The sequence below is a fragment of the Mesorhizobium sp. WSM1293 genome, assembly GCF_000513875.1.
In the GTDB taxonomy this organism is placed as follows: domain Bacteria; phylum Pseudomonadota; class Alphaproteobacteria; order Rhizobiales; family Rhizobiaceae; genus Mesorhizobium; species Mesorhizobium ciceri.
On the sequence record NZ_AZUV01000016.1, the window covers coordinates 1 to 56233 of the forward strand.

Here is a 56233-nt window from a genome sequence, read left to right on the forward strand (position 1 = left end):
TGACTGGAGGTCAGAAAATGAACATCAAGAGCCTTCTCCTCGGCTCCGCTGCGGCCCTGATCGCAGTTTCCGGTGCGCGCGCCGCCGACGCCGTCGTCGTCGCCGAGCCGGAACCCGCTGAATACGTCAAGATTTGCGACGTCTACGGCGCTGGCTACTTCTACATNCCCGGCACCGAGACCTGCCTGCGCATCGGCGGCTATGTCCGCTATGACATCGGCGTGGGCGATGCGGCTTCATTCGACGGCGTCAACAACGTTCCGGATCACTTGGACGCTGGCGACACCAACGACACCTACTGGAAGCAGGCTCGCTTCACGCTGAAGACCTGGACCGGCCAGGAGACCGAACTCGGCACCTTGAAGACCTACACCGAGACTCGCTTCAACTTCGGCAACACGTCAGGTGACTATGCTACCGACGGCCCGACGGATCCAGACAACTGGCAGGCTCGCAATTCGGGCATCTCGCTGAACTTCGCCTGGATTCAGCTCGGTGGTCTCCGCGTTGGTAAAGACGAATCGGCCTTCGATACGTTCGTCGGTTACGCCGGCAACGTCATCCAGGATACGCTGGTTCCCTACGGCACGTTCGACACCAATGTCATCCAGTACTACTTCGATGCTGGCAACGGCTTCTCGGCGGTGGTCTCGCTCGAAGAAGGGTCTGGCGACGATACGATCGATAGCTACGTTCCGCATGTCGTCGGTGGCGTGAAGTACACGCAGGGCTGGGGCGCCATCACCGCGGTTGCTGCTTATGACAGCAACTACGAAGCATGGGCCGGCAAGGCTCGCTTGGATGTGAACGCTACCAACGAACTGTCGCTGTTCTTGATGGCCGGCTACGGAAGTGACGACGACTTCCTGGATCCGAACACGGGCCACAACTTCTTCAAGCTGTGGGACGGAAGCTGGGCGATCTGGGGTGGTGGCAGCTACAAGTTCAACGAGAAGACCTCGTTTAACGTGCAGGCCTCTTATGACGATGGCAAGAAGTTCGGCCTCGCGGCCAACATTGCCTACGACATCGTTCCCGGCTTCACCATCACCGGCGAAGTTGACTACGTGAACGCGGCTGATAGCGACTGGCACGACAGCTACGACGGCATCGGCGGCGTGCTCCGCTTCCAGCGCTCGTTCTAAGGGCTGGTTCCTTACAGGTGAAATCCAGCCCGGGCGCGCAAACGCCCGGGCTGTTTTTGTTTCGTGACTGGACCAAGGCAAACAGAAGGATGGGGGTAACGGTAGCTGAATAAATCCGTGGAGTGGTTTCGTGGGATCCGCTGATGGGCGGATGAAATCACAACTGCGTGATTAAAATCTCTTGAAAGGACGCTTCCAAGCGGGTAGGGCTGACCTATCCCACTCGGGGGTGTGGCAAATGATGACGAACGAAGCGATTCAAGAGGGCGAGTCCTCTGATCATTTTTCGATGTTTTCTTCTCAAAGTCCGAAGATTCGATACACCTATAACAAGATTAGAGAAGTAAAGTCGCACCGGGTCGGAGATCTTTTTTCAGTATATCGCGACATATTATGGGATGACGGGCGGCATAAGTATAATGTCAGCTCTTTCATCGGCGAAATAGACGAGATTCTCCTTGGGGAGCGTTTCAGCGCCTTTGACCAAAGTACCCTCGACAACCTTATCGGCACCTTGCGCCAGCGCGGCAACAGCAACGCAACCATCAATCGAAAGATGGCTGCCCTCAGCAAACTGCTGCGCAAGGCTCACAAGATGGGAGATATCCACAGCCTGCCCGAGTTCCGCCGCCAGAAGGAGCGGGCGGGTCGGATTCGTTTCCTCGAAAGGGACGAAGAGGCGCGCCTGTTCGCCGCCATCAAGAGCCGCAGCGAGGATGCCTACAGGCTTTCCGTTTTCCTGGTCGACACCGGATGCCGTCTCGGCGAGGCGCTTGGGCTGATCTGGAACGATATCCAGGAGCATCGCGTCTCCTTCTGGATCACCAAATCCGGCCGCAGCCGCACCATTCCGATGACCGAGCGGGTCAAGGAGGTCATCAAGCTGCCTCCCACTGAGGGCCGCCGGCCCAAAGGACCGTTCACCAAGCTCAGCCAGGCACAGTTCCGTGCCATCTGGAACGACGCGAAGGCCGAAGTCGGCCTCGGCGCCGACGATCAGGTGGTGCCGCATATACTGCGCCATACCTGCGCCTCGCGTCTGGTCCAGGGCGGCATCGACATCAGACGCGTGCAGATGTGGCTCGGCCACCAAACGTTGTCGATGACGATGCGCTACGCGCATCTGGCCACCAACGATCTCGATGGCTGTGTCATCGTGCTGGAAACGCCTCGATCGACTCAGCCGGGCGGTAATTGCGCTGAAGGCTCCATGTTTTCTTCGCCGGTGACGACGCCTTCGTCGCCGACGGCAGAGCGGAAAAAGAGGGACGAGGCAGCCGCCGCCGCTAAGGAGTCGCCGAAAGCGACTCGGAAAAGTTCAAAAGCCAAGTAGGCTGAAGAATCCTGCCTATACTATCGTAGCTATCCCGTGACCTCGTTTGGTCATGGGGTTTACTTCAGGATATTCTTCCGCTCGGCCTGATCGAGAAACGCGCCTATGTCGCCCGGTAGGCTGCCGGTCTCGAGGAACGGCGCATGGCCCTGACCCTCGACGGTGATCGTCTCCATCATGGAATGGCGCTCTCTCATCTGCTTGAGCGTGTCTGTGGACAGCAATCTCGAATTAACGCCCCGTATGGTGAGCAGAGGAATCGCGGCCAACGCCTCGAATTGCGGCCATAGGTCAGGCAGCTTCTGCGTCAGATCGAGACTGGCAACGGTATCCACCAGCTTCGGATCGAAATCCGGCACCAGCCCACCATCCGTTTCGCGGTAGAGAGCCCATACCATCCGATCCCAATCGGCACCGGCAAGAGCGGGGAAGTCTTCGCCATGCACGCTGCGCTGGGCGGCCGCCGCCTGTGTGCGGGTTTTCGGTGCCGGGTCGCGCTCGAGATAAGACTGGATATGGGCAAGTCCGGCCGTCTCGATCACCGGTCCGATGTCGTTGAAAACAATGGCTTTCAGGACGGATGGCCGCATCGTCCCGAGCACATGGATGATCAATCCCCCGCGCGAGGTGCCGATGAAGGCCGCTTCTCCGATGTTCAGCGCCGCCAGCCCGGCGAGAATGTCGCCGGCCTCCACGCCGACATTGTAATTTTTGACGTCGGGATCATAAGCCGACTGCCCGCGCCCGCGGTAGTCGAAGGCGATGACCTTTCGTGGAGTTGCCGCATGCGTCGACAGATAGAGCGCCAGCTCGTGAAAATCCCTGGCATTGCGGGTCAGGCCAGGCAGGCAGACAACCGGCCAGGGTCCGGAATTGGCCTCGCCATAGACGCGCGCATGGAGTTTTAACCCGTCCGGTGCGCTGTAGAAGAAGTCGGAAAAAAGTTGCTCGCTTGCCATCGGAATGTGCGACCTCGCTGTATCAATCTGGACAGCTACAGGCGAGGGCAGGGATGGTCAATAAAAGGCGCTTTTGCCTTCTCCCACAAGTGGAGAAGGACAGAAAGGCTCAACTCCGCCCGTTCACCAGATCCCCGACAATGTCGTATTTGCCGGAAATACGCATCTTGTAGACCTCGTAATTCTCCATCACGCGCTGAACGTAACTTCTTGTTTCTGTGTAGGGAATCCGCTCGATCCAGTCGACGACCGCGTCGATGTCCTTGCCGCGCGGGTCGCCATATCTGCCCACCCACTGCCTGGCCCGGTTGGGGCCAGCATTGTAGCCGGCGAAGGTCAGCACGTAGGAGCCGTTGAAGCGGTCGAGCTGTTCGCCGAGGAAGGCCGAACCAAGCGTCGCGTTGTAGCCGGCATCGGTGGTCAGCCGTGCTTGCGAAAACTGCAGCCCGGCCTTCTTCGCCAATTGCCTTGCGGTTCCCGGCATCAGCTGCAGCAGCCCGCGCGCGCCGGCGCTCGACACGGCGCCGATGTTGAATTCGCTTTCCTGGCGGGCGATCGCATAAGCCAGCGCCTTGCCTGAGCCGGAAATGTCAGCCGAATCGGGAATGACGCCGAGCGGATGCGACAATGCGCCGACATCAATGCCGCGCGCCCCGGCGATCTTGCCGATTTTCAGCGCCATAAAATGGTTCCCTTGCTTTTCGGCAAGGACAGCGAGCAGCGCCAGTTCGCCTGGACTGGTCAACTGCCCGGCAAGGTCGCGATAGAGCGTCTCGGCATAGCGATCGTAGCCCGCCTCCTGCAGCCGCTTGATGGCGCTGACGGCCTCGCGGCCGGCAAAGTTCTGCCGGTCGGCGGCGCTTGGCGAGGGATAGACGATGTTGAGCGCCTGCCGGCCGACACGTTCGGCGGCAAGCTGGCCGTAGAATGTCGTGCCGTAGGCAGCGGCGCGCGCAAAATAATCCTTGGCGTTGCCCGGGCCGCCGACTTCGGCGGCACGGCCGAGCCAGTAATACGCGCGCGACAGCGTCATCGGCCCTTGGGCAAGGTCGGCGATGCGAGCGAAATGCGTTGCGGCAAGCTTGGGGTCGTTCAGGCCGCGCAACGCGTACCAGCCGGCATGGAATTCGGCGTCGGCCGCATTGGTGGCACTTTCGGCAGCGTGTGTGGCGACGATCTTGTACGCGGCCTTCATGTCGCCCTGGTCGACCAGTTCACGCGACAGCACCCGGCGCTCGACCCACCAGGCATCCGGATCGACCAGAGCTTCGCGATCGGTCGGTGCCTGCATCACAATGGCTGCAGCGCCGGCAAAATCCTCCTGCTTGCGCAAATATTCGGCCTGCGCGAAGAAGTAGCCGGCCGAACGTTGCATTGCCGGCACGGCCTTCAGCAGCTTGGGCGCGTTCTTGTCGCCTTTGTCGGCCGCCGCCCATGCATCGGCGAGCTGCTGGGCGCCGGCGAGGCCGGCGACGCGCAGCGCGGAATTCGCGCGGTCGGCATAGAACATGCGCTCCATGCGAAAGCGGTGGTCTGCGGCCGGGATCAGGCTGCCGAATTCCTTGATCAGCGCCGCCTCGTCCCTGGCCTCTAGGATCGCGGTGCGCCAGAAGGGCGACAGCACGGAACGCGCCGCCTTGGTATTGCTGGACGCCACATAGGCGCGGGCGAGAACCATCACGCCTTCGAATGTCTGCGGCTGGCTGCCATCGAACGCCCTGATGACGATGTCGGGGGCAGGGTTCTCTCGATAGAGCGCGCGCTCGCTGTTCTTGCGCAGGGCTACGGTCCCCGGCCAGTTGGGCAGCATCTTGGCCGCAGCAGTGATATCGTCGCTCGGAACCTTGTCGCCGCCATAAAGCGCGATCGCCCAGGCAAGGATATGCTGGTCGAGCGACTGCGCCGGAAGGGCATCGCGCACGCCACGAGCGCGGGGACTATCACCCTGCGCCAACGCATCCAGTCCGCTTTTCAGAGGGGCGACGTCGGGCAAGGGCGCCTGTCGCGTTCTGTCCTGCAGGTCTGGCAGCGCAATTGCCGCGCCTGGAACCGGAATGGCTGAGGTGACCCGTGCGTCCACGCTGCCGCTGATCGCCATGCCCGGCATCAGCGCGAGCGCGGCGCCAAGCAGCGCGAGAAGGTGAGGCCGACCGCCCGGCATGATCCCTAAATCTTTCCTTGTCCTGGCATTCCACAAGCTGGCGAAGATGCCTCGAAGCCTAAACTTAGGTCGTGAAGAGCCCGTAAACAAAGAGTTAGCGAGGCCGTTCGAATTGCGCTTGCTGGCACCATGGCAATGCTTGCCGCGCAACCATGTCGAGACTATGGTGCGCCGCTTCGCTTTCGGTTAGAAGGCGCGACCACAAACACCGACACAAAACACCAGAAGTGCCAAGGAGTTGGACGATATGCTGAGAGGCTCGCTTACTGCGCTCGTGACACCGTTCGAAAAGAGCGGGCGTTTCGACGAGAAAGCCTTTCGCGCATTCGTCGAATGGCAACTCGCGGAGGGCACGACGGGCCTGGTGCCGGTCGGCACCACCGGCGAGTCGCCGACACTGTCGCATGACGAGCACCGCCAGGTCGTCAAGGTATGCATCGAGGTGGCCAAGGGACGAGTTCCGGTCGTCGCCGGCGCTGGTTCCAACAACACCGAGGAAGCCGTCGGGCTCGTGCAGTATGCCGAGAAGGCCGGCGCCGATGCCGCCCTGGTCGTCACGCCTTATTATAACAGGCCGACGCAGCGCGGCCTGTATGAGCACTTCGCGGCGGTCGCCAGGGCGACCAAGCTGCCGATCATCATCTACAACATCCCGCCGCGCTCGGTCATCGACATGATGCCGGACACGATGGGCCGGCTCGTGCACGACTTCAAGAATATCGTCGGTGTCAAGGATGCCACCGGCAAGGTCGAACGGGTTTCCGAGCAGCGTGCCACGTGCGGCAAGGATTTCATCCAGCTTTCGGGCGAAGATGCTTCGGCGCTTGGATTCAACGCGCATGGCGGCGTCGGCTGTATTTCGGTGACGTCGAACGTCGCGCCGCGGCTGTGCGCCGAATTCCAGGAGGCAACGCTTGCCGGCGACAGCGCCAAGGCGCTGGATCTGCAGGATCGCCTGCTGCCGCTGCACAAGGCGATCTTCATCGAGCCTGGCGTTTCCGGCGCCAAATACGCGCTGTCGAAGCTAGGCAAGGTCGAAAACGTGCTGCGCTCGCCGCTGGTGACGATCGAACAGTCGACTGCCGACAAGATCGATGCGGCTATGAAGCACGCCGGCTTGATTAATTAGGGATGAGGCGCCACCTCTCCGCATCATGAATCAAGTCAGAAAAGCCGATCCCAACAACAAGACCGTTTCGGAAAACCGCAAGGCGCGGTTTTCCTATGAGGTGCTCGACACGGTCGAGGCCGGTCTGGTGCTGACCGGCACCGAGGTCAAGTCGCTGCGCCAGGGCCAGGCCAACATCCAGGACAGCTACGCCTCGGTCGAAGGCGGCGAGATCTGGCTGATCAACTCCTATCTGCCGGAATATCTGCAGGCCAACCGCTTCAACCACGAGCCGCGCCGCCGCCGCAAGCTGCTGCTCAACAAGCGCGAAATGGCGAAACTGTCGCAAAGCGTCGACCGCGAAGGCATGACGCTTGTGCCGCTAAAGATCTATTTCAACGACCAGGGCCGCGCCAAGCTGCTGCTCGCCGTCGGTCGCGGCAAGAAACTGCACGACAAACGCGAGAGCGAGAAGCAGCGCGACTGGTCGCGCGAGAAGGGCCGGCTGTTAAAAGAGCGTGGGTAGGCTGGGGCCATTCGCTTGAAGAACCGGATTGTCCTCTTTGGTCTGGCCAGTCTGGTCTTGGTATGTTTCGTCGCAGCAGGCGGCTACATCTATTTCAGGGCATTCTCGCCGGACCGCGACAAATATCCGCTCAGGGGCATCGACGTTTCCCATCATCAGGGCCGGATTGACTGGCCGCGTGTCGCCGCCGACGATGTCGCCTTCGCAGTCATCAAGGCGACCGAAGGCGGCGATCATGTCGACGATGCCTTCGCCAGGAATCTGGAAGAGGCCCGCGCCGCCGGTCTCGCCGTTGGCGCCTATCACTTTTTCACCTTTTGCCGACCTGGCGCCGACCAGGCGAAGAATTTCATCTCGGTTGTGCCGCACGACCAGCCGCTGCTGCCGCCGGTCGTCGACATCGAATTCGGCGGCAACTGCCCGCAGCGGCCGACGCCCGAACAATTGAACGCCGAACTGGCCGCGTTCCTCGCTCCAGTCGAGGCGACGTTCGGCAAGCCTGCGATCGTCTATCTGACCGATGAGGCAGCGCAGACCTATGCAGGGCGCATTGCTGCCCGTCCGCTCTGGCTCCGCTCGTTGCTCCTGGAGCCGGACCGCGACGACTGGGTCTACTGGCAGTACCACAACAGGGGTCGCGTCGACGGCATCAATGGCGATGTCGATATGAACGTGCTGAAGGGTGGGCCGGCGGTGCTGGCTGCACTGTTTGCGCCATCAAGCTGATCCGCTGGCGCCCGACTCTATTTCTGCAGGAACGCCGCTATCTGGCTGAAAACGCTAACGAACATCGCTTCGGTCAGCACACCGGTGTTGGTGTTGTAGCGCGAGCAATGGTAGCTCGAAAACAGCGTGATGCTGCCGGCCGGCAGCCGCCCGCCATGCTTGAACGGATAGGCGGCGACACGCCCGCCCAATGCCCGCACCGTCGACTGATGCGCGATTGATCCCAGTGCCAGTACGGCGCGCAGGTTCGGGAACCGGGCGATTGTCGGCACCAGGAATGTCCGGCACGTGGCAATCTCTGCGCCCACCGGCTTGTTCTCCGGCGGCACGCAGCGCACCGCATTGGTGATCGCGGTGCCGACCAGCTCCAATCCGTCATCTGGCCGGGCCTTGAACTCTCCGCGCGCAAAACCGTGCGAAATCATCGTCGAATAGAGCAGGTCGCCGGCATAGTCGCCGGTGAACGGGCGGCCCGTTCGATTGGCACCGCGAAGGCCAGGCGCCAGTCCGACGATCAGCAACTGAACCGCCGCGTCACCTTCGGGAGGCAAAAAAGTCGGCACCGGCGCATTGAACCAGGACGGCTCGCGCTGCCGCCATTCGGCGATGAAATCATGCAGCCGCGGGCAAAGCGGGCAATCGCGGCCGGGTTCGGAAGCGGAAAGGACGGTCAAGGCGACCGGCCTCAGTAATCGTCCTCGTCGACTTCGGCCGGCTCGGGCCGGCGCACCGGGCGCTCGGACGGGTCACGGCCAACCTCGTTCTTCAAGGTCGTCAGGTCGATGAAATGGTCGGCTTGGCGGCGCAGGTCGTCGGAGATCATCGGCGGCTGCGAGGCCATGGTCGAGACGATCGACACCTTGCGGCCACGCCGCTGCAGCGCCTCGACCAGCGTGCGGAAGTCGCCGTCGCCGGAAAAGATGACGTAGTGGTCGACGACGTCGGCAAGCTGCAGCGCATCGACCGCAAGTTCGATGTCCATGTTGCCCTTGATCTTGCGGCGACCAGTCGAGTCGGTGAATTCCTTGGCCGGCTTGGTGACCACCTTGAAGCCGTTATAGTCGAGCCAGTCGATCAGCGGGCGGATCGAGGAGTATTCCTGATCCTCGACCAGTGCCGTGTAATAATAGGCGCGCAGCAGATAGCCGCGCTTCTGGAAGCTGGACAGAAGCTTGCGGTAGTCGATGTCGAAGCCGAGCGCGCGCGACGTCGCATAAAGATTGGCGCCGTCGATGAATAGGGCGATTTTTTCACGAGGGTCGAACATGGAAAATATTCCTTCTCGAAATAAACGGCCGTCTAAACGAAATGCGATAGCGACGTTCGGTCAGGCTCATAATAAACCGGCTGACCTCTACGCATCCGAGATAGCGCCGGATTCACGGCAATCCAAGGGCGCGTGCGGCACTGCAAGCAATTGTGATCGCGACACCGAACACATAGGCACAGACAGTTTTGCCGAATCGGGTGTTTGAAAGAAGGTTTGGGCGCCCTGCAGCCCGGCCATTGCCATGATGCTTGTATTTTGGCGGCGTTCGGGTTATGGACCGCGCCTGTTTTCCATCAAATCCATCGCATGAAAGGGGCAATCCATGGCCCGCGTAACCGTTGAAGATTGCATCGACAAGGTCGACAACCGCTTCGAGCTGGTGCTCCTTGCCGGCCACCGCGCCCGCCAGATCAGCCAGGGCGCGCCGATCACCGTGCCGCGTGACAACGACAAGAACCCGGTCGTGGCGCTGCGCGAGATCGCCGACGAGACGCTGTCGCCCGACGACCTCAAGGAAGATCTGATCCATTCGCTGCAGAAGCATGTCGAGGTCGACGAGCCCGAGGCCGATGGCGAGGCGATTGCCGATCAGACCGGCACCGCCGTTGCTGCCGCCGACGCCGACGACGCCGAGGAGAACATCACCTTCGACCGCATGACCGAGGAAGATCTCCTGGCCGGCATCGAGGGCCTGGTGCCGCCGGAAAAGAGCGACGACTACTAAGCCAGCGCTCTGGACCTGCCTGGAATACGTTTCCGGCACTTCCGTCCAGTCAGTTTCGTGGCTATCTATGGGGTGCGCCGTACGCTAGTGCGGCGCATCAATCATTTCAGCACCGCGAGATCCCGCCCATGATGCGTCAGTATGAGCTTGTCGAGCGCGTCCAGCGCTACAAGCCTGACGTCAACGAGGCGTTGCTCAACAAGGCCTATGTCTATGCCATGCAGAAGCATGGCCACCAGAAACGCGCTTCCGGCGATCCGTATTTCTCGCATCCGCTCGAAGTCGCCGCCATCCTCACCGAGATGCATATGGACGAGGCGACGATCGCGGTCGCCCTGCTGCACGACACGATCGAGGACACGACCGCCACACGGGCCGAGATCGACGATCTGTTCGGCCCCGAAATGGGCAAGCTGGTCGAGGGCCTGACCAAGCTGAAGAAACTCGATCTCGTCTCGAAGAAGGCCGAGCAGGCGGAAAACCTGCGCAAGCTTCTGCTGGCGATTTCGGAAGATGTCCGCGTGCTGCTGGTCAAGCTCGCCGACCGTTTGCACAATATGCGCACCCTCGACCACATGCCGGAGGCCAAGCGCCTGCGCATCGCCGAGGAGACGATGGATATCTACGCGCCGCTGGCCGGCCGCATGGGCATGCAAGGCATGCGCGAGGAGCTGGAAGAGATCGCCTTCCGCTTCATCAATCCGGAAGCCTATCGCGCCGTCACCGCGCGGCTTGCCGAAATCTTCGAGCGCAACAAGGGCGTGCTCACGGACATTGAAAAGGCGCTGTCCGCGCTGTTCGAAAAGCATGCGATCAACGCCACCGTGAAGAGCCGGCAGAAGAAGCCGTGGTCGGTGTTCCGCAAGATGGAGGCCAAGGCGCTGTCCTTCGAGCAGTTGTCCGATATTTTCGGCTTCCGCGTCGTCGTCGACACGGTCGAGGATTGTTACAGGGCGCTTGGCGCCATCCACACCGCGTGGTCGATGGTGCCGGGCCGCTTCAAGGACTACATCTCGACGCCGAAGCAGAACGATTATCGGTCGATCCACACCACCATCGTCGGCCCGTCGCGCCAGCGTGTCGAGCTGCAAATCCGCACCCGAGAGATGAACAAGATCGCCGAATACGGCGTCGCCGCCCATTCGATCTACAAGGACACCGGCGGCAAGACGAATGGCGCCGCCCACGCGATTTCAAAGGAAACCAACGCCTATGCCTGGCTGCGGCGCACCATCGAGCAGCTTGCCGAAGGCGACAATCCCGAGGATTTCCTCGAAAATACCAAGCTGGAACTGTTCCAGGACCAGGTGTTCTGCTTCACCCCGAAAGGCATGCTGATTGCGCTGCCGCGCGGCGCGACACCGATCGACTTCGCCTACGCGGTGCACACCGATGTCGGCGACACCTGCGTCGGTGCCAAGGTCAACGGCCGCATCATGCCGCTGATGACGGAGCTGAAGAACGGCGATGAGGTCGAGATCATCCGCTCCAAGGCGCAGGTGCCGCCGGCGGCGTGGGAATCGGTCGTCGTCACCGGCAAGGCGCGCTCGGCCATCCGCCGTGCCACCAAGAACGCCATCCGCAAGCAATATTCGGGTCTCGGCATCCGCATCCTGGAGCGCGCCTTCGAGCGTGCCGGCAAGACCTTCACCAAGGAGAGCCTGAAGCAGGTGCTGCACAGGCTGGCGCGCAAGGACATCGAGGATGTGCTGGCCTCGGTCGGGCGTGGCGAACTCGCCTCCGCCGATGTCATGAAGGCGGTATTCCCTGACTACAAGGATGAGCGCGTCACCACGGCCGTTCCCAAGCCGCGCGAGGAGGGCTGGTCGAAGATCCGCAACGCCGCCGGCATGCTGTTCCAGATTCCGGGTCGTGCCGCGCGCAAGGACAAGGACCAGCCGCGCGATGGAGCCGTGCCGATCCGCGGCGTGCGCGGCGATCTGCCGGTGCGCTTCGCGCCGGAGGGGGCAGTGCCTGGCGATCGCATCGTCGGCATCGTCCAGCCGGGCACCGGCATCACTATCTATCCGATCCAGTCGCCAGCGCTGCAGGCGTTCGATGACCAGCCCGAGCGCTGGATCGACGTGCGCTGGGACATCGATGAGCGCACCAAGGAACGCTTTCCGGCGCGCGTATCGGTCACCGCCATCAACGCGCCGGGGTCACTCGCCGATATAGCGCAGGTGGTTGCCTCGAACGACGCCAACATCCATACGCTGTCGATGGTGCGCACTGCGCCCGACTTCACCGAAATGCTGATCGATCTCGAAGTCTGGGATCTCAAGCACCTCAACCGGCTGCTATCGCAGCTCAAGGACAATTCGAGCGTCAGCGACGCAAGACGCGTCAATGGCTAGACCATGCTCCGGTTTCGGACAAAACCATGGTCAATCAAAAAGAGGCAGACATGAACACCGATGAAGTGCTGGGCATTTTCCGCGAGGCGGGTGCTGTTCTGGAAGGGCATTTCATTTTGACCTCGGGCCTGCGCAGTCCGGTCTTCCTGCAGAAGGCGCGCGTGTTCATGCATGCCGACAAGACCGAGCTTCTGTGCAAGGCGCTGGCGGAGAAGATCCGCGCAGGCGTGCCCGGCAAGATCGACTATGTCGTCGGCCCGGCGATCGGCGGGCTGATCCCGGCCTATGAGACCTCACGTCATCTCGGCGTGCCGGCGATCTGGGTCGAGCGGGAAGGGGGCGAGTTCCGCTTGCGCCGCTTCGAGATCGCCAGGGGTTCGCGTGTCGTCATCGTCGAGGACATCGTCACCACCGGCCTGTCGATCCGAGAGACCATCGAGTGCCTGCGCGAGCTTGGCGCCGAGGTGGTTGCCGCGGCCTGCATCATCGACCGTTCGGCCGGCAAGACTGATGTCGGCGTGCCGCTCATCGCGCTTGCCGAGTATGAGGTCCCGGCCTATCCGGCCGACCGGCTGCCGCCGGAGCTTGCCGCCATCCCGGCGATCAAGCCCGGCAGCCGCAACATCTGACGGGGCATGCCGACATGCGTGAAGACGAATTGGAAATGATCGCTGGCATCGATCATTTCGTGCTGACGGTCGCTTCGCTGGAAGTGACCTGTGAGTTTTACCAGCGCGTGCTGGGTTTTGAGCGCATCGACGCGGCCGATCGACCGACGGCGCTGGCTTTCGGTAGCCATAAGATCAATGTGCATGAGGTCGGCCGGACTTTCGAGCCAAAGGCGAAGTCGCCGACATCAGGATCAGGTGATTTCTGCCTGATCACCGAGCGGCCACTGGATGAGGTCCGTGCGCGGCTCGCGGCCAATGGTGTGGTGGTGGAACTCGGCCCGGTTGAACGTGTCGGGGCCCGAGGTCCGATGATGTCGGTCTATTTCCGCGACCCGGACGGCAATCTGGTCGAGGTCAGCGAATACCTGCCGTAGCCGCTGGCGGCGCTGTGCCTTTCGGCGATGCGACTGCCGTTCCTTAAATTTGCCGCGATTGTCCAATGTTCGAAGCAAGACCTGCCACCCCGAAGGGCGGCGACAAGCGCGGCGCACAAAAGGTGTTTGGTTGTTCTTGCGCCAGCGCGTTGTTATATAAGCTGGCGATTGCCATAGGGTGATCGTCAAGCGCAAGATGTGGCTGCCACGCCCGGCTGAAGGTGCCGTTGCGGGCGCTGTGGAACGGGAACAGAGTGCTATTTCGACGCCGCAAGCCTGATGGCCTTTATGAGCGGGTGCGTACCTATCTTTGGCCGCGCCGCTCGTTTTCGCGCTCGCTTCAGTATTTTTCCAAGCGCATCCTGCGGCTGAAGGCCACACCGCATGCGGTGGCCGCCGGCGTTGCGGCTGGTGTCTTCGCTTCATTCTTCCCCGTCGGTTTCCATTTCATCATCGCTGCCATCCTGTGCTGGGTGATCGCCGGCAATCTGGTGGCGGCGGCGCTTGGCGCGGTTTTTTTCGGCAACCCGCTGACCTTCCCGTTGCTATGGGGCGCGTCGTGGGAAACGGGCAAGCTCATCCTGCATGACCGTTTGCCGACACATGGGCCGCCGGCGCATCTGGGCGAGATGTTGCACAACCTCTCCTTCGCGCAATTGTGGAAACCGGTCCTTGAACCGATGCTGATCGGTGCGGTTCCGCTCGGCTTGATCTTCGGGCTGCTGTTCTACGCCATCACGCGCTGGGGTATGAACGCTTTCCGCGAACAGCGGCGCAAACGCCTGGCCGAGCGCGCAAGCCGGCATGCGCAATCGTCCCATCCCGGCGCAAGCATCGGTTCCACTGCGCGATGATCATCGGCATCGGCAGCGACCTGATCGACATCAGACGCATCGAGAAATCGCTGGAGCGTCACGGCCAGCGCTTCGTCCAGAGAATCTACACCGACATCGAACAGGCGCGTTCGGACAATCGACGCGCCCGCGCGGCCTCCTATGCCAAGCGTTTCGCCGCCAAGGAGGCCTGCGCCAAGGCGCTGGGCACCGGACTGGCGCAGGGCGTGTTCTGGCGCGACATGGGTGTCGTCAACCTGCCCAGTGGCGCGCCGACCATGGCGCTGACGGGAGGAGCGCAGGCCAGGCTGGACAAAATCCTGCCAAAGGGCCATCGGGCGGCAATCCACCTCACCATCACGGATGATTTCCCACTCGCTCAAGCCTTTGTGATCATCGAGGCGCTGCCCGTCGAAGAAGCGCCACATTGATTGCCTCTGACGACCGGCATTGACGTTGCCCAGCGCGCGCCGAGACTCTATACCATCCAACGCACAATCGAGGACGACATGAGCGTGGCTGAAAAATCCGAGAAGAAATCCGGCGGGCTTGGCGAGACCGTCAGCGTCATCGTCCAGGCGCTTTTGCTCGCCCTGGTCATCCGCACGCTGCTGTTCCAGCCTTTTTCGATCCCATCGGGATCAATGCGGCCGACGCTTTTGGAAGGCGACTATCTGTTCGTCACCAAATGGTCCTATGGCTATTCGCGCTATTCGCTGCCTTTCGGACCCGATATTTTTTCAGGCCGCATCTGGGGCTCCGCGCCGAAACGCGGCGACGTGGCGGTTTTCAAGTTCCCGCCTGATCCGTCCGTCGACTACATCAAGCGCGTTGTCGGCCTGCCGGGTGACAAGATCCAGGTCAAGGACGGCCAGCTTTTCATCAACGGCGTCGGCGTGCCGCGCGTGAAAACAGGCCAGATCGACAATCCCGACATCACCGAGGAATCGCGCCCGATCGATGTCTATCGCGAAACCCTGCCCAACGGCGTCAGCTACGACACGCTTGACCTGAATTCGAACTCGATCGGCGACAACACCCGCGAATTCGACGTGCCGCCCGGCCACTATTTCATGATGGGCGACAACCGGGACAATTCCGCCGACAGCCGTTTCACTGTCGGCTACGTTCCCGCGGAAAATCTGGTTGGCCGCGCCAATCTTGTTTTCTTCTCGATCGCCGGCAAGGCGAGCCCTCTCGAAATCTGGAAATGGCCGTCGCTGATGCGCGCTTCGCGCCTGTTCCACTTCGTCAATTGATGGCTTTGAAGCGCCCGACAGGCGAAACACTGGCCGGTTTGGTGAAGGCCAAGACCGGTCACGTCTTCAAGGATATCCGTTTGCTCGAGACCGCCTTGACGCATTCCAGTGCGGTCAAGGCGGCCACCAACAATCAGCGTCTTGAATTTCTTGGCGACCGCGTGCTCGGGCTTGTCGTCGCCGATATGCTTTTCGAAAAATTTCCCGATGCGCCGGAAGGTGAAATCGCGCCGCGCTTCAATGCGCTGGTCGATGCGCGGACCTGCTCCGAAATCGGCATCGAAATGCAGCTGGAGGATCTGGTCCGCGCCGATTCTGCCTTGAAGATGCGGTCGCGTGGCTCGGGCGGAAACTATCTGGCGGATGCGGTCGAAGCGCTGATTGCGGCGGTTTACGTCGACGGTGGCATCGAGGCCGCGCGGCGGTTCGTCCTGCGCTACTGGGAACCGCGCTCGCATACGGTGATCGCAAAGCCGCTCAATCCGAAATCCGATCTGCAGGAATGGATTGCCAAGACCAGCGATATCAGACCCGAATATGTGATCGACAAGCGCGAGGGACCCGACCATCAGCCGGTCTTCACTGTATCCTTGCAGGTCCGCGGCTTTGCGCCGATAAGCGGCACCGGCGGCTCGCGCAGGGCGGCCGAAGAAGCGGCGGCTTCGGCATTTCTTGTGCGCGAAGGCGTCTGGGCCGCCGCATCGGCCCAAAAATCGGGGGGCTCGCGGCCCTCCAGTGAAGGGAGCGCGGCATGACCGCTACCGAAGAGCCGGCGACCACAGCCGCCGCCACGCATTCCGGCTTTGTCGCGCTGATCGGCGCGCCCAATGCGGGCAAGTCGACCTTGGTCAACCAATTGGTCGGCGCCAAGGTGTCGATCGTCACCCACAAGGTGCAGACGACCCGCGCCATCGTGCGCGGCATCGCCACGCATGACAATGCGCAAATCGTTTTCGTCGACACGCCCGGCATCTTCAAGCCGAAGCGGAGGCTCGACACGGCGATGGTGACCACCGCCTGGGGTGGGGCCAAGGACGCCGATATCGTACTGCTTCTGATCGACGCCGAGCGCGGCATCAGGGGCGACGCCGACGCCATCCTCGAACGGCTGAAGGATGTGCGCCAGCCGATGGTGCTGATCCTCAACAAGGTCGACCGCGTCAAGCACGAAGCGCTGCTGGCTCTGTCGGCGGCAGCGAACGAAAGGGTGCCGTTCAAGCGCACCTTCATGGTGTCGGCGCTGACCGGTTCCGGCTGCAAGGACGTGCTCGATTATCTGGCCGAGTCTCTGCCGGTCGGTCCCTGGTACTATCCGGAAGACCAGATCTCGGACCTGCCGATGCGCCAGCTCGCGGCCGAGATCACGCGCGAGAAGCTTTATCTCAGGCTGCATCAGGAATTGCCCTATTCCTCGCATATCGAGACCGAGAAATGGGAAGAGAAGCCGGACGGCTCGGTGCGCATCGACCAGACCATCTATGTCGAGCGCGACAGCCAGAAGAAGATCGTTCTCGGCCACAAGGGCGAGACCATCCGCGCCATCGGCCAGGCGGCGCGCATGGAGATAGCAGGCATCCTCGAACAGAAGGTGCACCTGTTCCTGTTCGTCAAGGTGCGCGAGAACTGGGGCGACGACCCCGAGCGCTACCGCGAAATGGGGCTCGAGTTTCCGCGCTAGGCTCGATGGTCAGCAAGCCGAACATCGACATAACGCTTGTCAGCCGATTGATCGCCACGCAATTTCCCAAGTGGAAGGATCTTCCGGTCAGGCCGGTTGCATCAGGCGGATGGGACAACAGGACCTTTCATCTGGGCGGCGAGATGACCGTGCGACTGCCAAGCGCCGCGGCCTATTCCCTGCAGGTGGAAAAGGAGCATCGCTGGCTGCCGAGGCTCGCACCTCTGCTGCCGCTGCCGATCCCGGTGCCGCTGGCGATGGGAGTTCCGGCCGAAAGCTATCCCTGGCACTGGTCCGTCTACCGCTGGATCGAAGGCGAGACGGCAGAGCGCGAGCGGATTGCCAGCCTGCCGCAATTTGCGACCGACCTGGCCGCGTTCCTGGTCGCCCTTCAGCGTATCGATGCCACCGGTGGACCGGCGCCGGGACAGCACAATTTCTTTCGCGGCGGAGCACTCAGCGTCTACGATGGCGAGGCCCGGCAAGCGATTGCCGCCCTCGACGGCAAGATCGATACGGCCGCAGCCAGTGCGGTGTGGGAGGCAGCACTTGCCGCACAATGGCACGGTGCGCCGGTCTGGTTCCACGGTGACGTCAGTTGGGGAAACCTGTTGGTCAGGCAAGGCCGATTGAGCGCGGTGATCGACTTCGGAACCTCCGGCGTCGGCGATCCCGCCTGCGATCTGGCGATTGCGTGGACGCTGTTTGAAGGCAAAAGCCGGGAGGCGTTTCGTGCCGGCCTTCCGGCCGACGGGGCGATGTGGGCGCGCGGTCGTGGCTGGACGCTTTGGAAGGCGCTGATCACGGTCGCTGGACAGATCGACATCAACCCTGTTGAGGTTGAGAAATCCTGTCACGTAATCGATGAAGTCCTTGCCGACCGCGCGCGCGAGCGTGAAGCGCCGAACGATAAGCCGCTCTAGCCAACCAAAACCCAGTCCCGTCGCCAAACATCCGCCGTCGCATGGCGCGACCAGGGACATTCCGACCGACGCATGCTTCCCGGGAGTGCCAATCCGCCTGATCGAGGCGGACGACCACGTCGCCCGTGTCGCCAAGGTCGACTGAGAGGCGTCACGGAGGAATCGTTTTTGAACGGTTGGCTGCTGTCACAATCGGGGACGCCACAGCGCTCCAGGGTTTCGATCGTCTTGGAAGAAGCAGACAGGCTTGGAAGCGTCATCCCGCTTTTCGCCTCGGCATCAGAGTGAGATTGGCGAATGGGCGTCACCTGGCGATAGAGGGGTCGGCAAGATTCAGGTCGATGTCGGCGAAAACCAGGTAGATATTCCACATTGTGCGGTATTTTTAGAAATATAAAACGTTGAATTATATTTAGCCGCGAAAGTATCCCGTATATATATTCAATATGTGACGTTGTGCCACTTGTGCCATTCGCCGTCACGCAAAGTGTTATTTGTGCAACACAGCATTAATCTGTTCACGGAATTGGCATTATTTCGGAAATCGTCATTGAAGGCAGATGATCGATGGGTATGTTCGCCGCTGAAAAGGGCGAGCGGTGTGAGCCTTTTTCGTTGTGGGGGTGAGGCGGGAAAACATTGCCGCCAGCCACAAATCCGAAGCCATTTATAACTATGACTGGAGAGGTCAGAAAATGAACATCAAGAGCCTCCTTCTCGGCTCAGCCGCGGCCCTGATCGCGGTCAGCGGCGCGCGCGCCGCCGACGCTGTCGTCGTCGCCGAACCGGAACCGGCCGAATACGTCAAGATTTGCGACGTCTACGGCGCCGGCTACTTCTATATTCCGGGCACCGAGACCTGCCTGCGCATCGGCGGTTATCTCCGCTACGACATGGGCGTCGGCGATTCCGGCTCGCTCGATGGCGCCAACAACGTTGCCGATCACATGGACGGCGATAGGCACGACACCTATTACAAGAACATGCGCTTCACGCTGAGGACTTATACCGGCCAGGAAACCGAACTCGGCACGTTGAAGACCTTTACCGAAACTCGCTTCCAGTTCGGCAACTCTTCCGGCGACTATACAGGCGACGGCACCGGCTGGCAGGCCGGCAACAAGACCACCACCCTCAATTTCGCCTGGATCCAGCTCGGTGGTCTGCGCGTCGGTAAGGATGAAACGGTATACGACCAGTTCATCGGTTATGCCGGCAATGTCATCCAGGACACGCTCATCCCGTATGGTGTCAAGGATACCAATCTCATCAGCTATTACTTCGACGCTGGCAGCGGCTTCACGGGCGTGGTCTCGCTCGAAGAAGGCACCGCCGTCAACACCATCGACAGCTATGTTCCGCATGTCGTCGGCGGCTTGAAGTACAAGGGCGACTGGGGTGCGATCACCGGCGTCGTGGCCTATGACAGCAACTATGAGGAAGTGGCCGGCAAGGTCCGTTTGGACGTCAACGTCAGCAAGGAACTGACGCTGTTCGTCATGGGCGGCTACGGCACCAACGACAACATCAACGACTTCGGCACAGGCCGTACCCAATACAAGCCGTGGGGCGGTAACTGGGCAGTCTGGGGTGGCGGCACCTACAAGTTCAACGAGAAGACCTCGTTCAACGCCCAGATTTCCTATGACGACTGGAAGAACCTCGGCGTCGCTGCCAACGTTGCCTATACCATTGTGCCCGGCTTTACGGTCACGACTGAAGTCGATTACCTCAATGCAGGAAAATTCGACGACTTCGACTTCAACAACTGGACCAAGGCCGACAAGAAGAGCAGCGTCGGCGGCATCGTCCGCTTCCAGCGCAATTTCTAGCAGATCGACTGACCTCACCAGCCCGCCCGCAGCACATCGCTGCGGGCGGTTTTTTATGCATTGGTGTGAGAGTTACCCAGGAGCCAAGCCCATACCTTGATTTCGCCACCCGATCGGTGAAAAGCTCCTGAAATGGAATGGCGCGACGAGGGAATCATTCTCGGCACCCGCAAGCATGGCGAAACCAGCGCCATTCTCGAGGTGCTGACGCGAGCGCATGGCCGTCATCTCGGCCTTGTTCGCGGCGGCCGTTCGCGCAAACAGCAGCCCGTCCTCCAGCCCGGCAATCGCGTCGACCTGTTGTGGCGTGCGCGCCTTGATGAACATCTCGGCACGTTCCAGGCCGAAGCGATCGAGATGAATGCTGCCCGGTTGATGGACAGCGCCGTCGCCGTCTACGGCTTGCAGACCATGGCCGCGCATCTGCGCCTGCTGCCCGAGCGCGACGCGCATGAAGGTCTCTACGAAACGCTTGCCGTGATGATCGTCCATCTCGACGACGCCGACGTTGCCGGAGAACTGGTGGCGCGCTTCGAGCTTCTGGTGCTGGACGAACTCGGCTTCGGCCTCGATCTCAGTCGATGTGCCGCCACCGGCACGCGACAGGACCTGGCCTATGTCTCGCCGAAGTCGGGACGCGCGGTATCGCGCGAAGCCGGTTTGCCATGGCGCGACAAGATGCTGGCTCTGCCGGCCTTCCTGCAGCGCGGCTCCGGCCTGCGCGCGAATGCGGCTGATGTCGACGACGCCTTCCGGCTCACCGGCTTCTTCTTCAACCGCCATGTCTATGAGCCGCGCGGCATCGAGCCGCCGGACGCTCGTACCGGCTTCCTCGCCGCCTTGCGCAAACATCACGCGCGCGGCAAGGCCATAGCTGGCGAGGACGCAACCAGAGAAATCATCACATGAGCGAGGTCGAACTTTATCCTGGCCGGGTCTCACCGCTCGGGCTCGGCACCATTCCGCACGCCGATATCCTGAAATACACCGGTCTGGAATTGCTGCAGCGCATCGTCGACGGCAAGTATCCGGCGCCGCCGATTTCCTTTCAGCTGAATTTCACTCTCACCGAAGTCTCGGAAGGGCGCGCTGTCTTTCGTGGCATGCCGAGCGAGCGCCATCTCAACCCGCTGGGCAGCGTGCATGGCGGCTGGGCGGCGACGCTGCTCGATTCGGCACTGGCCTGTGCCGTGCAGACGCTGCTCGAAAAGGGCGAGGCCTATACGACGGCGGAGTTCAAGGTGAATTTGACGCGTCCCATCACGCCGAAGACCGGCGAGGTGGTCTGCGAGGGCAGGGTTGTTCACAAGGGCCGCACGTTGGCGGTGTCGGAAGCGACGCTGAAGGATGCCGGCGGCAAGCTGCTGGCTTTCGGCACCGAAACATGCTCGATCTTTCCGGCCGCCAATCTGGCGGCGCGCTGAGTTTTCTGGCCGCTTGGCCGCCGCATTTGAATGTCAGTACGACGAATGTCAGTGAAAACTGGCCTGGTTTGGGGGAACCGCCATGTTTGAAAGCCTGATCGGCCTTGTCGCCATCATCGCCTTGTTCGTCATCATTTCGCGTCAGCAGAGCCGCATCGGCCTTGTCGAGCGTGAGCTTGGCGCGCTGCGCAGCCTTGTGCTCTCGGGAGCCGTGCCGCCGGCGGCCAAGCCGTCCGAACAGGCGGTGGCCGACAACGCACCCGCCGATGTGATTCCAGCCGTTGCGGCAGCGGCCGACATTCCCTCTCCAGCGACAAGCGAGCCGGTCGCCGCACCGGCGCCAGCCACGGAAACGGAAGACTCGACCGGCGAGATCGTGTCCGGGCCGTGGACCGCTCCAGAACCGGCGCCGAAGGCGGTGGAACCCTCGGAGCTTCCCGGAGCGACGAAAGCCGCCCGCCAATCCGATGTCGAAACCGCGCTCGGCACCCGCTGGGCGGTCTGGGTCGGCGGCATCGCCCTGGCGCTGGGCGGTCTGTTCCTGATCCGCTACACCATCGAAGCCGGCATTTTCGGCCCCGGCGTACGGCTGACCATGGCCGGCGCGCTCGGCCTTGTGCTGGTCGTGGGCGGCGAGTTCGTCCGCCGCACCGGCTTCAAGATGCCCGTACAAGGCGCCGCGGGCGCCTATATTCCGGCGATCCTGACAGCGGCCGGTGCCTTCATCCTGTTCGGCACCGTCTACGCCGCGCATGGCATTTACGGTTTCATCGGGCCGGCGCTCGCCTTCACGCTGCTTGGGGCCATCGGTGTGGCAACCATTGCCGCTGCGCTCGTCCACGGCCAGGCGCTGGCCGGCGTCGGCCTTGTCGGCGCCATGGTGACGCCGGTGCTCGTCGCCTCGCAGGCACCCAATCCCTGGGCGCTGTTCGGCTATCTCGCCATCGTGCTTGCCGCCACCGGCGTCATCGCCCGCATGCGCGACTGGAAGTTGCTGATGGCGGCTGCCTTTTTCGGCACCGGTGTCTGGACCATTCTCTATATGACCGATGCGCCGGGGGCGAACCTCTCTGCGATCCTGCTCATCGACGCCGTCACGCTGGCCGTGCTCGCCCTTGTCTGGCTCGCTCGCCGTGGCGACGAAACCACGCCAGACAGGGCTTTCGACTGGCCGTCCATCGTGCCTGGCCTGTTCGTCGCATTCTCGGCACTGGGCCTGTCGGTAGACCCGGCCTTTGCTGCCGCCGGCTATGCCTTGCCGGGCGCGGTGGTGATCGCCGCGATGGTGGCGGTCACGCTTTATCGTCCGCTGGCGCTGCCGCTCCTCTATGCCGCGGGACTGGTCACGGTGCTGATCTATCTCGGCATTATCCCGCCAACCTCGATCGCTTCCGATTTTTCGGGCGGCGCCCTGGGCGTCGACGGACTGCCGGTGGCCACGTCCAACGCGCTGACCTTGCGCATCGGCATCGCACTCGGCCTGGTCTTCATCGGCGCCGGCTTCTGGGCCGCGCGCCGGTTCGCCGCTGGGACACAGATACGTGCGGCCTCATGGGCGGCGTGGGGCGTCATCGTCCCGCTGGTCGTCCTGCTGGCGCTCTGGTTCACTTTCGGCAATCTCGACCGTGACCCTGTCTACGCCGCCGCAGCGGCACTGCTGGTCGTCATTTTCGCCGCCGGCGGCGAGTGGATCGCGCGGGCCGAGGAGCCGCCGCTCAAGGGCGGTGTCGCGGTGTCGTTTGCCCTGGGCGGCGCGGCCATCGCCGGGCTGCTGCTGATGCATATGGCTTTCGATTCCGGCTGGACCACCATCCTGCTCGGTGCGGCGGCCATCGTGCCGGCGCTGGCCACGCGCTGGCGCGTCTATCCGGTGCTCGGCTGGATTTCGGTCGGCGCGGTGATCGCGGTGCTTGGCCGTGTCGCCTTCGACCCGACCATTGTCGGCGCCGGGTTCCTGTCGACGACGCCGGTGTTCAACTGGCTGCTGCCCGGCTACGGCGTGCCGGCGCTGGCCTTCGGCTTTGCCGCCTGGCAGCTTGCGCGCACAACGAATGGCCGGCCGCGCCTTGCCATGGAGGCGGCAGCGGCACTGTTTGCGCTGCTCACGCTCGCCATACTGGTGCGCCACGCCATGCACGGTGGCGTCATCGACACGGGTGCCATGACGCTCGCCGAACAGTCGATCTACACCCTGATCGCCATCGGTGCCGGCGCAATCCTGGTCGCTATCGACATGCGCTCGCCAAGCTCGGTGCTGCGCTATGGTTCGATGGCCGTCGGCGTGGCCTCGGTCGCTTTCATCGTTGTCAGGCATTTCGTGGTGCTGAATCCTTTGCTTACCGACGAATCGACCGGCCGTATCCCGGTGTTCAACCTGTTGTTCCTCGCCTATCTCCTGCCGGCGGTCGCCGCCGGGGGACTGGCGCTCTACGCCAGGGACAAGCGGCCAAAATGGTATGCGCAGATGCTGGCCGTGGTGGTTGCCGCGCTTGCCTTCGCCTATGCCACGCTGTCGGTGAGGCGCCTGTTCAAGGGCGAATTCATCGGCCTGTGGAGCGGCCTCGGCCAGTTGGAAACCTACACCTATTCGGCGCTCTGGCTGGTTATCGGCGTGGCGCTGCTCACCGCCGGCGTCTGGCTGAAATCGCAGGTGCTGCGCATTGCCTCCGCCGCGCTGATCGCGATCGCCGTGCTGAAGGTCTTCATATTCGACATGTCGGAGTTGGAAGGCGTACTCCGGGCGCTATCCTTCATCGGCCTCGGCGCGGTTCTGATCGGTATCGGCCTGTTCTATCAGCGGCTTTTGACACGGGCGGCGAAGGAAAACGGTTAAAGGCAAGCAAGAACAATAAGATTTCACCCCGACCGGGAATAAATCGGCCAATGGGCTCGTTATCTCATTGCTTGGGTGACCGGGGCGGGAGACCGCTTCGCGCTGGCCGCTTGCGCCGCGCCCGGAAGGCGCGTTCAATCCAGATCAACAAGGGCGACCTCGAAACCAGCGGTCATGGACGAAAAGAAGGCAGCAATCCTTGGCGAAATACCGCGCCTGCGCCGTTACGCACGCTCGCTTTTGCGCGATCGCGACGCTGCCGACGACCTTGTCCAGGATTGCCTCGAGCGGGCGCTTGTGCGGCTCGACAACTGGCAGACAGGAGAAAGCCCCCGGAGGTGGCTGTTTACGATCATGCATCATTTGTTCATCGACCAGATGCGCAAGGTGAACCGCCGCGGCGAGGCGGCGATGTTGCCGCTGGAGGCGGGCGAGGCCGTTGCCCAGCCGGCAGAGCAGGTGGAGAGTATCGCCTCGCGCGAGATCATCGACGCGTTGCAGGCGATCAGCCCCGATCGACGCGCAGCTCTTGTCATGGTTGCCATCGAAGGTTTTTCCTATGCCGAAGCCGCCAACATTCTGGGCGTCCCCGCTGGCACGCTGATGTCGCGCATTGCGCGCGGGCGTGAGGAATTGCGTGGGTTGCTGGACGATACGGCGCGTCGCCGCGCGATAAGGATCGTCGAGAAATGATCCGCCGCGACTTTTCCGAACGGGACATCCACATGGCGCTCGATGGCGAGCTGCCTGCAGACGAGCGCGCCGCTTACGACGCCTGGCTCGACGCCAATCCCGAGATGAAGGCCAGGAGCGCCCGCTTCACCGCCGACCGGACGGCGCTTCAGGCCGCCTTCGCCGGGGTGCTGGACGAAGCCGTGCCCGCGCGCCTGCGCAAGGTCGTGCTTGGCGAGGCGCCGGTCAAGGCAGCTGTGCCACGCTCGCGCTGGTGGCTTGCCGCTGCTGCCGCCGTGCTTTTGGTCGCCGGCGGGCTTGGTGGCTACCTTGCCGGCGTCGACGGCATCGGCCAGGAGGACCCGGCGGAAGATCGGCTGGCCGAGCAGGCAATCGCGGCCCATGTCATCTATGCCGCCGAAAAGCGGCATGCCGTCGAGGTTCCGGCCAGCGACAAGGACCATCTGCAGACCTGGTTGTCCAACCGGGTAGGGTTGAAGCTGGTGGCACCCGACTTGACCGCGAACGGTTTCCAGTTGGTCGGCGGCCGGTTGCTTCCGGCAGGCGAGAGCAAGGCCGCCATGCTGCTTTACGAGGACGGCAATGGGCAGCGTATATCGCTGTTCGTCACCACGGAATCGACGGAGAATGCCAAGGGCACCTACGCCGCCACGCAAGACGGACCCGAGGCGGTCTACTGGCTGGACAAGGGCTATGGCTGCGCCGTCGTCGGCTCCTTGCCGCGCGAGCGGCTGAACGAGGTCGCCAGGAACGCCTACACGCAACTTGTAAACGGGCTGGCAAGCTGAATGGCACCGCTTTTGCCGGTGCCGTCGATCCGCGAATGCCGATCCGGCCGAAGGACCTTTTGCGCCCGTCGGATCGGCGTCGGATTTGTCACAATTCGGCCCTAATCGAGGTGCGATAGCGCTTGATGAATGCCGTCGCATCGCCCCGAAAATCGGAAACGGTTTTTGGAAAAACGAGGCGAAGATTCAAGGTGGTGGAGCGGACTTCGTGCGCCCAGGTGGACGCCGGTTTTCCCAACGCCCTGGTTGGCGTCAAGGACGTGTTCGAGTAGGGCCATTTCCACCACCAATCGAGGTTTTCTGAAGCCGCATGCCTGCCGAGATCCGCACGGCCCGCGCGTCTGACGTCGATGATCTCGCCGCCATCGAGAAAGCTGTTTTCTCAAGCGACCGTATTTCCCGCCGCTCCTTCCGACTGTTCATCGAGCGTGAAACCGCCGAGACGCTGGTCGCCGAAGTCGACGGCCGCGTGGCCGGTTATGCGATCGTGCTGTTTCGCAAAGGCAGCGGCGTGGCGCGCCTCTACTCGATTGCGACCAGTCCGTTTTTCGGCGGGCTGGGTGTCGGCCGCATCCTGCTCGGATCCGCCGAAGATGCCGCCTTCGAGCACGACCGCATGATGCTGCGTCTCGAAGTTCGCGAAGACAACAGCCGCGCGATCCGCATCTACGAACGGGCCGGTTATCGCAAGATCGGGCGTGAGCCCGGCTACTATGAGGATGGCGAAACGGCACTTCGCTACGAAAAAACCTTGCGTGGCGACATTCCGATCGCCACCAAGGTGCCGTTCTACCCGCAGACCTGCGAATTCACCTGCGGTCCGTGCTGCCTGATGATGGCGATGGCCAATTTCGATCGCGGCTTCGTGCCGGATCCGGTCATGGAAATCCGCCTGTGGCGTGAAGCGACGACCGTCTTCATGATGTCGGGTCCCGGCGGTTGCGAGCCGTTCGGCCTCGCTGTCTCGGGCTACGAGAGCGGGCTCGCGGTGGAGATCTACGTCTCCTTCTATGGCGCGCTGTTCCTGCAATCGGTGCGCAGCGAGGACAAGCGCAGGGTAATGGAACTGGCGCAGGTCGACTTTCGCCGACGCGCGGAACTTTACGGCATCCCGGTGAATTACCGTGCATTCACAATCGACGATATCCGCGCTGCGATCGCTGGGGGAAAGCTGGTGCTGGTGCTGATCAGCGGCTTCCTGATGTTCGGCAAGAAGGTGCCGCACTGGGTGCTGGCGATCGGCGATGACGGCGACCATATCCTGATCCACGACCCTTGGGTCGAGGATGAAAGGCAGGAGACCATCCTTGATGCAGCCAACATTCCCGTGCCTTACGGCATCTTCATGAACATGGCGCAGTTCGGTCGCGATGGACTGCGTGCCGCCATCACTCTGGGAAAGCGTGACAGACAATGACCTGGGTCATCCTTACCGGCAGGCAGAGCGATCTCGACCAGGTGGCGACACCGCACAAGATCATCACCAATCGCGACTATCTCGCGCATCCGTCATTGTTTCGCGGCCAGCGGCCGAAGGTCATCAACCTGTCGAACAATTACGCCTACCAGAGCCGCGGCTACTATGCCTCGCTGCTGGCAAGCTCGCGCGGCCACAAGGTGATCCCGACCGTCGAGACGATGATCGACCTGTCGGAACGCAAGCTCTATGAGCACGCGCTGCCGGAACTGGAACTGGCGCTCAACAAATGCCGCAAGGATCTTGGTGGCGCCTTTCCGCAAAAGGTCTGCATCTTCTTCGGCATCGGGCCGTCGAAAATCTGGGACCGTTTCGCCAAGCTGTTGTTCGATTGGTTCCGCGCACCGGCGCTCGAAGTCCACATCAAGGACAGCGCCGAATGGGCCTCGATCCGCAAGATCGGCTTTCATCCATTGGCGCGGATGACCGAGGACGAGGAAAAAAGCTTCATCCAGTGCCTGGAAACCTACACCAACCGGGAGTGGCGCGACACCAAGGGCCGTACGCCGGCGCGCTACACCTTCGCCACGCTGGTCGACCCGCATGAGGAATTGCCGCCCTCGGAGATCTCGTCGCTGCGCTATTGGGCCAAGATCGCCGAGAAGATGGGCGTCGAAATCGAGCCGATCACCAAGCGGGACCTGGCCAAGCTCGCCAATTACGACGCGCTGTTCATCCGCGAGACCACCTCGATCTCCAACCACACCTATCGTTTCGCCCGCCGCGCCCAGCAGGAAGGCATGCCGGTGATCGACGATCCACTGTCGATGATCCGCTGCACCAACAAGGTCTATCTCAACGAGCTGATGGCCTACAACAAGGTGCCGGTGCCGCCGACGGTGATGATCGCCGGCACCTCGGATCTCGAACTGGCGGCGCAGACGCTGGGCTTTCCGCTGGTGCTGAAGATCCCGGATTCGTCGTTCTCGCGCGGCGTCAAGAAATGCGCCAACTTCGAGGAACTGAAGACGCTCGCCACCGAATGGCTGGAGGATTCCGACCTTCTGATCGCGCAGAAATTCATTCCGACCGAATATGACTGGCGTGTCGGCGTGCTCGGCGGCCAGCCGCTGTTTGCCGTGCACTATCTGATGGCCAAGAAGCACTGGCAGATCGTCAACCACAAGGCCAACGGCAAGCCCGACCAGGGCGGCATCAAGACCTTCACGCTGAAGGAAACGCCGGCGCATGTCGTCGAGACGGCAGTGAAGGCGGCGCGCTGCATCGGCGACGGGCTCTATGGCGTCGACCTCAAGGAGACCAAGGACGGCGTCTTCGTCATCGAGGTGAATGACAATCCCAACCTCGACCATGGCTGGGAGGATTCCGGTGAGAAGGACGAGGTCTGGGTGCGGCTGACGCAGTGGTTCCTGGAGCGGTTGGACCGGCCGGGGCGGTAGGGTAGGACATGCAATTTATCGTGATCGAGGACTTCACCGGCTGTGATCGCAAGGAGATCTATCGCCGCTTTCGCGACCGCGGCCGCCTTAAACCGGACGAGCTTCTCGTGCACCACAGCTGGATCGCGGCGGACATGAGCCGCTGCTTCCTGCTGGTGGAGGCCGATGACGTCACGCTGCTGCAGCGTTGGGTCATCGAATGGGCGGATCTGGTGGAATTCGAGATCATCCCCGTGGCGACAAACAAGGACATGGCTGAGGCATTGAGCGGGCACCTCTGACGATTGCCGCGTGTCACCTCAACGCAGTGCCGGCGAGCCGACTGCGCGCCGGCACTCGTCGATCAGCCACTGGCGAAACGCGTCCACGACATCGCGTCTGGCGCTGCGCTCCGGGATCGTCAGGCAATAGGGCTGGCGCAGCTCGACCATCTGGGCGAGGGGCCTGACAAGTAGGCCGTCCTCCAGCGCCTCGGCACAGTAGATCCCTTGCGCCAGCGCCACGCCCAATCCCGAAATGGCAAGGTCGAGTGCCGCGCGCGACGAGTTGGCCGAGAGGCCGCGCTGCGCTGCCCGGCCGGGTTCGATGGCGGCCGCCTCGAACCAGTTGTGCCAGGACGGAAAGGCCGCACCGGTCGGTCCCCAGCCGGTATGGATAAGCGGCAGGCTGGCGAGGCCTTCGGGTTTGATCGTGTCGGCCAGCCCGGGTGCACACACGGGATAGACCGCGTCCTGGACGATGTCCTCGGTCGGGTGCTCGCGATAGTGCGGGCCATAAGTGAGCCTGATGTCGATCAACTCACGGTCGAACGGCACCGGGTCATCCTCGCCTCTGAGCGATATGTCGACGGCGCCATGGCTTGAGACAAAACCAGCGAGACGCTGCGAAAGCCAACCCATGGCCATGGATGGCGGCACCGACACCACGAGGCGCGGGCGGAACGCATCGCCGCCCAGCTGGCGCGCGACGCTGCCGATCTCCTGGAAGGCCATGGTCAGCCTGGGCAGCATCTCGACGCCGGCCTCGGTGAGGACGGCGCGCCGGTTGACGCGATGGAACAGCTTGCGGTCCATCTGCTCCTCGACGGTGCGGATGAGCTGGCTGACGGCGGCGGCGGATACAGAAAGCTCTTCCGCCGCCCCCGCAAAGCTGCCTGTACGGGCCGCAGCCTCGAAAGCCTGAAGTCCTTTGAGAGAGGGAAGTACGGCCATGATCACCGAATAGATAAGTTCAGCTTATCTAAATCGCAGAAATCGTCATTTTTGGAAAGGTTTTTCATGCGCTACAGTGGATTCTATCAAATCCCAGCCTGGATCGAAGCCCGTGGATCATCGCGACGTAATTTCATCGTTGACGCAGGAGGAGCGCAACCGGCTGACCGCCAAGTCTGATGCCGCGGGCCTCGTTCAGCTTGCCGCTCATTGGGGTGCGATCGTGATCCTCGGATCGCTGATCGCCGCCAAAGTGCCGTTCTGGCCGCTGCTGATGCTGCCGCAAGGTCTCCTCATCGTGTTTCTGTTCACGCTGCTGCACGAGACGGTTCATCGCACGGCCTTTGAGGCGCAGCGGCTGAACGATGTCGTGGCGCGGGTGTGCAGCCTGGCGATCGCGCTGCCGGCGGACTGGTTCCGCTACTTCCACTTTGCCCACCATCGATACACGCAAGATCCCGACAATGACCCGGAACTGGCGTTCCCCAAGCCGGAGACATGGCGGCAATACCTCGTCCACATATCCGGCATCCCGTTATGGTGGGGCCACATCAAGACGCTTTATGCCAACGCCGCGGATCGTGGTCGCGAAAGCTACGTTCCGCCAAAGGGCTATGACAAGGTGCGCATCGAGGCACGCGCCATGATTGCCTTTTATGCCGTGCTCCTTCTGCTGGCCGTCTATTTCCGGCTCTCGGTGCTTGTCTATGTCTGGATTTTGCCCGCTCTGTTGGGGCAGCCGTTTCTGCGCCTCTATCTCTTGGCCGAGCATGGTCGCTGTCCGTTCGTCGCCAACATGCTGGAGAACACCAGGACCACATTGACCAACTGGCTGGTCCGCAAGCTGGCGTGGAACATGCCGTTCCATGCCGAGCATCATGCCTATCCCGGCGTGCCGTTTCATCAACTGCCGCGGTTTCATGCGCTGATCGAGCGGCATCTCAAGGTGGTCGAGCCCGGCTATGTCAGCTTCCACGAAAAGTACATCGAGACGCTGCATTGACGATGGCCGGCCTAGCCGGTCTGGCTGTGCGGCGCCCGGGATCTCAACAGACGCTGGATCTCGGCCGCCTTTGACGGCGCGCCGATCAGAAAGCCCTGCGCCTCGGTGCAGCCATTGCTGCGCAGGATGTCGAGTTGCACCTCGGTCTCGACCCCCTCGGCGGTGACAGTGATGCCAAGCTCGGCACCCAGCCCGATGACGGTGCGAACGATCGCCGCGGTGTCGCGATTGCCCAAATCGTGGATGAACGAACGGTCGATCTTGATCTTGTCGACAGGAAAACGCCTGAGGTAGCCGAGCGACGAATAGCCGGTGCCGAAATCGTCCAGCGCGATGCGGATGCCGAGTTCACGCAACTGCCGCAGCGTCCTTAGCACCACCTCGCTTTCATCCATCAGCACGGTTTCGGTGATCTCCAGTTCCAACCGACCGGCTGGCACGCCGGAGAAAGCCAGCGCCGAGATGACGCTGCGGGCGAAGCTGCCGCTTTTAAGTTGCACGGCCGAGACATTGACCGCGACGCGCAGGCCGGCGGGCCACCGTGCCGCCGCCGTGCAGGCTTTCCTCAGCGCCCATTCTCCAAGCGGCACGATCAATCCGGTTTCTTCGGCGACCGGAATGAAGCTGTCCGGCGCCACCATGCCACGTTCTGGGGAATGCCAGCGCATCAAGGCTTCCGCGCCGACGATCTCGCCGGAGGCGATGTTCATGATGGGTTGGAAATCGAGGTCGAATTCCTGGCGCGACAGTGCGGTCCCGAGGTCGACCTCCAACGCACGCCGTGCCTGTACCATTGCGTCCATTCCGGGTTCGAAGAACCGATACAGATTGCGGCCTTCGCTCTTCGCCCGGTAAAGCGCTGTATCCGCGTTCCTCAGCAGCGTGTCGGCGTCTCCGCCGTCGTTGGGGAAAACCGCGATGCCCAGGCTGATGCCGATATGCATCTCGCGGCTCTTGTCGCGGAACGGTTTTCCGATTGTCTCGACGATGCGCTTCGCGAGTTTTTCAGCATTGGCAATGCCCTTGAAATTGAACTGGATGATGACGAATTCGTCGCCGCCGAAGCGGGCAACGACGTCGTTTTCATTATGCAGGCAGCGCTGCAGCCGCTCGGCCACGCTCTTCAGCAGCCAGTCGCCGGCCGGATGTCCCCAGGTGTCGTTGACTGCCTTGAAGCGATCGAGATCGAGCGAGAAGATCGCCAGCGGCGTGGCCGCCGTGTCCTCCAGCGCAAGGTCGAGCCGTTCGCGAAACATCGAGCGGTTGGGCAATCCCGTCAGCGTGTCGTGATGCGCAAGATGGGTCATGCGCTCTTCGGTGCGGCGACGTTCGGTGACGTCGTCGAAGGTCACCACCCAGCCGCCGCCATCCATCGGCCGACGTGTGACCAAAACCGTCCTGCCGTCGGTAAGATGCCGATAGGCCGAATGCATTTTTGCCGCCGCCAGACAGGCTTCGGTCTTGGCGACTTCGCTGTCGACATCGATCTTCGTATAGATGCCGAGTTCCAGCAACCGTTCCAGCGCGTCGCGGTGCGTCGTTCCAAGCGGAAAGTCCGCCGGGGTGACCTTGTAGAGCTCCAGAAAACGCCGGTTGCGCACGATCATCTTGCCGTCGGCGTCATACATCAGCAAGCCTTGCGACATGTTGGCGAGCGCTGCGTCGAAGCGGCGGTGCTGCTCCTTGAGATCCTCTTGCGCGCGGCGCTGCTCGGTGATGTCTTCATAGATCGAAACCCAGCCGCCCAGAGCCAGAGGGCGGTGCGAGATGCTGACGATGCGGCCGTCCGACAGTGTTTCTTCGTAGGTCGAGGGCTTCGCCTGATCGATATAGGGCTTGCGGATGGCGTAGAGTTCGTCGGCGGTTTGCGAGGCGACGCCGATATCGACGCTGTGGCGCAGAATGTCGAGGAACCGGATGCCGGGCCTTATCACCCTGGCGTCGAGGCAAAAGATGTGTAGGTAGTTGCCGTTGCAGATGATCATCCGCTCGTCGGCGTCGAACATGCACAGGCCGTGCGACATGTTCTCGACCGCAGCCGAAAAGCGTTGGTTCTGCTCCCGCAGTTCGTCTTCCATGTGGCGGGAGCGGTCCATGCCTTCGGCCTCCCGTTTCGGGACGGCCGAACCATCCTTGGCATCAGCGACGGGCATGAGCGCGCCTGCGGACCGTGATCGAACAAGCTACTGTGGTCGCCGCTGGTTAATTTAGCGTTTTAATGCATGTCGCCCAAAAGTGACCTCGGTTTTGGGGGAATGACATGCATAAAGACAAAGACCTAAAGCGCGTCGCGTGAATCCGTTTCAGCGCGACGCGCTTTAGCCGATTGCGGTCGCCGAAACCTGATGCCGCGACGTCTCGATCGCCGAAAACCGTTTCAGAAACGCGTTCTGCGCCCAGGTCACCGAACGTGGCGTGAAATCGAAGCGGTCGGCATTGAAGCCGCGCGGACGGCCGAAGAACTCGGTCGCCTCGGCGGTCGAAAAGCCGGCGAGCAGCGTTGCCTCGAAATAGGCGGCGATCTGGTCGGCGCGCTTGATCTCCTTGCGCAGCGCAGCACTTGGTTCCGGAGGCAGCGAGAAGCGCAGATGGATGGCGCGCTGCAGCCGTAACTCACAATCCTTGTAGCTGCCGCCCATCACCGATTTGAACGGCGAGATCATGTCGCCGATGACATATTCGGGGGCGTCGTGCAGCAGGGCCGCCAGCCGGGCGTCGGCCGAAGCCTCGGGCACCAGGTCGCAGAACAGCGCTTCGACCAGCAGCGAGTGCTGGGCGACCGAAAACGCATGCTCGCCGCTGGTCTGGCCGTTCCAGCGGGCAACGCGGGCGAGCCCGTGCGCAATGTCCGAAATCTCGATGTCGAGCGGCGAGGGGTCGAGCAAATCGAGCCGGCGGCCCGACAGCATGCGCTGCCAGGCGCGTGCCGGCGCGCCGACGCGGTCGGCCGCCATCAGGCCTCCTCCGCGCTGACGGCTTCCTGCGGGAAGGCGAATTTTGCCCAACCGGGAATGGCCAGCGTTACCGGAACGTCCCCGGCCATGATCGGCTGGCCGGCATCGAGCGCCGCCTTGACCCGGTCGATGCGCGCAATGGCCAGACCGGTCGTGTCTACGGTCGAGCCGAGCGTGCCAACCGGCCTGCCTGCGACGGTCAGTTCGGTGCCGGGCGCGGGCAGGGGCCTGTCGGCCGATGCAATCAGCACGCGCCGCCTGGCCGTGCCGCGATGCTGCATGCGCGAGACGACCTCCTGGCCGACATAGCAGCCCTTCTTGAAGCCGATGCCGCCGGTTTCGTCCAGCAGCACATCGTGGGGGAAGGCGTCTCCGAGTTGGTAGTCGCTGCCGCTTTCGGCAATGCCGCCGACAATGCGGAAGGCTTGCCACGCGGCAAGATCGCCGGGCTCATCCGTTTCGCCATAGGAACGCGTGACGGCACCCTTCGGAAAGCGTGTGTCGGCGGCCGCCGTTGAATCAGATTGTGAGGGTGTTGATTCATGTCCCCACGCGACGGTGACAAACGCCTGATCGGATTTGGTAATCTCGACCTTGGCGCGCAGTTTGTAGAGCGTCAGCCGGCGTACGAAATCGTCCGATATGTCGGCACGGCATTCGAGCCGGAATGCATTCTCGCCGGTGCGGGAGATCAGGAAATCGAACAGGATCTTGCCTTGCGGCGTCAGCAGCGCACCGGGTTTGGCTTCGCCGGGAGCCAGGATGTCGAGATCGGTGGTCAGGATGTTCTGCAAAAAATGCTCGGCATCCGGACCTGATACGGAAATGAGGGCGCGGTCTTTGAGCTGGGCACAGGGCATGGGCGGAAAAGCAACCTGATCTTGCAAAATGGTCGGCCTTTACGTAAGCCGCTGGCACTCCCCCCGCAAGAGAGCATGGCCATGATCTACGACCTCATCCTGACAGGCGGCACAGTGGTCAACCATGACGGCGAAGGGGCTCGCGACATCGGCGTGAAGGACGGGCGCATCGCTGCCATCGGCGATCTCCGCCACGCCTCGGCCGGCGAGACGATCGACTGCCGCGGCCTGCATATCCTGCCGGGTGTCGTCGACAGCCAGGTGCATTTTCGCGAGCCGGGACTGGAGCACAAGGAAGATTTGGAAACGGGTTCGCGCGCTGCCGTGCTTGGCGGCGTCACCGCCGTGTTCGAGATGCCCAACACCAATCCGCTGACCACCAGCGAGGCAACGCTTGCCGACAAGGTCCGGCGCGGCACGGGGCGCATGCATTGCGATTTCGCCTTCTGGGTCGGCGGCACCCGCGAGAATGCCGGGGATGTCGGCGAGCTTGAGCGGCTGCCGGGTGCGGCCGGGATCAAGGTTTTCATGGGCTCGTCCACTGGCGACCTGCTGGTCGAGGATGACGAGGGCGTGGCGTCGATCCTGAGAAACACGCGCCGGCGCGCCGCCTTTCATTCGGAAGACGAATTCCGGCTGCGCGAGCGCCTTGGCGAACGCATCGAAGGCGACCCGGCATCGCACCCTGTCTGGCGCGACGAGATCGCCGCCTTGCGCTGTACCGAACGGCTGGTACGCATTGCGCGAAACGCCCGTGCCCGCATCCATGTTCTACACATCTCGACCGCCGAGGAGATTGTGTTCCTCGAACAACACAAGGATGTCGCGACCTGCGAGGCGACGCCACATCATTTGACGCTGAGCGCCGACGACTATCTCAGGCTTGGCACGCTGATCCAGATGAACCCGCCGGTGCGTGCCGCGCGCCATCGCGATGGCGTCTGGCATGGCATTGCGCAAGGCATCGTCGATGTGCTCGGCTCCGACCACGCGCCGCACACGCTGGCCGAGAAGGCAAAGCCCTATCCGGCCTCACCGTCGGGGATGACCGGCGTGCAGACGCTGGTGCCGATCATGCTCGACCACGTCAATGCCGGCCGGCTGACCTTGCAGCGCTTTGTCGACCTGTCTAGCCACGGCCCGCAGCGGATCTTCGGCATGGCGAGAAAGGGCCGCATCGCTGCCGGCTACGACGCCGACTTCACCATCGTCGATATGAAGCGGCGCCAGACCATCACCAATGCGCAGGCCGGCTCGAAAGCCGGCTGGACGCCTTATGACGGGAGAGAAGTGGTCGGCTGGCCGGTCGGCACCGTCATTCGCGGCCGCCGCGTGATGTGGGAAGGCGAGATCGCCACGCCAAGCCAGGGTAGGGCGGTGGAGTTTTCTGAGGCATTGCCCCGCTAGGCTCCCTACCCCCGTGGGTGGGAAGAGCCGCTCTCAATCCCCGGCGACGAAGAACGACCATTGTCCGCTAGGGGTGATACCGACGCGATAGAAAATATAGGCGCCGAACTGCTTCATGTCGTCGAAATCGCCAGCGGTGACGATCTTGAACAGTTCGACCCGCTGCTTGGCGTCCAGCTTGTCCAGCGGGAGGGCGAAGAAATACGGCCACACATAGAGCTCTTGTGGCGTGCCGGCATCGAGGTGGACGTAGCCGGCATCAAGCACCTCCTCCAGGATGGCCAGGATTTCCTGGCCGTCCGGGTCGCCCGAGAGGCCCTTGAGGAAGGCGACGGCATCGCCATCAATGTCGGTTAGGGACAATTGCGTTGTGTTGTCGCCCGTGCCGATCAACGGCCGCAACTTTTCGATATCGCCGCCCTTGCAGGCTTCGACGATCAAATCATGCATGCGCCGCACTGGTTCCGGCAGCTTGCCGAGATCGTAGATGACCTCGGGCACCGGCGTGTCCGGATCGACGCGTGGCCTGGTCACGCCGCCATCCGCCGGACTGTCCGGCTCGGCTTCGGCAGGAGCAGTCGGCTGGCTAGACGGCGGCGGCGTCCCGACCGGGTTGGGCATTGGCACGGTGCTTCCGGGGGGCGACATGTCGTCGGCCGGCGGTGTGACCGTCGGGGGGAGCTCTTCGCGCTTGATTTCGCTCAGCGCATAGGCGGGGCTGCTCGCGAGACACACAACCAGGGGAATCGCGGCACAGCAAGCGGCGAAAGAGATGCGAAGGACCAAGCCACGCGGCTTGCCTGACATCGAAAAACTCACTGCCCGTTTCTCCCTGCTTACGGGCATGACGCCCGAGCGGCATATTGCCGTCAAAGAACCGGACGTCGGTTCAGTGCCGCAGCCGTTCAGGTTCGAAGGCGCCAGCAATCACCTTTTCACGCATACGGTCGAGCAGGGCAAGGGCCGAGGTCTCGCCATTGGCACGCAACATCTCGCCGAAGGCTGTTTCGAGCGCTGCTTCGGCAATGATCTCGGGCTCTATCCCGGCGGAGAGACCTTCCGCCCAGGCCTCGCTGTGGCTTTCCACGGCGGTCAAGCGTTTTTCTTCCCTGACCAGCGCGTCGATGTCGTTGACACCATGTTCCATAAGCGAATGTCCACCCTTTCAAGCTGCGATCCATTGATGTGGATCAGGCCTGATCTGTTCATTTCACACGCAGGGACAATTAAGTATTTGTAAATACGACATTTTTTTGATCGTCTTTTACAAAGCCCGATTGCCTTGTGCGAAGCTGCGTTCAGTTCGAGTCAAACTTAGCCGATTGGGGCGGCCTGCGGGGCGAAAACCTTCAGTTTGAGTTAATTCCGCTTTCGCGCGGTAAGGTTTCGTTAATACTGTTGCAGAAGTGCAACATGAGGATTGCACCAAGATATCGCCTGGCACAAGCCGATATATCGGCTGTACCCAGCAATGGTTCGGATAGTTGTCGATGAGCGAGTGCCTAAAGCGCGCCGCGTTTGAACGGATTCAGGCGAGGCGCTTTAGGTTTTCGTTTTTATGCGTGTCGTTCTCCCAAAACCGCAGCCACTTTTGGGCGACATGCATTAGTTGCCGTAACGCGAGGCGATGTCGCGAGACAGCGTCTCGCCTTCCTTCATGTAGCGGCTGATGGCTTCGGTCGCCGAGGGCGTGCACCTCGTATAGGTGCCGCCGAAGGAGCGGTAGCCGCGATTGAAGCTGGCAATGAAGCGGGCGCGCCGCTCGGCGTCCGGATTTTCCGAATCGAGCAGTTTTGTCATCTCGACACGCCACTGGTCGCCCTTCTCGCCGCACAGATTGCGCAGGAAATGCAGCGAGCCCAGAACCTCCGCCAGCCGCATCAACCCGGGCTCGAACGGCGACTCGGCGCTGAGCGCGGGCCGTATCGAAACGGTCGCGCCGACCGCAAGACACACGGCGAGGAGCATGGATGGACGATTCATAAGCCTTCTCTACCAGCTGCGTGGCTCTGCTAAACAGCATAAGTCTTTGTGGCGAACAATTTGTCGCCCGCAAGTTGATTTCAGGACAGCAGTCCGGCGTTTCCGCCGGGGGCCAACAAGTCTTCGGCGACCGCGAATACCGAGCCTGCCAGCGGCAGCGCCGCCATCTCGCTGAGCGTATAGAAGGCCGCCGTCTCCGCATCGTCGCTGGCCACGGCCTCGCCGCCGGCATAGGCGGCGCCGAAGACTGTGAGGAGATAATCGACCGGGTGGCTGTCATCCCGGCCGTCGATGTGGATTTCCCGCAGCGGGCGATAATTTGTGGCACGCAAACCGGTTTCTTCCTGAAGTTCGCGCTCTGCCGCTGCCCCCAGCGTCTCACCAGGCTCGACCTTGCCGCCCGGAAAGGCATAGAGCCCTTGCGACGGTTGCCGGGCTCGCTTGACCAGAAGCACGGTGTCTGCCCGCACGACGGCGACCGAGACTGCCGGAAGTATTTTGCGCGCTTCGTTCATGGATTCCCAATCAGGCTGAAGGCCGGTCAGTTGTGGACCGGCCAGCGTGGACAAGTTTTAGCGGTTGCGCAACGCCGGTTCCATCGCCACTTTCAGAAACCGAACCTTTCGAAGGGCACCAATCGACCATGTGCGGACGTTTCGCCTTGACCGCGACGCCGGATCAGACCGCTGCCTTTCTGGACGTGGCGGGGCTTGAGGATTTCCCGGCGCGCTACAACATCGCCCCGACGCAGCCGATCCTGATGGCGGTCGCCGGCCCTCCGCAGGCGCCGGGCTCCAATCTGCCGGACCGGCAGCCAATGCTGGTGCGCTGGGGGCTGATCCCGACCTGGGTGAAGGATACACGCGAGTTTCCGCTGCTGTTCAACGCGCGCTCCGAAGGGGCTGCCGAAAAGGCGTCGTTCAAGGCCGCCATGCGCCATCGCCGCGCTTTGGTGCCGGCGTCCGGCTTTTATGAATGGCGGCAAACCGGTGGCAAGAAGGGGCAGCCTTACTGGATACGCCCCAGGCATGGCGGGTTGGTTGCCTTCGCCGGGCTGATCGAGACCTATGCCGAGCCGGGCGGTTCGGAAATGGACACCGGCGCCATCCTGACCATCAACGCCAATGCCGACATCGCGCATATCCACGACCGCATGCCGGTGGTGATCGATCCCAGGGATTTCGCACGTTGGCTGGATTGCCGCACGCTCGAACCGCGCGATGTCGCCGATCTGTTGCGACCGGCACAGCTCGATTTCTTCGAGGCAATTCCGGTCTCCGACCTCGTCAACAAGGTCGCCAACACCGGACCGGAGATTCAGGAGCGGGGCGAGATCGGGCCGGAGCCCGAGAAGGTCAAGCGCCAGAAGTCCGGCGCGGACGACAGTCAGATGACGTTGTTCTAGCAGAGGGCGCGCGCGTCGGCGCCTTCATTTCTGGCGCCATTGGCGCCGGCCGCCCATCCCTTCAGGCAGCGCGGGGCGAAACGATCTTCTGCGCCGGCTTTTTCTTCTTGGCGGTATGGAGAAGGGCGGCGACGATCGCGGCCGGGCCGATTGCGCGATAGTGGTTGGCCAGCGCCGGCTGCTTGGCGCGGTTGGCTTCCTGCTTGGTTCGGGGCATGTCTCTCTTCCCTGGTAACATTTTCGTGTCTGCGTTTGATGGCCGATTCTGACCAAATCGTGACGCCTGCTGATCTAGCCGGCGAATGTTTCATGACTGTGCCGACATGTTTAATAAAATGTTTCAGTGCATCATTACCTGTGACCCAGCGACGGTTTTGCCGAAACTTGCGACTTGACGGCAACACAAGCCAAGGCGATAAAGCCGCCCATGAAAACGTCTTTCGCCATTTGTGGCATTTGCATTATTGGCTAGCCTCGCGCTGGTCCGGACGTTTTCGCCTCATCTTTCCCCAGATTGGACAAACGCCCCGGCCAGCAGGCTGGAGCCTGATTTGCGTTCGCGCAGGGCTGGCTTCGTCGAATTGAGTTCTGAACCGGGAAGGCACGAATGTCCGACGCATCGCAGGGCCTGCGCCTCTACAACACGCTGACGCGGACGAAAGAGGATTTCGTCCCGATCGATCCGCTGAACGTGCGCATGTATGTCTGCGGCCCGACCGTCTACGACTTTGCTCATATCGGCAATGCCAGGCCGGTGATCGTCTTCGACGTGCTGTTCCGCTTGCTGCGCCATCTCTATGGGCAGACGCACGTCACCTATGTGCGCAACATCACCGACGTAGACGACAAGATCAATGCGCGCGCTTTGCGCGATTTCGGCGGCGAGATCGCTTCCGGCACGCTGTCGTTGAATGAGGCGATCAGGCGGGTCACCGAAAAGACCGCCGGCCAGTTCCACAGCGACGTGGCGGTTCTCGGCTGCCTGGCGCCGACGGTCGAGCCGCGCGCCACCGAATTCGTCGAGCCCCGTGCCGACGGCAAGGTCGACATGATCACCTTGATTCAAAGCCTGATCGAACGCGGCCATGCCTATGTTGCTGCGGGCGAAGTCCTGTTCGACACGGCGTCGATGCCCGACTACGGCCAGCTGTCGAAGCGCAATCTCGACGAGCAGCAGGCCGGTGCTCGCGTCGCCGTCGACGCGCATAAGAAAAATCCCGGCGATTTTGTCCTCTGGAAGTTGTCGTCACCGGAGGAGCCGGGCTGGAATTCGCCATGGGGCAGGGGTCGGCCGGGCTGGCACATCGAATGCTCGGCGATGTCGGCCGCCTATCTCGGCGAGGTCTTCGACATCCATGGCGGCGGCCTCGACCTGATCTTCCCGCACCATGAAAACGAGATCGCCCAGTCGCGTTGCGCCCATGGCACCGAAATGATGGCCAACATCTGGATGCACAACGGCTTCCTGCAGGTCGAAGGGCAGAAAATGTCGAAGAGCCTCGGCAACTTCTACTCGATCAACGAACTCCTGGAGACCGAGACCTTCGGCGGCCGCAAATGGCCGGGCGAGGTGCTGCGGCTGGCGATGCTGATGACGCATTATCGCGAGCCGATCGACTTTTCCGTGCGCAAGCTGGAAGAGGCCGAGAACACCCTGCGAAAATGGAAGCGGGGGGCCGACCTCGCGCCGACGGCGGCGGGACAGGTGCCCGTGGAGATCATCGACGCCTTGTCGGACGATCTCGCCACCTATGCCACCTTCCAGGTCCTGACCCAGTTGGCCGGCGAGGCAATGGACGGCAACGATGCCGCTGCATCGCTGAAGGCGTCGCTGCTGTTCCTCGGCTTCGACGTCGCGTCGGCGAAGGTTGATGAAGGCCACGTCGGCAAGGCCATCGCCAAGCGTCTCGCGTTCATCGCCGCCAAGAACTGGGCCGAAGCCGACCGCATCCGCGACGACCTGCTGGCCCAGGGGATACAGTTGAAGGACGGCAAGGACCCGGTCACAGGCGAACGCATCACCACCTGGGAGGTAAAAAGATGATCGATCATCTCGGCATCAACGTTGCCGATTTCGACGCTTCGAAGGCTTTCTATGACAAGGCGATGGCGCCGCTTGGTGCCGCGCTGTTGTATATGGTGCCGCTGGAATACACCGGCGGTAAAAAGGTGGGTGGCTACGGTCGCGATCGGCCGGTATTCTGGCTGCAGGAAGGCAAGGATGGTCAAAAGGCCCATCAGCACGTCGCCTTCACCGCGCGCAGCCGCGCCGAGGTCGAAGCCTTCTATGCTGCGGCGCTTGCCGCCGGCGGCAAGGACAATGGCGGGCCGGGCCTGCGCCCGCACTATCACCCGGACTACTATGGCGCCTTCGTCCTCGATCCCGACGGCAACAACGTCGAGGCCGTCTGCCATGCGCCGGAGTGATCAGCGATGAGCCTCGACAACCGACCGATCTACACCGGCGGCTGCCAGTGCGGCGCGGTGCGCTTTCGCGTTGAAGGCGCTTTGGGCGACGCTTCGGTCTGCCATTGCCGCATGTGCCAGAAGGCGTTCGGCGCGTTCTACGCGCCGCTGGTTTCGGTGCGTGGCGCCAGGCTTGACTGGACGCGCGGCGAGCCGAAATACTTCCGTTCGTCCAACCATGTCGATCGCGGTTTTTGCGCCGATTGCGGCACGCCGCTGACCTTTACCGCGCCGGACGGGGTTGGCCTCGCCATCGGTGCGTTCGACAATCCAGCGGAGATCGTGCCGCTGATTCAATGGGGGATCGAGGCAAAGCTGCCCTATGTCGACTCGATCCCGCAATTGCCGGGCGAGGACACCATGGCCGACATGTCGTCGGCCTCCTATCTGGCCGATCTCGTTTCCTACCAGCACCCCGATCACGACACCGAACAATGGCCGCCAAAGGAAAGATCATGACCGATCAGGTAAGAACCGGCGGCTGCCAGTGTGGCGCCGTGCGCTTCCGCGTTCATGGAGCGCTCGGCCGTCCGTCCATCTGCCATTGCCGCATGTGCCAGAAGCAGTTCGGCTCGTTCTTCGGCGCGCTGGTCACGGTGCCCAGAGATGGCGTCGAATGGACCCATGAAGAGCCGAGTTACTTCCAGTCGTCGGTCAACATCGATCGTGGTTTCTGCGCCCGCTGCGGCACGCCGCTGACATATCGGCAGCCCGGCGGGCTGGAAATCGCGATCGGTGCCTTCGACGACCGTTCGGACCTGGCCCCGCAGATCCAGGTCAACTATGCCGCGCGGTTGCCCTGGGTGGAGACGATCTTCGATCAGCCCGTCCACCAGGATCCTGATTATTACAACAGGCAGGAATCCATCATCTCCTTCCAGCACCCAGACCATGAAACGCCGGACTGGCCGACCAAAGGTTTACAACTATGAGCAGTCAATTGCGTACGCTTTATCCCGAGATCGAGGCGTTCGATTCCGGCATGCTCGATGTCGGCGACGGCCACCAGGTCTACTGGGAGCGTTCCGGCACCAAAGGCGCCAAGCCGGCGGTGTTCCTGCATGGCGGGCCGGGCGGCACCATTTCGCCAAAACACCGGCGGCTGTTCGACCCGAAGCTCTACGATGTCATCCTGTTCGACCAGCGTGGCTGCGGAAAATCGACGCCCAACGCCTCGCTCGAAGCCAATACGACATGGCACCTGGTCGCCGACATCGAACGGCTGCGCGAAATGGCCGGCTTCGACAAATGGCTGGTGTTCGGCGGCTCCTGGGGGTCGACGCTTGCGCTCGCCTACGCCGAGACCCATCCAGAACGCGTCAGCGAACTGGTGGTGCGCGGCATCTACACGCTGACGCGTGCGGAACTGGAATGGTACTATCAGTTCGGCGTCTCGGAAATGTTCCCGGACAAATGGGAGCGCTTCCTGGCGCCGATCCCGGAGGCCGAGCGCGGCGACATGATGGCCGCCTATCGCAAGCGGCTGGTCGGCACGGATCGCAGGGCGCAGATCGAGGCGGCCCGCGCCTGGAGCCTGTGGGAAGGCGAAACGATCACGCTGTTACCCGAGCCGGAGACAAGCGGTCCGTTTGGGCAGGACGACTATGCCGTCGCGTTCGCCCGCATCGAGAACCACTATTTCGTCCATGCCGGCTGGCTGGAAGAGGGACAATTGCTGCGCGACGCGCACAGGCTGAGTGACATCCCCGGCACCATCGTCCATGGCCGCTACGACATGCCATGCCCGGCGCGCTATGCCTGGGCGCTGCACAAGGCCTGGCCAAAGGCGGATTTCCATCTGATCGAGGGCGCCGGTCATGCTTATTCGGAGCCGGGTATCCTCGACCGGCTGATCCGCGCGACGGACAAGTTTGCAGGCAAATGACCATGACTCGCGAGCGCCTCTATCTCTTCGACACCACATTGCGCGATGGCCAGCAGACGCCGGGCATCGACTTTTCCGTCGAGGACAAGATCGCCATCGCAAAACTGCTTGACGCTTTTGGCCTCGACTATGTCGAAGGCGGCTATCCCGGCGCCAACCCGACCGACACCGCCTTCTTCCAGGAGAAGCGCACGGAGCGCGCCAAATTCGTCGCCTTCGGCATGACCAAGCGGGCAGGGGTGTCGGCGTCCAACGATCCCGGCCTAGCGTCTCTTGTGCAATCGAAGTCGGATGCCATCTGCTTCGTCGCCAAGAGCTGGGACTACCACGTCCGTGTCGCGCTCGGCTGCACCAATGAGGAGAACCTCGACGCCATCAAGGCCTCCGTCGAGGCGGCGATCGCCGCCGGCAAGGAGGCATTGGTCGACTGCGAGCATTTCTTCGATGGCATCAAGGCCAATCCCGACTACGCGCTGGCCTGCGCCAGGACCGCCTATGATGCCGGGGCGCGCTGGGTGGTGCTGTGCGACACCAATGGCGGCACGCAGCCATCGGAAGTCCGCGCCATCGTCGAGAAGGTTATTTCGTCGGGCATTTCAGGCGATCATCTCGGTATCCATGCCCATGACGACACCGGCCAGGCCGTGGCGAATTCCCTCGCCGCTGTCGAGGCTGGCGTGCGCCAGATCCAGGGCACGCTCAACGGCATCGGGGAGCGCTGCGGCAACGCCAATTTGATCTCGATCGTGCCGACGCTGGCGCTAAAGCCGGCCTTCGCCGATCGTTTCGAAACTGGCATTTCGGCTGAGGCGTTGACAGGCATTTCCAGGTTGTCGCGCGCATTTGACGAACTCCTGAACCGAGCGCCAGAGGCGCAAGCGCCCTATGTCGGCGCTTCCGCCTTCGCCACCAAGGCCGGCATTCATGCCTCCGCACTCGCCAAGGAGCCGGCGACCTATGAGCACGTCCCCCCCGAAACGGTCGGCAACCGCCGCCGTGTCATGGTCTCGGACCAGGGCGGCAAGGCCAATTTCCTCGCCGAGCTGAGGCGACGCGGCATTGAGGTGCCGAAGGACGATCACCGGCTCGACGCGCTGATATCCGTGGTCAAGGAGCGCGAGGCCGAGGGCTATGCCTATGAAGGCGCCGATGCCAGCTTCGAACTCCTCGCCCGCAAGATGCTGCACGGCCTGCCGGAATTCTTCAACGTCACCTCGTTCCGCTGCATGGTCGAGCGCCGCTTCGACGCCAACGGCCAGTTGAAGACGGTCTCCGAAGCGATCGTCAAGGTGGTGGTCGATGGCGAGGAGAAGATGTCGGTGGCCGAGGGGCATGGCCCGGTCAACGCGCTCGACATCGCGCTGCGCAAGGACCTCGGCAAATTCCAGGGCGAGATCGCCGACATGGAGCTGGCCGACTTCAAGGTGCGTATCCTCAATGGCGGTACCGAGGCGATCACCCGCGTTCTGATCGAATCGCATGACGGCACCGGCGCGCGCTGGTGGACGGTGGGCGTTTCCGAGAACATCATCGACGCCTCGTTCCAGGCGCTGATGGATTCCATCGTCTACAAGCTGATGAAGAACCGCGAGATGGCCGGACTGGTGGCCGCCGAATAGGGTTGAACCATCAGCGAAAGTCCATTGATCCATCAGAACTTTGCGATGGTCTTGCCAAGGTGACTGGGCCATAGCGTTGGCCCATGGCCACTGAAGCAATTACCCTGGATGCAGAGTCCAAGGCCCGGCGCGGCTTTCTGCTGGCGCTCGGCGCCTATCTGCTATGGGGATTGCTGCCCTTCTACATGAAGGCGGTCGCTCATCTGCCGCTCGCGGAAGTCATTGCCCATCGCATCGTCTGGTCGGTGCCGATCGCCGCCGCCGTTCTGATCTGGGCCGGCCGCACGGCGGATTTCAAGGCGGCGATGCGTTCGCCGCGCACCATCGCCATGGCCGCGCTGACGGCGGCGCTGATCTCGGTCAACTGGGGCATCTATGTCTGGGCGATCGCGGTCGACCGCACCGTCGAAACCGCGCTCGGCTACTACATCAATCCCCTGGTCAGCGTCGTTGTCGGCGCGCTGCTGCTCGGCGAGCGGCTCGATCGGCTGCAGATCGCGGCGGTGGTGCTGGCGGCCGTCGCCGTCGCCGTGCTGACCATCGAAGGCGGCAAGCTGCCCTGGGTGTCGCTGGCACTGGCGTTTTCCTTCGCCGCCTACGGCTTCTTCCGCAAGACGCTGCCGATCGGCCCGAGCCAGGGATTTTTGCTCGAAGTCCTTCTGCTGTCGGTGCCGGCACTTGGCTACATCGTCTATCTCATCGCGACCGGACAGGACCACATCGTATCCAGCAGTGGCACGGATACGGCGTTGCTGATCGGCTGCGGTCCAGTCACATCGGTGCCGTTGTTGCTGTTCGCCTTCGGCGCCAAGCTGCTGCGGCTGTCAACCATCGGCATCATGCAATATATCGCGCCGACCATGGTGTTCCTGATCGCCGTTCTGATCTTCGACGAGCCTTTCGGCACCATCCAGGCCATCGCCTTTGCGCTGATCTGGGCGGCTTTGGCAGTCTATTCCTGGTCGATGTTGACGACAGCGCGACGCGCCGCGCCGCAGCCCGTACGGTAAGGGGGTTCGATGTATCTGCTGCATATCGCCAACAAAAATTATTCCTCATGGTCGCTGCGGCCCTGGGTGCTGATGCGCGCGCTGGATATCCCATTCGAGGAGCGGCTGACGCCATTCCCGACCGGATCGAGCTGGGATCTGTACCGTTCCTTCTCGCCGAGCGGCCGCGTGCCGTGCCTGGTCGACGACGGCTGGTCGGTCTGGGATTCGCTGGCCATCGTCGAATATCTGGCCGAACGCCACCATGGCGTGTGGCCCGTCGAAGCCAAGGCGCGCGCCTGGGCGCGCTCGGCCGCCGCCGAGATGCATTCGAGCTTCACCGCATTGCGCAGCGCCTGTCCGATGAGTTGCGGCGTGCGGGTAGAGCCGTTTCCGATGTCCGATGTGCTGAAGCAGGACCTCTTTCGCCTCGGCGACCTCTGGAACGATGGTCTTGCTCGTTTCGGCGGACCATTTCTGGCGGGCGCTCATTTCACCGCAGTAGATGCTTTCTTTGCCCCGGTGGCGTTCCGCGCACAGTCTTATGGGCTCTCCTTCGAGGGTGCGGCTGCAGCGTATCCGGCGCAGTTGCTTGCTCTGCCGGCGATGCGCGAATGGCATGCGGCTGGGCTTGCCGAGACCTGGCGCGAGCCCGATCACGAAGCGGAAGTGGCCGCCGCCGGCACCATCATCGAGGATCTTCGCGTCACTGCGTGAAAGCTGCCGGCGGGTGCTACATCTGTCCGAGCCGCCTGACAAAGAGATAGGTCGCGCCCGCGATCACCATCGACACAGCCGTCACCACCCAAAAGCCCATTGGCGTGTCGACCAGCGGCAGGCCCCCAACGTTCATGCCGAACAGGCCTGAGATGATGGTCATCGGCAACAGCACCGCCGTCATCACCGACAGGACGTACAGCAGCCGGTTCGACTGCGTCGTCAGCTTTGCCATAAGCTCGTCCTGCAATAGCCGGGCGCGCGCCTGCAATTGCTCGCCGTCATAGTGCAGCGTCTGCGCCCGGTGTGAAAGGCGCGCGGCCATGTCGTTGATGCTGTCTGGCAGGTCGTTGCGGTGCGAATGATCAAGGTGACGGAACAGATTGGTCAGCGTCGCCATCTGCCTGTGGATCACCACCAGATGCCGGCGCGCGTCGACCAGGGATTGCCGTTCATTGTGCCATGCGTCGCAGACGATACGGTCTTCGATGCCGTCGAGACTGTCGCCGAGTGCCGCAAGTTCCGCCACCATGCCATCGAACGACTGGCCGACGACAGCCTCGATCAACTCGGCTGGCGAGCGGAACTTGCGCGATCCATTCTCGATCGCCTTGCGGATGTTGTCGACCGACTGCAGCGGTTGCTTGCGGGCGCCGACCAGCATCGTGTCATTGAGCGCGAAGCGGAAATGGCCAAGCCCGCCCGCTTCCGCCGAATAGTCATGGCGCAGGTCCGGCAGATCGCCATAGAGCCAGTCGTCCTCGAGGTCGATGTGGCAGCCATGGCTGGCGGACAGGAAAGCTTCACGCACCGGTGCCGGCAAAGCCCGATCGGCGCCGATTTCGTGGCGGGCCCGCATGTCGGAAAGCTGGTAGCTGCGCCATGTCCAGTGCGCGGCGGCGGCGTCCCTGGTTCGCACGCCCTCAGCGGTGAAGTGATAGATGAAGAACAGTCCGTGCTCGTCGGGCAGGTAGGGCGACAGATCGGTGCCTTCCGGGGCGAGAGTGATGTCCATGGGCGGTGCCAGATGCATGTTCCGAAGATGGCGCCGCACGGCGGCTGCCTGATACTGATTCCTAGCACGCGCGAAGCCGGTTTCGTGTGACGGTTTCTTGACAGCCGATCACAGTCTGTCGATCCCCCGTGTCAATCCGGGGGTGACGCCTTCGTCACCCCCGGATGTGCCCTGTCAGTGCTTCGGGCCGAAGCCGGGGTAGGGCTTGAGGGGCACGATTGCGGCAATGTCCATCATGCCGGCCTTGACCAACGGCAAGGTGGCGAGGTGGCCGCGAACCTCAGCATCATCAGCAGCCTCGAGCATCATGCCGCTGCCCGGGATGTCGCCTCGGTTCCACACCTGACGTACCGCCCCTTCGGCGTAGAGCGTGCGCCGCTGTTCGGCTTCGCCGGGCAGAAGCGGAGCGAAATCGGCATCGGTAAATTTTTCGGTGTTGCGAGCGAGAAGGGCAAAGAACTGCATGGCGGTCTCCTTTGGTTGGGATGGCCGATTATCGCTTTTGGCTGGTCAGACAGTCCAAGACTGATTAGGCTAAAGTTGAGACCCAAAAGGACTTGAGCCTTGGAGGAGAAATGTTCGACCTGCGCCAGCTCCGCTATTTCGTCACGGTCGCCGAAACCGGAAATGTCGGGCGCGCAGCCGAAATGCTGCATATTTCCCAATCGCCACTCAGCCGGCAGATCATCCAGGTCGAGGAGCAGTTGGGTGTTTCCCTCTTTGAGAGGTCGAAGCAGCGGGTCCATCTCAACGCCGAGGGCCGCGCCTTCCTCACCGAGGCCCGCGCGCTGCTGTCCAATGCGCGACGTGTGGAGGAGTTCGGCCGCAACCTGGCCAGCGGTGCCGTCGGCCGGCTCGCCATCGGTTATGTCGAAGGGGCCGTTCATGCCGGGCTTGTCGCCGGGATGCTGCGCCAGTTCCGTCGCGACCGGCCGGATTTCCACCTGCAGCTGAGAAGCCTGCGTTCGGCGGCGCAGTTGGAAGGGCTACGGCAGCGGTCGCTGGATCTGGGCTTTGTCTACTCGTCGCCACCCGATGATGATCCGGATGTCGCCGCCATGGCGCTGCGGCATGAGCCGCTGGTGCTGGCGATCCCCGAAGATGACCCACTCGTTGAAGTGCCAGAGATCGGGCCTCACCATCTTGACGGTCGCACCTGGATCACCGTCGTGCGCCAGCCGGACGACACCAATCGCGGCCAGTTCCTTGCCGCCTGCGCCAAAGCCGGCTTCTTGCCCGACATCGCCTATGAGACGGCGGACCCGCTGACCTCGCTCGGCCTTGTCAGCGCGGGTCTCGGCCTGGCGACGGTGCAAGCCAGCCTGCGTGCCGCTGCGCCGCCGCGGATCGTGTTTCGCGACCTCCCGTGGTTCGACCGCACGGTTTCACTCCATCTCGCCTGGCGGCGTCATGACCGGCGCGCGGTGATTGCCGATTTGCGGCAGGCTGCGGCGGAAGAGGGGAGTAGGGGAGTAGGGGAGTAGGCAGGACACTCGAGGCAATTCACATACTGCCTTACTACCCTATTCCTTATCGCCCTACATCTTGTCGATCACCGACTGCACGCCCTCGGTCGGGGCGTCGACGGACGATCCGGCTACCATGATGGCGGCGACGATCGCTTCGGGGTCGTCGACGACCAGCGGCTTGACCCGCTGCGCGGTGTGGATGAAGCCTTCGGCGGCCATGTGATCGAGCAGCGCCAGCATCGGATCCCAAAATCCTCTGACATTGGCGAAGACGATCGGCTTGCGATGATGGCCAAGTTGTCCCCAGGTCATGATCTCGACGATCTCCTCGACCGTGCCGATGCCGCCCGGCAGTGCCACAAAGGCGTCGGATTTCTCGAACATCTTGTGCTTGCGCTCGTGCATGTTGTCGGTGATCAAGAGTTCATCGAGCCGGTCAAGCGCTGTTTCGCTCGCCTCCTTGTTGATCAGGAAGCGCGGAATGATGCCCGTCACCTTGCCGCCGGCCTTGAGCGCGCCTTCGGCGACAGCGCCCATGATGCCTTTGGTGCCGCCGCCATAGACCAGCCGCAATCCCGCTTTGGCAATTGAGCGCCCGAGCAGGTGCCCGGCCTTGATATAGATTTCATCGCGGCCCGGAGACGAGCCGCAATAGACGCAGACGGATCGAATCGTGTTCATGTCGATGATTGGTGATTGGGTCTGAAAGCGCGGTCAAGCCCCAAGGGTTAACAGCCTGGGCTTTTTCTTGTCGGTATTGCTAAAACAGGCTAGACCGGCGTTAGGTGGCTAAGGGGTAGGGAAATATGGCAATTAATCCACTGAAGGCGTTCCTGTTTGCGGCGGGTGGGACCGTTGCGGCCGCGGGAACCGCCTATGTAGCGGGCGCACTCGACCCGTATCTCAATCCCACGCCGCCGGCGCAAGTGGCGGCGCAGACGCCGCCCGCAGCGGCAAAATCGGCTGATCCCGGCACCGAAGCGCGGCTGCCCGCCGCTGAGGTCCCGGCGGCTCCCGCCGCAGTGCCCCAGGCAACGGCACCGGCCGCACCGGCCGCGGACGCGCCGGCTGCGGCCGGTCCGGTCGCACCGTCTTTCGACGTCGTGCGCGTTGAAAGCAATGGCTCGATTGTCGTCGCCGGCAATGCGGCGCCCAACGCCAAGGTCGAAATCCTCAATGGCTCGACGGTGCTTGGCTCGACGGTCGCTGGTCCCGATGGCGCCTTCGTTATCATTCTCGATGATCCGCTGAAGCCCGGCGATTATACGATCGCGCTGCGCGCGACCACCGGTGACGTCGTAACGCCCTCGGTGCAGACCGCCGTCGTTTCGGTTCCCAAGGATGCGGCCGGCCAGGTGCTGGCCATGGTCGAGGAGCCGGGCAAGCCGGCCGAATTGCTGACCGTTCCCGCACCCGAGACAAAGCCGGCTGCTCCGGCCGCCGCGCCGGCTGCTCCCACAGCCGAAGCCCCCGCAACCGCTCCGGCGCCAGCCGCCCCAGCGCCAGCCGTGGTCGACGCGGCACCGGCTCCTGCAGCGCCGGCGACGCCGCCCGCTGCAGGCGTGACCGAGCCCAAGATCGTCGTCGAGGCGGTCGAGATCGACGGCAGCAAGATCTTTGTCGCCGGCCTCGCCGATGCCGGCCGCAAGGTGCGCGCGTATGCCAACGACATCCTGCTCGGTGACGCGCAAACTTCGACGGACGGTCATTTCCTGGTCGAGGCGACGCGCGACATTCCGGTCGGCAGCTACACAATCCATGTCGACGGCCTCGATGCCGACGGTGTGACAGTTGTGGCCCGCGCGGCCGTACCGTTCGAGCGTGAGCCCGGCGAAGCGATCGCCGCCGTGGCACCCTCGGCGCCGAAGCCCGTTCAGCCCAAGCCGGCCGCACCTACCACCGCCGAGGCACCGGCCGCGGCCACGACGCCTGCTCCCGCCACCGAGGCTCCGGCCGTCATGGCGGAGGCGACGCCGCCAAGCGATGTGCCCGAGACGGTGGCGCCCAAGCTTGAACATGCCGACGGCGCCGTCATCATCCGCCGCAACGACACGCTGTGGCGGATCTCGCGGCGCGTCTATGGCCACGGCGTACGCTTCTCGACCATCTACCTCGCCAACCAGGACCAGATCAGTGATCCCGACCGCATCTGGCCGGGCCAGGTGTTCAAGGTCCCGGAAAAGTCGAAGGAAGGCGAAGCCGCCGACCTCAAGGCCATGGGCGAGCAGGCAACGACAGCGCCCGCCAAGACGGAGTAGGGTTTGAGCGCCGACGGTTGAGCGCAATCTCCCCTTGTGGGAGATGCCCGGCAGGGCAGAGGAGGGCGCTGTCTCGCCAGCCTGTCGGCCAAATCCGGTCGAGCTACCTTACGGCTGCTCGTAATGCTTTGATCGTGGAAAGTCGCGATCCTTCGCGCCCCTCTCTGTCCTGCCGGACATCTCTCCCACGAGGGGGAGATTGGCGGTTCCGGCGCTCTGCCCATAGGGTTAGCTTGCCCCGTGCCCGTTCATCGTCTATCGCCGATGAACGATGGCAGAATCCCTGATGGAAACAAACGCATCATGCGGCGGTCCGGACAGCCGTGCGGTCGCCGCCCGACTTGCAGCGCTTTCCCATCCGGCGCGGATCGAAATCCTGAAACACCTATCGACGAGCAGTTCCTGCTGCTGCCGCGAGGTCGTCGACCGCTTAGATCTGGCGCAGTCCACCGTGTCACAACATCTGAAAATACTGGTCGAAGCCGGGCTGGTTCGCTTCGAGCCCGATCGCCAGCGCTCGCGCTATGCGATCGACCATGCCGCGCTCGCCGATGTCTCCGCATCGGTGGCCGCTCTCGTCAATTCCTGCTGCTCCGGCCGCTGAAATAAGAAGAAGGCACAAGAAATGGCCGAAAAAACCGTCTCCGACTCCTCGACTTTCAAGACGCTGCTCAATTTGTGGCCTTACATGTGGCCAGCGGATCGCGCCGATCTGAGAGCCCGGGTCACATGGGCGACGCTGCTGCTGGTCGTCGCCAAGCTGACGCTGGTCGCCGGTCCCTATTTCTTCAAATGGGCGACCGACGCGCTGGCCGGCGACGCCAAATCGGCGCCGCCGCTGCCGAGCTTCCTGCTGGCGCCCGTCATGCTGGTCGTCGCCTACAATGTCGTGCGCCTGGTGCAGCTTGGCTTCAATCAGCTGCGCGACGCGCTGTTTGCCCGCGTCGGCCAATATGCCGTGCGCCAGCTCGCCTTCCGTACTTTCGTTCATATGCACCAACTGTCGCTGCGCTTCCATCTCGAGCGCCGCACCGGCGGCCTGTCGCGCATCATCGAGCGCGGCACCAAGGGCATCGAGACGATCGTGCGCTTCATCATGCTCAACACGGCGCCGACCATCCTCGAATTCGCGCTGACCACGGGCATCTTCGCCTACACCTATGGCTGGAAATATGTGGTCGTCGTCGCGGTCACCGTCTGGGTCTATGTCTGGTTCACGGTCCGCGCCAGCGACTGGCGCATCTCGATCCGCCGCGACATGAACGACAGCGATACCGACGCCAACACCAAGGCAATCGACTCGCTGCTCAACTACGAGACGGTGAAATATTTCAACAATGAGGGCATGGAAGCCGAGCGCTTCGACCGCTCCATGGCACGCTACGAGGTCGCCGCGACGCGCATCTGGACCTCGCTTGGCTGGTTGAATTTCGGGCAGGGCATCATCTTCGGCCTGGGCACCGTCATCGTCATGTGCATGTCGGCGCTCGAAGTGCAGGCCGGCACGCAGACGGTCGGTGACTTCGTCTTCATCAACGCCATGCTGATGCAGCTGTCGGTGCCGCTCAATTTCATCGGCTTCATCTACCGCGAAATCCGCCAGGGGCTCACCGATATCGAGCAGATGTTCGATCTGCTGGATGTGCCGCAGGAGATCGTCGACAAGCCGGATGCCAGGCCAATCGCGGTCAGCGCCGGCAAGGTCGAGTTCCGCGACGTGCACTTCTCCTATGACCCGAACCGGAAGATCCTGAAGGGCATCAGCTTCGAGGTGCCGGCCGGCAAGACCGTCGCCATTGTCGGGCCTTCGGGTGCCGGCAAGTCGACCATCTCGCGGCTTTTGTTCCGCTTCTACGACGTTCAGGGCGGCCAGGTGCTGATCGATGGCCAGGATATCAAGGACGTCACGCAGGAGAGCCTGCGCGGGGCGATCGGCATGGTGCCGCAGGACACCGTGCTGTTCAACGACACCATCGCCTACAACATCCGCTATGGCCGCATCGGTGCCAGCGAGGAGGATATGCGCAAGGCGGCCGAACTCGCTCAGATCGGCCCGTTCATCGAGCGATTGCCTGACGGCTACAAGTCGATGGTCGGCGAACGCGGGCTAAAACTTTCGGGCGGCGAGAAGCAGCGCGTGGCAATCGCCCGCACCATTTTGAAGGCGCCGCCGATCCTGATGCTCGACGAAGCGACCTCGGCGCTCGACAGCCACACCGAACAGGAGATCCAGGCCGCGCTCGATCTGGTCAGCCGTGGCCGCACCACCATCGTCATCGCTCACCGCCTGTCGACGGTGATCACGGCCGATGAGATCATCGTGCTGCAGGACGGCCAGATCGCCGAGCGCGGCACCCATGCCGAGCTGATGCGCAAGCATGGCCTCTACGCCTCGATGTGGGACCGCCAGCGCGAGGCGACCGAGGCCGAAGAGCGGCTGCGCTTGGCTCGCGAAGGCGACGAACTTGGTGTCATCGTCCGCCGGCGCACGTCGGAGGTGAATTGAAGGTTCGGCGTGTGATCTGATTTTTGCGCTTGACCTCAACTTAAGTTGAGATTGTAGGCCGTTCCTGGAGCCCAAAAAACACCATGATCCAGGAACGGAGCAATCGAAATGAGCAAGATAAATCAGACTATTAACGGCGGCAGCGTGTTCAGGGTGGACAAATTCGTCGTCCCGGCCGGCGCCCGCGAGGAGATACTCGCCAAGGTCAGGACAACGCATGAATTGCTGCGCCTGCAGCAGGGCTTCGTGCAGGATTTCCTGCTCGAGCAATTCTCCGGGCCGGGCGAATTCAACCTCGTCACCATCGTCGAATGGGAAAGCCAGGCGGCCGTCGACAATGTCGTGCCGATCGTCAAGGCCGCGCACGAGCGCATCGCCTTCAACCCGCAGGAGACGATCGCCCGGCTCGGCGTTCGCGCCGACATCGCCAACTATCAGAGGGTTCCTGGGTTGTAGCAAGGCTGTTACGGCCAGCCGATGCCAGGTGCCGGCGCTTCGACGCTGAACACCTGGCCGGTGCGGGCGTCGCTGACCATATGCTCGAAGCCGCGCCATTCGGCGGCGAGAATGAACAGCGTTTTCCTGTCGGTGCCGCCCAGCATGCAGGCAAAGCAGCCGCGATCGACAGTCACTGTCTGCAGCACCTCGCCGCCTTCACGCACCCGCACGCAACGCTTGTTGGGAACATCCGCATACCAGGCCGCCCCTTCGGCATCGAGGCAGATGCCGTCGGGATAGCCGTCGAGGTCGGCCCAGACCCTTCGGTTGGCAAGGCTGCCGTCGGCGGCAATGTCGAAGGCGGTCAGCCGATTGGCATGGGATTCCGCGACAATCAGCGTCTTGTTGTCCGGGCTCACTGCCATGCCGTTGGCAAAGGCGATATTTTCCGCCACCTGCCGGACCGCGCCGTCCGGCGTGATCAACACGATGGTGCCGGGGCCGAAATGCTCGCCAGAAGCCGGCGCCGGTCCGCCGCCATTGACATAGGTGTTGCCGCGCCCGTCGACGACGATCTCGTTCCAAGGGCTTTTCGACAGGTCACGCAAATCGGCGCGAGTGACGAGGCTCCCGTCGGCCTCCTGTCGTAGCAGCAGCCCTTCGCGGCCGGAGATGACGAGCAGGCGGCCATCCGGCAGCCAGTCAATGGAGTAGGGCAGGACAGCCGGTACGGTGAGCATGACCTCGCGGTTGCCGTCGGCATCGACGGCGATAATCTCGCCGATGCCCCAGTTGCAAAGCCACAGCCGTCCGTCATGCCAGCGCGGCGACTCGCCGAAAGCGAGACCGGCAGTGATGACACGAGCTTTGTTGCCTGATGATGTCGGCATGATCGAGAACCTCCGCGTTGGGCGCGCTATTGGCCCTTGTGGGCGTGATGAAGCGCTTTCTCACAAGGACGGGCGAGGGGGTGGTCTCCCGACAGCGGTTTATTGCTTTTCGCTGATGAAAAATGTGCCATCGGCATGGCCGTAGGCACCACGCCGGTGGCCTTGGCGCAGCTGAAGGACGGCTTGGCTTGCGCCGTGCTCGGGTTGCGGATCATGGATGGTCGGCTTTGGCGGCAACCGTGCCCACCACCCCTCTGCCAGTTATGTCCAATATGGCCGTGCCGATTGTTGCGTTGCGGCGAGGGGGGCTTTCGGCTATTGAGGCCCCACCTGAAACGGAGCCCGTTTACACCCGATGAGCCTTGTCGATACGGTCAAGAACGCGTTCGTACCGATCCATCGCGAAGGCTATCCCTTCATCGCGGCCTTTGGCGCGGCGACGCTTTTCCTCGGCTATTTCTCCTCGGTCCTGTTCTGGATCGGTCTGATCCTGACGGCCTGGTGCGTTTATTTCTTCCGCGATCCCGAGCGCGTCACGCCGGTCGACGACCGCTTGGTGGTCAGCCCCGCCGACGGCATCATCTCGGCGGTCGGACCCGCCGTGCCGCCGCGCGAACTCGGCCTCGGCAATGCCGAGATGACCCGCATCTCGGTGTTCATGAAC

General features: G+C 62.6%; 58 protein-coding genes (1 of these 58 cut by a window edge). 41 read left to right on the forward strand and 17 right to left on the reverse strand.

Annotated features, from left to right (window positions below):
- The first annotated feature begins 17 nt into the window (after nucleotides 1–17).
- Complete coding sequence (locus M729_RS0120295) at nucleotides 18–1145, forward strand: porin (protein WP_027162657.1); 1128 nt, start codon at nucleotides 18–20, stop codon at nucleotides 1143–1145.
- Nucleotides 1146–1383: 238 nt separating this feature from the next.
- Nucleotides 1384–2478 (forward strand): site-specific integrase, encoded by a 1095-nt coding sequence (locus M729_RS0120300; protein WP_027162658.1) that lies wholly within the window; start codon nucleotides 1384–1386, stop codon nucleotides 2476–2478.
- Nucleotides 2479–2537: 59 nt separating this feature from the next.
- Here M729_RS0120300 and M729_RS0120305 read toward each other — a convergent pair whose 3' ends face one another.
- Nucleotides 2538–3437, reverse strand: coding sequence for an alpha/beta hydrolase (locus M729_RS0120305; RefSeq protein WP_027162659.1), 900 nt, complete (start codon nucleotides 3435–3437; stop codon nucleotides 2538–2540).
- Nucleotides 3438–3546: 109 nt separating this feature from the next.
- Nucleotides 3547–5598, reverse strand: a complete 2052-nt coding sequence (locus M729_RS0120310) for a lytic transglycosylase domain-containing protein (protein WP_027162660.1) — start codon at nucleotides 5596–5598, stop codon at nucleotides 3547–3549.
- Between the two features lie 247 nt (nucleotides 5599–5845).
- Between M729_RS0120310 and dapA the strand changes: the two genes are divergently transcribed.
- From dapA to M729_RS0120325, 3 genes are read left to right on the forward strand one after another with little or no spacing between them, the layout of a single operon-like run.
- Entirely contained in the window at nucleotides 5846–6727 is an 882-nt protein-coding gene (dapA, locus tag M729_RS0120315) for a 4-hydroxy-tetrahydrodipicolinate synthase (protein ID WP_013532595.1), read from the forward strand.
- 25 nt (nucleotides 6728–6752) lie between these two features.
- Nucleotides 6753–7232 carry an SsrA-binding protein SmpB gene (gene smpB, locus M729_RS0120320; protein WP_013532594.1) on the forward strand — a complete coding sequence of 160 codons (480 nt, stop codon included), beginning with the start codon at nucleotides 6753–6755 and terminating at the stop codon, nucleotides 7230–7232.
- A 15-nt stretch (nucleotides 7233–7247) separates the two neighbouring features.
- Entirely contained in the window at nucleotides 7248–7958 is a 711-nt protein-coding gene (locus tag M729_RS0120325; protein WP_024503073.1) for a GH25 family lysozyme, read from the forward strand.
- Nucleotides 7959–7975: 17 nt separating this feature from the next.
- Here M729_RS0120325 and M729_RS0120330 read toward each other — a convergent pair whose 3' ends face one another.
- Complete coding sequence (locus M729_RS0120330) at nucleotides 7976–8632, reverse strand: uracil-DNA glycosylase (RefSeq protein WP_027162661.1); 657 nt, start codon at nucleotides 8630–8632, stop codon at nucleotides 7976–7978.
- An 11-nt stretch (nucleotides 8633–8643) separates the two neighbouring features.
- A complete protein-coding gene (locus tag M729_RS0120335) occupies nucleotides 8644–9225 on the reverse strand; it encodes an NYN domain-containing protein (RefSeq protein WP_027038041.1) in 582 nt (193 codons plus the stop codon).
- 325 nt (nucleotides 9226–9550) lie between these two features.
- Here M729_RS0120335 and rpoZ point away from each other — a divergent pair, with 325 nt between their 5' ends.
- From rpoZ to M729_RS0120430, 19 genes are all read left to right on the forward strand, one after another.
- Nucleotides 9551–9952 carry a DNA-directed RNA polymerase subunit omega gene (rpoZ, locus tag M729_RS0120340; protein WP_027162662.1) on the forward strand — a complete coding sequence of 134 codons (402 nt, stop codon included), beginning with the start codon at nucleotides 9551–9553 and terminating at the stop codon, nucleotides 9950–9952.
- 128 nt (nucleotides 9953–10080) lie between these two features.
- Nucleotides 10081–12309, forward strand: coding sequence for a bifunctional (p)ppGpp synthetase/guanosine-3',5'-bis(diphosphate) 3'-pyrophosphohydrolase (locus tag M729_RS0120345; RefSeq protein WP_027162663.1), 2229 nt, complete (start codon nucleotides 10081–10083; stop codon nucleotides 12307–12309).
- Nucleotides 12310–12359: 50 nt separating this feature from the next.
- Nucleotides 12360–12938 carry an orotate phosphoribosyltransferase gene (gene pyrE / locus M729_RS0120350; protein ID WP_013532589.1) on the forward strand — a complete coding sequence of 193 codons (579 nt, stop codon included), beginning with the start codon at nucleotides 12360–12362 and terminating at the stop codon, nucleotides 12936–12938.
- A 35-nt stretch (nucleotides 12939–12973) separates the two neighbouring features.
- Complete coding sequence (locus M729_RS0120355) at nucleotides 12974–13354, forward strand: VOC family protein (RefSeq protein ID WP_024503070.1); 381 nt, start codon at nucleotides 12974–12976, stop codon at nucleotides 13352–13354.
- A gap of 254 nt (nucleotides 13355–13608) precedes the next feature.
- Entirely contained in the window at nucleotides 13609–14208 is a 600-nt protein-coding gene (locus tag M729_RS0120360) for a DUF2062 domain-containing protein (RefSeq protein WP_013532587.1), read from the forward strand.
- Nucleotides 14205–14618: a holo-ACP synthase gene (acpS, locus tag M729_RS0120365; protein WP_024503069.1), complete on the forward strand. Its 414-nt coding sequence runs from the start codon at nucleotides 14205–14207 to the stop codon at nucleotides 14616–14618. Before M729_RS0120360 ends, acpS begins: the two co-directional genes overlap by 4 nt.
- Before the next feature lie 78 nt (nucleotides 14619–14696).
- Nucleotides 14697–15446 (forward strand): signal peptidase I, encoded by a 750-nt coding sequence (gene lepB, locus M729_RS0120370; protein ID WP_027162664.1) that lies wholly within the window; start codon nucleotides 14697–14699, stop codon nucleotides 15444–15446.
- The gene (gene rnc / locus M729_RS01000000135475) at nucleotides 15446–16201 is read left to right on the forward strand and encodes a ribonuclease III (RefSeq protein WP_084652676.1); all 756 of its coding nucleotides are present in this window, start codon (nucleotides 15446–15448) and stop codon (nucleotides 16199–16201) included. The genes lepB and rnc overlap by 1 nt, the downstream gene beginning before the upstream one ends.
- On the forward strand, nucleotides 16198–17124 hold the full coding sequence (gene era, locus M729_RS0120380; RefSeq protein ID WP_024503067.1) for a GTPase Era: 927 nt from the start codon (nucleotides 16198–16200) through the stop codon (nucleotides 17122–17124). Before rnc ends, era begins: the two co-directional genes overlap by 4 nt.
- A gap of 5 nt (nucleotides 17125–17129) precedes the next feature.
- Nucleotides 17130–18047, forward strand: coding sequence for an aminoglycoside phosphotransferase family protein (locus M729_RS0120385; protein ID WP_027162665.1), 918 nt, complete (start codon nucleotides 17130–17132; stop codon nucleotides 18045–18047).
- 695 nt (nucleotides 18048–18742) lie between these two features.
- Nucleotides 18743–19879, forward strand: coding sequence for a porin (locus tag M729_RS0120390; protein ID WP_024503065.1), 1137 nt, complete (start codon nucleotides 18743–18745; stop codon nucleotides 19877–19879).
- A gap of 132 nt (nucleotides 19880–20011) precedes the next feature.
- Complete coding sequence (gene recO, locus M729_RS0120395; protein ID WP_027162666.1) at nucleotides 20012–20788, forward strand: DNA repair protein RecO; 777 nt, start codon at nucleotides 20012–20014, stop codon at nucleotides 20786–20788.
- Entirely contained in the window at nucleotides 20785–21303 is a 519-nt protein-coding gene (locus tag M729_RS0120400) for a PaaI family thioesterase (protein WP_027162667.1), read from the forward strand. Before recO ends, M729_RS0120400 begins: the two co-directional genes overlap by 4 nt.
- 82 nt (nucleotides 21304–21385) lie before the next feature.
- A complete protein-coding gene (locus tag M729_RS0120405; RefSeq protein ID WP_027162668.1) occupies nucleotides 21386–24136 on the forward strand; it encodes a DUF2339 domain-containing protein in 2751 nt (916 codons plus the stop codon).
- A 174-nt stretch (nucleotides 24137–24310) separates the two neighbouring features.
- Nucleotides 24311–24829, forward strand: a complete 519-nt coding sequence (locus tag M729_RS0120410) for an RNA polymerase sigma factor (protein WP_013532577.1) — start codon at nucleotides 24311–24313, stop codon at nucleotides 24827–24829.
- Nucleotides 24826–25617 (forward strand): anti-sigma factor, encoded by a 792-nt coding sequence (locus M729_RS0120415; protein WP_027162669.1) that lies wholly within the window; start codon nucleotides 24826–24828, stop codon nucleotides 25615–25617. The genes M729_RS0120410 and M729_RS0120415 overlap by 4 nt, the downstream gene beginning before the upstream one ends.
- 310 nt (nucleotides 25618–25927) lie before the next feature.
- Nucleotides 25928–27034 (forward strand): peptidase C39 family protein, encoded by a 1107-nt coding sequence (locus tag M729_RS0120420; protein WP_013532575.1) that lies wholly within the window; start codon nucleotides 25928–25930, stop codon nucleotides 27032–27034.
- Nucleotides 27031–28494 (forward strand): RimK family alpha-L-glutamate ligase, encoded by a 1464-nt coding sequence (locus M729_RS0120425; protein ID WP_013532574.1) that lies wholly within the window; start codon nucleotides 27031–27033, stop codon nucleotides 28492–28494. The genes M729_RS0120420 and M729_RS0120425 overlap by 4 nt, the downstream gene beginning before the upstream one ends.
- Nucleotides 28495–28502: 8 nt before the next feature.
- Nucleotides 28503–28775, forward strand: a complete 273-nt coding sequence (locus M729_RS0120430) for a DUF3303 family protein (protein WP_013532573.1) — start codon at nucleotides 28503–28505, stop codon at nucleotides 28773–28775.
- Between the two features lie 18 nt (nucleotides 28776–28793).
- On the opposite strand, the gene M729_RS0120435 is transcribed toward M729_RS0120430, so the two are convergent.
- Nucleotides 28794–29705 carry a LysR substrate-binding domain-containing protein gene (locus tag M729_RS0120435; RefSeq protein ID WP_027162670.1) on the reverse strand — a complete coding sequence of 304 codons (912 nt, stop codon included), beginning with the start codon at nucleotides 29703–29705 and terminating at the stop codon, nucleotides 28794–28796.
- 112 nt (nucleotides 29706–29817) lie between these two features.
- Between M729_RS0120435 and M729_RS0120440 the strand changes: the two genes are divergently transcribed.
- On the forward strand, nucleotides 29818–30708 hold the full coding sequence (locus tag M729_RS0120440; RefSeq protein ID WP_027162671.1) for a fatty acid desaturase family protein: 891 nt from the start codon (nucleotides 29818–29820) through the stop codon (nucleotides 30706–30708).
- 11 nt (nucleotides 30709–30719) lie between these two features.
- Here the strand turns inward: M729_RS0120440 and M729_RS0120445 are convergent, their stop codons facing one another.
- The 3 genes from M729_RS0120445 to M729_RS0120455 form a co-directional block, all read right to left on the reverse strand.
- Nucleotides 30720–32861 carry an EAL domain-containing protein gene (locus M729_RS0120445; RefSeq protein WP_027162672.1) on the reverse strand — a complete coding sequence of 714 codons (2142 nt, stop codon included), beginning with the start codon at nucleotides 32859–32861 and terminating at the stop codon, nucleotides 30720–30722.
- A 165-nt stretch (nucleotides 32862–33026) separates the two neighbouring features.
- Nucleotides 33027–33662 (reverse strand): HD family hydrolase, encoded by a 636-nt coding sequence (locus M729_RS0120450; RefSeq protein WP_013532569.1) that lies wholly within the window; start codon nucleotides 33660–33662, stop codon nucleotides 33027–33029.
- Entirely contained in the window at nucleotides 33662–34522 is an 861-nt protein-coding gene (locus tag M729_RS0120455; protein WP_027162673.1) for a folate-binding protein YgfZ, read from the reverse strand. The genes M729_RS0120450 and M729_RS0120455 overlap by 1 nt, the downstream gene beginning before the upstream one ends.
- A gap of 75 nt (nucleotides 34523–34597) precedes the next feature.
- On the opposite strand from M729_RS0120455, the gene M729_RS0120460 reads away from it, so the two are divergent.
- On the forward strand, nucleotides 34598–35929 hold the full coding sequence (locus M729_RS0120460) for a dihydroorotase (RefSeq protein WP_027162674.1): 1332 nt from the start codon (nucleotides 34598–34600) through the stop codon (nucleotides 35927–35929).
- 33 nt (nucleotides 35930–35962) lie between these two features.
- Here the strand turns inward: M729_RS0120460 and M729_RS0120465 are convergent, their stop codons facing one another.
- The 4 genes from M729_RS0120465 to M729_RS0120480 form a co-directional block, all read right to left on the reverse strand.
- A complete protein-coding gene (locus tag M729_RS0120465; protein WP_027162675.1) occupies nucleotides 35963–36748 on the reverse strand; it encodes a hypothetical protein in 786 nt (261 codons plus the stop codon).
- Between the two features lie 70 nt (nucleotides 36749–36818).
- Nucleotides 36819–37076, reverse strand: coding sequence for a hypothetical protein (locus M729_RS0120470; protein ID WP_008874920.1), 258 nt, complete (start codon nucleotides 37074–37076; stop codon nucleotides 36819–36821).
- A 458-nt stretch (nucleotides 37077–37534) separates the two neighbouring features.
- Entirely contained in the window at nucleotides 37535–37912 is a 378-nt protein-coding gene (locus tag M729_RS0120475) for a TIGR02301 family protein (protein WP_013532565.1), read from the reverse strand.
- Between the two features lie 80 nt (nucleotides 37913–37992).
- Nucleotides 37993–38427: an NUDIX hydrolase gene (locus tag M729_RS0120480; protein WP_027162676.1), complete on the reverse strand. Its 435-nt coding sequence runs from the start codon at nucleotides 38425–38427 to the stop codon at nucleotides 37993–37995.
- 128 nt (nucleotides 38428–38555) lie between these two features.
- Here M729_RS0120480 and M729_RS0120485 point away from each other — a divergent pair, with 128 nt between their 5' ends.
- Nucleotides 38556–39317: an SOS response-associated peptidase gene (locus M729_RS0120485; RefSeq protein WP_013532563.1), complete on the forward strand. Its 762-nt coding sequence runs from the start codon at nucleotides 38556–38558 to the stop codon at nucleotides 39315–39317.
- 61 nt (nucleotides 39318–39378) lie between these two features.
- Here M729_RS0120485 and M729_RS1000000137440 read toward each other — a convergent pair whose 3' ends face one another.
- A complete protein-coding gene (locus M729_RS1000000137440) occupies nucleotides 39379–39534 on the reverse strand; it encodes a hypothetical protein (RefSeq protein WP_013532562.1) in 156 nt (51 codons plus the stop codon).
- A 390-nt stretch (nucleotides 39535–39924) separates the two neighbouring features.
- Here M729_RS1000000137440 and cysS point away from each other — a divergent pair, with 390 nt between their 5' ends.
- The 8 genes from cysS (at nucleotide 39925) to M729_RS0120530 (ending at nucleotide 46993) form a co-directional block, all read left to right on the forward strand.
- The gene (cysS, locus tag M729_RS0120495) at nucleotides 39925–41361 is read left to right on the forward strand and encodes a cysteine--tRNA ligase (RefSeq protein WP_027162677.1); all 1437 of its coding nucleotides are present in this window, start codon (nucleotides 39925–39927) and stop codon (nucleotides 41359–41361) included.
- Nucleotides 41358–41744 carry a VOC family protein gene (locus tag M729_RS0120500; RefSeq protein ID WP_013532560.1) on the forward strand — a complete coding sequence of 129 codons (387 nt, stop codon included), beginning with the start codon at nucleotides 41358–41360 and terminating at the stop codon, nucleotides 41742–41744. Before cysS ends, M729_RS0120500 begins: the two co-directional genes overlap by 4 nt.
- A gap of 6 nt (nucleotides 41745–41750) precedes the next feature.
- Nucleotides 41751–42242 carry a GFA family protein gene (locus M729_RS0120505; RefSeq protein ID WP_013532559.1) on the forward strand — a complete coding sequence of 164 codons (492 nt, stop codon included), beginning with the start codon at nucleotides 41751–41753 and terminating at the stop codon, nucleotides 42240–42242.
- Entirely contained in the window at nucleotides 42239–42715 is a 477-nt protein-coding gene (locus tag M729_RS0120510) for a GFA family protein (RefSeq protein WP_013532558.1), read from the forward strand. The genes M729_RS0120505 and M729_RS0120510 overlap by 4 nt, the downstream gene beginning before the upstream one ends.
- Nucleotides 42712–43668, forward strand: coding sequence for a prolyl aminopeptidase (pip, locus tag M729_RS0120515; protein ID WP_027162678.1), 957 nt, complete (start codon nucleotides 42712–42714; stop codon nucleotides 43666–43668). Before M729_RS0120510 ends, pip begins: the two co-directional genes overlap by 4 nt.
- On the forward strand, nucleotides 43665–45287 hold the full coding sequence (gene cimA / locus M729_RS0120520) for a citramalate synthase (RefSeq protein ID WP_196815395.1): 1623 nt from the start codon (nucleotides 43665–43667) through the stop codon (nucleotides 45285–45287). Before pip ends, cimA begins: the two co-directional genes overlap by 4 nt.
- 83 nt (nucleotides 45288–45370) lie before the next feature.
- The gene (gene rarD, locus M729_RS0120525) at nucleotides 45371–46297 is read left to right on the forward strand and encodes an EamA family transporter RarD (RefSeq protein ID WP_027162679.1); all 927 of its coding nucleotides are present in this window, start codon (nucleotides 45371–45373) and stop codon (nucleotides 46295–46297) included.
- A 9-nt stretch (nucleotides 46298–46306) separates the two neighbouring features.
- Nucleotides 46307–46993, forward strand: a complete 687-nt coding sequence (locus M729_RS0120530) for a glutathione S-transferase family protein (RefSeq protein WP_027162680.1) — start codon at nucleotides 46307–46309, stop codon at nucleotides 46991–46993.
- Between the two features lie 16 nt (nucleotides 46994–47009).
- Here M729_RS0120530 and M729_RS0120535 read toward each other — a convergent pair whose 3' ends face one another.
- Together M729_RS0120535 and M729_RS0120540 are read right to left on the reverse strand one after the other, a co-directional pair.
- On the reverse strand, nucleotides 47010–48008 hold the full coding sequence (locus M729_RS0120535; RefSeq protein WP_024503048.1) for a transporter: 999 nt from the start codon (nucleotides 48006–48008) through the stop codon (nucleotides 47010–47012).
- A 174-nt stretch (nucleotides 48009–48182) separates the two neighbouring features.
- The gene (locus M729_RS0120540; protein WP_013532552.1) at nucleotides 48183–48473 is read right to left on the reverse strand and encodes a muconolactone Delta-isomerase family protein; all 291 of its coding nucleotides are present in this window, start codon (nucleotides 48471–48473) and stop codon (nucleotides 48183–48185) included.
- 110 nt (nucleotides 48474–48583) lie between these two features.
- Between M729_RS0120540 and M729_RS0120545 the strand changes: the two genes are divergently transcribed.
- Nucleotides 48584–49492, forward strand: a complete 909-nt coding sequence (locus M729_RS0120545; RefSeq protein ID WP_027162681.1) for a LysR substrate-binding domain-containing protein — start codon at nucleotides 48584–48586, stop codon at nucleotides 49490–49492.
- 54 nt (nucleotides 49493–49546) lie between these two features.
- Here M729_RS0120545 and M729_RS0120550 read toward each other — a convergent pair whose 3' ends face one another.
- Nucleotides 49547–50158, reverse strand: coding sequence for a TIGR00730 family Rossman fold protein (locus M729_RS0120550; protein WP_027162682.1), 612 nt, complete (start codon nucleotides 50156–50158; stop codon nucleotides 49547–49549).
- Between the two features lie 125 nt (nucleotides 50159–50283).
- Here M729_RS0120550 and M729_RS0120555 point away from each other — a divergent pair, with 125 nt between their 5' ends.
- The 4 genes from M729_RS0120555 (at nucleotide 50284) to M729_RS0120570 (ending at nucleotide 54697) form a co-directional block, all read left to right on the forward strand.
- A complete protein-coding gene (locus M729_RS0120555; RefSeq protein ID WP_027162683.1) occupies nucleotides 50284–51735 on the forward strand; it encodes a LysM peptidoglycan-binding domain-containing protein in 1452 nt (483 codons plus the stop codon).
- A 271-nt stretch (nucleotides 51736–52006) separates the two neighbouring features.
- Entirely contained in the window at nucleotides 52007–52339 is a 333-nt protein-coding gene (locus tag M729_RS0120560; protein WP_013532548.1) for a metalloregulator ArsR/SmtB family transcription factor, read from the forward strand.
- A gap of 21 nt (nucleotides 52340–52360) precedes the next feature.
- Nucleotides 52361–54241: an ABC transporter ATP-binding protein/permease gene (locus M729_RS0120565; RefSeq protein WP_027162684.1), complete on the forward strand. Its 1881-nt coding sequence runs from the start codon at nucleotides 52361–52363 to the stop codon at nucleotides 54239–54241.
- A 108-nt stretch (nucleotides 54242–54349) separates the two neighbouring features.
- Entirely contained in the window at nucleotides 54350–54697 is a 348-nt protein-coding gene (locus tag M729_RS0120570) for an antibiotic biosynthesis monooxygenase (protein ID WP_027162685.1), read from the forward strand.
- Between the two features lie 8 nt (nucleotides 54698–54705).
- Here M729_RS0120570 and M729_RS0120575 read toward each other — a convergent pair whose 3' ends face one another.
- Nucleotides 54706–55569, reverse strand: coding sequence for an SMP-30/gluconolactonase/LRE family protein (locus M729_RS0120575; protein ID WP_027162686.1), 864 nt, complete (start codon nucleotides 55567–55569; stop codon nucleotides 54706–54708).
- Nucleotides 55570–55924: 355 nt separating this feature from the next.
- Between M729_RS0120575 and M729_RS0120585 the strand changes: the two genes are divergently transcribed.
- Nucleotides 55925–56233 carry the 5' portion of a phosphatidylserine decarboxylase gene (locus M729_RS0120585; protein ID WP_027162687.1) on the forward strand. Its footprint extends 390 nt past the window's final position, so only the first 309 of its 699 coding nucleotides appear in the window; its start codon is at nucleotides 55925–55927; the stop codon falls past the right edge of the window.

Coding starts and splice junctions, on each gene's coding strand:
- M729_RS0120300 (WP_027162658.1), top strand. CDS start 1,384: ATGATGACGAACGAAGCGATTCAAGAGGGCGAGTCCTCTGATCATTTT.
- M729_RS0120305 (WP_027162659.1), bottom strand. CDS start 3,437: ATGGCAAGCGAGCAACTTTTTTCCGACTTCTTCTACAGCGCACCGGAC.
- M729_RS0120310 (WP_027162660.1), bottom strand. CDS start 5,598: ATGCCGGGCGGTCGGCCTCACCTTCTCGCGCTGCTTGGCGCCGCGCTC.
- dapA (WP_013532595.1), top strand. CDS start 5,846: ATGCTGAGAGGCTCGCTTACTGCGCTCGTGACACCGTTCGAAAAGAGC.
- smpB (WP_013532594.1), top strand. CDS start 6,753: ATGAATCAAGTCAGAAAAGCCGATCCCAACAACAAGACCGTTTCGGAA.
- M729_RS0120335 (WP_027038041.1), bottom strand. CDS start 9,225: ATGTTCGACCCTCGTGAAAAAATCGCCCTATTCATCGACGGCGCCAAT.
- rpoZ (WP_027162662.1), top strand. CDS start 9,551: ATGGCCCGCGTAACCGTTGAAGATTGCATCGACAAGGTCGACAACCGC.
- M729_RS0120345 (WP_027162663.1), top strand. CDS start 10,081: ATGATGCGTCAGTATGAGCTTGTCGAGCGCGTCCAGCGCTACAAGCCT.
- pyrE (WP_013532589.1), top strand. CDS start 12,360: ATGAACACCGATGAAGTGCTGGGCATTTTCCGCGAGGCGGGTGCTGTT.
- M729_RS0120355 (WP_024503070.1), top strand. CDS start 12,974: ATGATCGCTGGCATCGATCATTTCGTGCTGACGGTCGCTTCGCTGGAA.
- acpS (WP_024503069.1), top strand. CDS start 14,205: ATGATCATCGGCATCGGCAGCGACCTGATCGACATCAGACGCATCGAG.
- lepB (WP_027162664.1), top strand. CDS start 14,697: ATGAGCGTGGCTGAAAAATCCGAGAAGAAATCCGGCGGGCTTGGCGAG.
- rnc (WP_084652676.1), top strand. CDS start 15,446: ATGGCTTTGAAGCGCCCGACAGGCGAAACACTGGCCGGTTTGGTGAAG.
- era (WP_024503067.1), top strand. CDS start 16,198: ATGACCGCTACCGAAGAGCCGGCGACCACAGCCGCCGCCACGCATTCC.
- M729_RS0120385 (WP_027162665.1), top strand. CDS start 17,130: ATGGTCAGCAAGCCGAACATCGACATAACGCTTGTCAGCCGATTGATC.
- M729_RS0120390 (WP_024503065.1), top strand. CDS start 18,743: ATGAACATCAAGAGCCTCCTTCTCGGCTCAGCCGCGGCCCTGATCGCG.
- recO (WP_027162666.1), top strand. CDS start 20,012: ATGGAATGGCGCGACGAGGGAATCATTCTCGGCACCCGCAAGCATGGC.
- M729_RS0120400 (WP_027162667.1), top strand. CDS start 20,785: ATGAGCGAGGTCGAACTTTATCCTGGCCGGGTCTCACCGCTCGGGCTC.
- M729_RS0120405 (WP_027162668.1), top strand. CDS start 21,386: ATGTTTGAAAGCCTGATCGGCCTTGTCGCCATCATCGCCTTGTTCGTC.
- M729_RS0120410 (WP_013532577.1), top strand. CDS start 24,311: ATGGACGAAAAGAAGGCAGCAATCCTTGGCGAAATACCGCGCCTGCGC.
- M729_RS0120415 (WP_027162669.1), top strand. CDS start 24,826: ATGATCCGCCGCGACTTTTCCGAACGGGACATCCACATGGCGCTCGAT.
- M729_RS0120420 (WP_013532575.1), top strand. CDS start 25,928: ATGCCTGCCGAGATCCGCACGGCCCGCGCGTCTGACGTCGATGATCTC.
- M729_RS0120425 (WP_013532574.1), top strand. CDS start 27,031: ATGACCTGGGTCATCCTTACCGGCAGGCAGAGCGATCTCGACCAGGTG.
- M729_RS0120430 (WP_013532573.1), top strand. CDS start 28,503: ATGCAATTTATCGTGATCGAGGACTTCACCGGCTGTGATCGCAAGGAG.
- M729_RS0120435 (WP_027162670.1), bottom strand. CDS start 29,705: ATGGCCGTACTTCCCTCTCTCAAAGGACTTCAGGCTTTCGAGGCTGCG.
- M729_RS0120445 (WP_027162672.1), bottom strand. CDS start 32,861: ATGCCCGTCGCTGATGCCAAGGATGGTTCGGCCGTCCCGAAACGGGAG.
- M729_RS0120450 (WP_013532569.1), bottom strand. CDS start 33,662: ATGGCGGCCGACCGCGTCGGCGCGCCGGCACGCGCCTGGCAGCGCATG.
- M729_RS0120455 (WP_027162673.1), bottom strand. CDS start 34,522: ATGCCCTGTGCCCAGCTCAAAGACCGCGCCCTCATTTCCGTATCAGGT.
- M729_RS0120460 (WP_027162674.1), top strand. CDS start 34,598: ATGGCCATGATCTACGACCTCATCCTGACAGGCGGCACAGTGGTCAAC.
- M729_RS0120470 (WP_008874920.1), bottom strand. CDS start 37,076: ATGGAACATGGTGTCAACGACATCGACGCGCTGGTCAGGGAAGAAAAA.
- M729_RS0120475 (WP_013532565.1), bottom strand. CDS start 37,912: ATGAATCGTCCATCCATGCTCCTCGCCGTGTGTCTTGCGGTCGGCGCG.
- M729_RS0120480 (WP_027162676.1), bottom strand. CDS start 38,427: ATGAACGAAGCGCGCAAAATACTTCCGGCAGTCTCGGTCGCCGTCGTG.
- M729_RS0120485 (WP_013532563.1), top strand. CDS start 38,556: ATGTGCGGACGTTTCGCCTTGACCGCGACGCCGGATCAGACCGCTGCC.
- M729_RS1000000137440 (WP_013532562.1), bottom strand. CDS start 39,534: ATGCCCCGAACCAAGCAGGAAGCCAACCGCGCCAAGCAGCCGGCGCTG.
- cysS (WP_027162677.1), top strand. CDS start 39,925: ATGTCCGACGCATCGCAGGGCCTGCGCCTCTACAACACGCTGACGCGG.
- M729_RS0120500 (WP_013532560.1), top strand. CDS start 41,358: ATGATCGATCATCTCGGCATCAACGTTGCCGATTTCGACGCTTCGAAG.
- M729_RS0120505 (WP_013532559.1), top strand. CDS start 41,751: ATGAGCCTCGACAACCGACCGATCTACACCGGCGGCTGCCAGTGCGGC.
- M729_RS0120510 (WP_013532558.1), top strand. CDS start 42,239: ATGACCGATCAGGTAAGAACCGGCGGCTGCCAGTGTGGCGCCGTGCGC.
- pip (WP_027162678.1), top strand. CDS start 42,712: ATGAGCAGTCAATTGCGTACGCTTTATCCCGAGATCGAGGCGTTCGAT.
- cimA (WP_196815395.1), top strand. CDS start 43,665: ATGACCATGACTCGCGAGCGCCTCTATCTCTTCGACACCACATTGCGC.
- rarD (WP_027162679.1), top strand. CDS start 45,371: ATGGCCACTGAAGCAATTACCCTGGATGCAGAGTCCAAGGCCCGGCGC.
- M729_RS0120530 (WP_027162680.1), top strand. CDS start 46,307: ATGTATCTGCTGCATATCGCCAACAAAAATTATTCCTCATGGTCGCTG.
- M729_RS0120535 (WP_024503048.1), bottom strand. CDS start 48,008: ATGGACATCACTCTCGCCCCGGAAGGCACCGATCTGTCGCCCTACCTG.
- M729_RS0120540 (WP_013532552.1), bottom strand. CDS start 48,473: ATGCAGTTCTTTGCCCTTCTCGCTCGCAACACCGAAAAATTTACCGAT.
- M729_RS0120545 (WP_027162681.1), top strand. CDS start 48,584: ATGTTCGACCTGCGCCAGCTCCGCTATTTCGTCACGGTCGCCGAAACC.
- M729_RS0120550 (WP_027162682.1), bottom strand. CDS start 50,158: ATGAACACGATTCGATCCGTCTGCGTCTATTGCGGCTCGTCTCCGGGC.
- M729_RS0120555 (WP_027162683.1), top strand. CDS start 50,284: ATGGCAATTAATCCACTGAAGGCGTTCCTGTTTGCGGCGGGTGGGACC.
- M729_RS0120560 (WP_013532548.1), top strand. CDS start 52,007: ATGGCAGAATCCCTGATGGAAACAAACGCATCATGCGGCGGTCCGGAC.
- M729_RS0120565 (WP_027162684.1), top strand. CDS start 52,361: ATGGCCGAAAAAACCGTCTCCGACTCCTCGACTTTCAAGACGCTGCTC.
- M729_RS0120570 (WP_027162685.1), top strand. CDS start 54,350: ATGAGCAAGATAAATCAGACTATTAACGGCGGCAGCGTGTTCAGGGTG.
- M729_RS0120575 (WP_027162686.1), bottom strand. CDS start 55,569: ATGCCGACATCATCAGGCAACAAAGCTCGTGTCATCACTGCCGGTCTC.